The following is a 55974-nucleotide window of genomic DNA, read 5'->3' as shown; positions in this document are numbered from 1 at the left end:
CCCGAGACCGTTCGGCCGGGCTCCGGCTCGGGTGCTCCCGCGTACGGTGGGCAACCCCAGAGCGGCGGCCAGGAGCAGGGTGGTCCGGCTCATGGTGGTCCCCAGGCTTCCGGACAGGCGGGGGCTGCGCAGTCGGGCGGCGGTACGGCGGCGTTGCAGCAGCAGTGGCCCGCGGTGCTGGCGGCGCTCAAGCAGCGCAGCATCGTCGTGTGGGCGAACGTCAGCACCAACGCGCAGGTGGTCGGCGTCGAGGGCAACCTGGTGACGCTCGGGTTCACCCAGATCGGCGCGATGAAGAACTTCACCGGCGGCGGCAAGGACGCCGTCGTGGCCACGGCGCTCGCCGACGTGCTGGGGGGCACGTGGCGGGTCGAGGCCGTGGTCGGCAACGGGCCTCCGCCGTCTCGTGGGGCCCACTCCGGGCCGTCCGGGGGTTCGGGGCCTGCGGGTTCTCCAGGAGGAGCCGCTGGACCGTACGGGGGTTCCCAGGATTCTTGGGGTGACGCCGCCGGTTCCCCCGGCGCGCACGCCTCCGGCGGTACGCGGCCGTCCACCGGCGGCCCCGGGGCGGGAACGCCTGGCACGGATGGCCACGCGGGCTCCGCGACGCACGGTGCTGAGGGTCGCGCCGGTGCCGGGATGCCTGACGCTGGCGGGCACGCGGGCGCTGCGGATGGCCGTGCAGGCTCTGGGATGACTGGTGTGGACGGCCGCGCGGGCTCTGGGGTAACCGGTGTAGATGGCCGCGCGGGCTCTGGGATTACCGGTGTGGATCGCCGCGCGGGCTCGGGGGTGACCGGTGTGGATGGTCACGCCGGCTCTGGGATTACCAGTGCCGGTGGCCAGGCCGGCTCCGGGGCGACCGGTGTGGATGGCCGGGCGGGCTCCGGGGCGACCGGTGCGAATGGTCACGCCGGCTCTGCGGCGCATGGCGCCGGAGCGGGGGCGGACGGTCGCGTCGGCTCCGGGCCGGGCGCTGCCGTGGGTGCCGTGTCGTCTGGACAGTTCGCGGAGGCTGGAGGCGTTCAGGCGGCGGGTGGGTCCCAGCAGCGGCCGACGACGGACGAGTCCTGGCCGTCGGCTCCCGACGAACCCGGCCCCGGGTCCCCGCCTGGGCCGGATCCGTCGCAGGCGGCTCCCGCCGGTGTGATGACCGGGACCGGGCTGGCTGCCGCTCGATCGGCGGCCAGAGCGGCGGCGCAGGCGGGCCCCAGGGTTCCGGCCGCCCGGCAGGGAGGCGGCTCGGGCGGGTGGCCCAGCGCCATCCCCAAGCGAGCCAGCGCTCCCGACACGGATGACGTGGACCCGCTGAACGACGCCGACGCCGACGTGGACGAGCTCTCGGGGATGGCTCTCCTGCAACGTGAACTGGGCGCCCAGGTCATCGGCGAGATCGACCACTCCTGACAGCGAGCCGCCAGCCCTTCCCGAAGGCCGACCTTCTCCGATACCGCACTCCCGGCCGTAAGGGACCGGTTGCCGTACGGGCGGCACGTCGGAGTTGGGACCGCTCGGACTTTCTAAGAGGGCCGCTTCGGGTGCGTCTTCCCGATGCTCGCGTTCGTACGGAAAGGGACCGGTTGCCGTACGGGCGAAGCGTTGGAGCTGGTGGCCGATCTGACCTTCCAGAGGGCCGCCGGTCGAGCTTCGGATGCGTCTTCCCGATACTCGCGTTCACGGTCGTACGGAAGGGTCGGTAGCTGTACGGGCGGCACGTCGGAGTCGGTAACCGGTCCCACCTTTCACATGGCCGCAGGTCGGGCTTCGGGATGCTTGTACTCCCGGTCGTACGGGCGCGGCGTGTTTGTGATTCGGCGCGGGCCTTGCCGTGCGGGCGGAGACGGCAAATGGGGCCGCGCGGGGGTCGTGGGGTGAGTGCCGCGGGGGTTCTCAGGTCTGAGGTGGGTGACGGCCGGGCGGGGGGCGGGCGGCGGGATGTGACTTCAGTGAGCGCCGTAGGGGTTTCGCGGTGTGAGGGGTCAAGGGGCGCGCAGGCGGGCGCGGGCGGCGGCGGCGCGGGGGTCCGCCTGGGGGAGGCTGGAGGTGAGGCGTTCGAGGAGCTGGAAGTCCTCGCGGCCGTTCATCGTCTGGGCGTATGTCCACAGGTCCTCGGGGGCGCCGCGTTGCAGGAGGCAGGTGCGTACCAGGACCTCCAGTTCGTCGCGCTCGCGGCGGATCTCGGGGGACTCGGAGCGGGCCAGCAGGGGGCCGGGGTAGGCGCGGGCCACCAGGGAGGCGGGGTGGTCGGCGGCCAGGAGGCGGCGCAGGTCCAGGAAGTCGGCCTCGACGGGGCAGGCCAGGTGGTAGGGCTTGGCGTCGATGGGGACGTCCAGCTGGGTGCGCAGCCGGTGGATCTCGGCGCGGATGGTGACCGGGTTGCCGAGGTCGCCGTACAGGTGGAAGGAGAGCTGCTCGGCCGTGAGGCCGCGCGGGTGGAGCGCCAGGATGGCGAGGATCTCGGCGTGGCGGAGGGACAGCAGCACCTTGCGGCCGCCGACGATGGCCGTCGGCGGGCCGTCGCCGAGGAAGGTGAGGGCGAGCGCGGCGGGTGTGGAGGCGGTGTTGGAGGTGGCGCGCAGCAGGTAGCCGTCGGAGAACGGCTCCAGGAGCGCGATCCGCCCGTCGCGCAGGATCATGCGCTCGCCGGTGACGGGAAGCTGGAGGCGCGGCCCGAGCTGGCCGCCGGGGTCGCCGGCGATGACCCGGCCGCCGGCGGAGAGCAGCACGGCGGGGCGGGCGCGGAGCGACTCGTAGCGGCGGCGCAGGGAATCGTCGTGGTCGCGCATGCGGAGCGCGAGCTGGGTCTCGGCCAGCTTCGCGGTGGCGGCCACGAGGGCGACGGTGGCGGGGTGGAGGCTGGGCGCGGTGCCGCTGACGTCCACGCAGCCGAGGAGCTGCCCGGTCTCCGGGTCGGTGATGGGGGCGGCGCTGCAGGACCAGACGCGCAGCACGCGCATGAGGTGCTCTTCGGAGTAGACGTGAACAGGCCGCCTGAGCGCGAGCGCGGTGCCGATGCCGTTGGTGCCGGCGGCCTCCTCGGCCCAGCGGTAGCCGCCGGCGAGGCCGACCTCGTCGGCGCGGCGCATGGTGGCGGTGTGGCCGTCGCGCCACAGGACGCGGCCCTCGCGGTCGGTGAGGACCATGATGTGCTCGCCCTCGTCCGCGACCGTGCGCAGGGTCTGCTTGATGAGCGGGAGCAGGGGCCGCAGGGGGTGGGTCTCGAACGCGTTCTTCACCTGCCCGGGGTCGTGGGCGGCGGGCGCGCCGGGGGCGTCGGGGTCGATGCCGGCGGCGAGCGAGCGGCGCCAGGAGTCGCGGATCAGCTTGCGCGGGCCTGCGGGAACCGGGGCGGCAGCGGTCACCACCTCGTGCGCGGCCTGCAGACGGCGGGAGTATGCGTCAAGGTGAGCGTAACTCATCAGCCACTCCAAGTAATCGTCCCCTAGGGGGAGCATCCGCGTTGGGGTGCCGCCCGCGCAAGCAGTTCAGGGGATTGCCGAGGGTGATTGAACGATAGCAACGTGTGTGCAACGTCACTGCCGCTAGCGTTCCGGCGTACCGCGTCGGCGTGGTGCGGCCGCTCCGGTCGACGCGATTGGCCGGGTCCCGGACGCTGGAGGGGGGCCGGGACCCGGCCAAGAAGATGTCCGGATTCACGGCCCGGGAGCGAAACACCTGCAAGCCTCCAGTACATGCCGAGGCCCAAACACCGTAGGCTCGTGGCAGTCAAGAACGCGGAGCCACGAGGAGCGCACGACGGTGAACCCAGGGGATGTCAACCTGCAGCAGCTGCTGGAGCAGGCCCAGCTCATGCAGCAGCAGCTCGTGAGCGCCCAGCAGGAGCTCAACGACGCGCAGATCGAGGGCTCGGCCGGCGGCGGGATGGTCACCGCCGTCGTCAACGGCTCGGGCGAGCTGCTGGAGCTCAAGATCGATCCGAGTGTCATCGACGCCGGAGACGCGCAGGACACTGCCGACACGATCGCCGACCTGGTGATCGCCGCCGTGCGCGACGCCGTCAGGGCGGCCGGCGACCTGCAGCAGGAGAAGCTCGGGCCGCTGGCCCAGGGGCTGGGCGGCGGCGGCCTCGGCCAGCTGCCAGGGTTCTAGCGATGTACGAAGGGGTCGTCCAGAATCTGATCGACGAGCTGGGCCTGCTGCCCGGCGTAGGTCCCAAGAGCGCGCAGCGCATCGCCTTCCATCTGCTGGCGGCCGACCCGGCCGACGTCAAGCGGCTGGCGCACGCGTTGCTGGAGGTCAAGGAGAAGGTCCGGTTCTGCCGGGTGTGCGGCAACGTGGCCTCCGAGGAGGAGTGCCGCATCTGCCGCGACCCGCGCCGCGACACTCACGTGATCTGCGTGGTGGAGGAGTCGAAGGACGTCGTCGCGATCGAGAAGACGCGCGAGTTCCGCGGCACCTACCACGTGCTCGGCGGTGCCATCAGCCCGATCGACGGTGTCGGCCCCGACGACCTGCGGATTCGCGAGCTCATGACCCGGCTGGCCGACGGCCGGGTGACGGAGCTCATCCTCGCCACAGACCCCAATCTCGAGGGTGAGGCGACGGCTACCTACCTTGCCCGTCTGGTCAAGCCGATGGGTGTGAAAGTGACACGACTGGCCAGCGGTCTGCCCGTGGGCGGTGATCTCGAGTACGCCGACGAGGTGACCTTGGGCCGCGCGTTCGAAGGACGGAGGCTGCTGGATGTCTGACGAGTGGGGAGCGCTGGCGGAGGAGATCGCCGGTCACGCGCAGAACTACGTCGACGGCCTGGCGAGGGTCGCGGGCGGCGAGGGGGGCGACGCCATCTGGTCGCTGCTCCTGGTCGAGGTCGCCCAGGTGAGCCTGGCGGGCGCCAAGCTCGGCGCCAACCGCGACGTGATCCTCTCGGGCAACTACGAACCGCCGCTGAGCGAGGATCCCGACATCGACGGGGTGCGCACGGCCCTGGCCGAGCGGCTCGGCCCGGTCGACGACTACGCCGAGGTGTTCGACCCGTACAAGGACACCGGGGTGACTCCCTACCGTCTGTCCGACGACCTGACGGCGGTGGCCGCCGATCTCATCCACGGACTGCGCCACTATCAGGCGGGCCGGCCGCACGAGGCGCTGTGGTGGTGGCAATACTCCTACTTCAACACCTGGGGCAACCACGCGGGCGCGGCCATGCGCGCGCTGCAGGCCCTGGCCGCGCACTCGCGGCTCGACGTGGCGGAAGAGGTCACGACCGGGTAGGTGTCCACATAGTGGTTGGCACATCAGTGGCATGAGACGTCCCAAGTAGACTGGGCTTTCACAGTCCAGATCGGGAGACTCTCGTGGCACTCGTTGTGCAGAAGTACGGTGGTTCGTCCGTTGCCGACGCGTCCTCCATCAAAAGGGTGGCGCAGCGTATCGTCACGACGAAAAAAGCCGGCAACGACGTCGCCGTCATCGTCTCCGCCATGGGTGACACCACCGACGAGCTGCTCGACCTGGCCGAGCAGGTGTCGCCGCTGCCGCAGGGCCGCGAGCTCGACATGCTCCTGACCGCGGGCGAGCGCATCTCGATGGCGCTGCTGGCGATGGCGATCGCCAACCTCGGCCACGAGGCGCGCTCGTTCACCGGCTCGCAGGCGGGTGTGATCACCAATTCCACCCACGGCAAGGCGCGCATCATAGACGTGACGCCGAGCCGCATCCAGGAGGCCATCGACCAGGGCCACATCGCGATCGTGGCCGGCTTCCAGGGCGTCTCGCAGGACACCAAGGACATCACCACGCTCGGCCGCGGCGGCTCCGACACCACCGCGGTCGCGCTGGCGGCGGCGCTCGAGGCCGACGTGTGCGAGATCTACACCGACGTCGACGGCATCTTCACCGCCGACCCGCGCATCGTGCCGGCCGCCCGCCGGATCCCGCGCATCTCCTACGACGAGATGATGGAGATGGCGGCCTGCGGCGCGAAGATCCTCCACCTGCGCTGCGTCGAGTACGCTCGCCGTTTCGACCTGCCGATCCACGTACGCAGCTCGTACAGCAACAAGGAAGGCACGTGGGTCGTCTCCGACCCCTACTCCGAAGGAACCGAGATGGAGCAGCCGATCATCTCCGGCGTGGCACACGACCGGAGCGAGGCCAAGATCACTGTTGTCGGGGTCCCCGACAAGGTCGGTGAGGCTGCCGCGATCTTCAAAACCCTGGCCGACGCCGAGGTCAACATCGACATGATCGTGCAGAACGTCTCGGCCGCTGCGACGGGCCGCACCGACATCTCCTTCACGCTGCCGACGGCCGACAGCCAGACGGCGCTCACGGCGCTGAAGAAGATCCAGGCCCGGATAGGGTTCGAGTCGCTGCTGTTCGACGACCAGATCGGCAAGGTCTCGCTGATCGGCGCGGGCATGCGTTCCCACCCCGGCGTCACGGCCACGTTCTTCGCGGCTCTCGCGGACGCGGGGGTCAACATCGAGATGATCTCCACCTCGGAGATCCGGATTTCCGTGGTCGTCGGGCAGGACGACGTGGACTCGGCGGTCGCCGCCGCCCACCACGCCTTCGACCTCGACGTCGACCAGGTCGAAGCCGTTGTGTATGGAGGTACCGGACGATGAGCAGACCCAATCTGGCCCTGATCGGCGCGACCGGTGCCGTGGGCACCGTCATGCGCGACATCGTCTCGTCGCGTGACGACGTCTGGGGCGAGGTCCGCCTGGTCGCCTCCCCGCGCTCGGCGGGCAAGGTGCTGCGGGTCCGCGGCGAGGACGTCGTCGTGCGGGCGCTCGCGCCCGAGGTGTTCGACGGCATCGACATCGCCATCTTCGACGTGCCCGACGAGGTGTCGGCCGAGTGGGTGCCGATCGCCGCGGAGCGGGGCGCGATCGTGATCGACAAGTCCGGTACGTTCCGGATGGACCCCGACGTCCCGCTGGTGGTGCCGGAGGTCAACCCGCACGACGCGCGCCGGCGCCCGCGCAACATCATCTCGACGCCCAACTGCACCACGCTGTCGATGATGGCGGCCATGGGCGCCCTGCACGCCGAGTACGGCCTCCAGGAGCTCGTGGTGGCCTCCTACCAGGCGGTGTCCGGCGCCGGCGTGGCGGGCTCGGCCAGGCTCTACGACGAGGTCGAGGCGCTGGCCGGCGACCGGTCGATCGGCCAGGCGGCGGGCGACGTGCGCAAGGCGCTGGCCAACAAGCTGCCTGACGACTCGCCGTTCCCCGCGCCCGTCGCGTTCAACGTGGTGCCGTGGGCGGGCTCCTATAAGGACGGTGGCTGGGCCTCGGAGGAGCTCAAGCTCCGCAACGAGTCCCGCAAGATCCTCGGCATCCCCGGCCTGAAGGTCTCCGCGACCTGCGTCCGGGTGCCTGTGATCACCACCCACTCGCTGGCGGTGCACGCGCGCTTCGAGCGCGAGATCACGGTGGCCGACGCGCACCGGGTGCTGGAGGCGGCGCCGACGGTGGTCCTGATGGACGACCCCGCCAACGGCGTCTTCCCCACTCCGGCCGACGTCGTCGGCACCGACCCGACCTATGTCGGCCGGGTCCGCCAGGCGGTCGACTTCCCCAACACGCTCGACCTGTTCGTCTGCGGTGACAACCTCCGCAAGGGCGCCGCGCTGAACGCGGCCGAGATCGCGGAGCTGGTCGCCGCCGAGTTCTGACCGAACGGCCGGGGTACGGGCCCGTCACCTGAAGAGGATGTCCCAGTGGTCGCCCTCGTCGGCGAAGACGGTGCCTGACGGCGAACGGTACAACCGGGCGCCGTCACCCCGCACCCCGGCCGGTTCGGCGGTCTTCTTGATGTAGCGGTCGATGCACTTGTTGTGCCCGATGTCGAGCTTGTGACCGCTGCCGTGGCTGAAGCGGCCGGGCGCGTGCCCGGTCTCGGTGCCACCGGTGACGGTGACGGAGCAGCCGCTGCGCTTCTTGAGCTGGACCATCCGCTGCACGGTCGCGGTGCGTACGGATTCGAGCGAGGTGCAGTGGCGGACGTGCCGATTCGCGCAGCCGCCCGACGAGGTCCAGCGCAGGCCGGCCTGCTTGAGCCAGCGGGTGGCGTGGCTGTGCGACAGGTGCATGGTCGCGTACCTGGGCTTGACCCGGGCCAGCTTCACGCGCCGTTTGCCGCGGCTGTCGGTGCCCTCCAGCGCCTCGTGGGCCCGGGACCGCCAGTCTGCTTCGTAGTCGTGCCACCTGGTCCTGTGGGCCGGTGGGCCCGCGCGGTAGCCGGACCAGCCGATGTCCCGGACGTGCCGTCCGGCTTCGCGGATCCGGTGCGCGGCATGCTCGTGGCGAGGGGCCAGCGAGCGGGCGCCGCCGTACGTCCAGTCCAGGCCGTCGTTTCTGCTCTCGAGTGAGTCGATCCAGCGGGGAGCCTTGAACGCGTCCTCGATGCGAATGATCGGCACCAGCTCCTCTCCCAGGTCCTTACCGGGAGGGATCGGAGTGGCTGAGGCGGCGGTGGCCATGGCGATTATGGAAGTTTCTATAGCAAAGAGCGCGACCACGCAGAGCCGCACTGTCCTACGTATCCACATGTCTGTGCCTTTTCGCGGAATAGCCCTTCCGCTGGAATCATCAATCCCACGCTTCACACGAGATGACCCCTGTCTCAGCGGCATCTTTGCCCTGTGTCTGCGATCACCGTGCGGGTTCATGACCTAACCCGGCATCAAGCCGTAAAGTGACGAACGTGGCCGAAGCCCGAAACCGAGGATCGGAGAGCACCCGGGAGGTCATCGTCGCGACGGCCCTCAGGCTGTTCCGGGAGCGCGGCTTCGAGGCGACGACGATGCGGGCCATCGCCGCCGAGGCCGGGGTGTCGGTGGGCAACGCCTACTACTACTTCGACAGCAAGGAAGCGCTGGTCCAGGCGTACTACGACCGCGCCCAGGCCGAGCACGAGGAGGCCTGCGCGGAGTTGCTGGCCACCGAGCGCGCCTTCGCGGCCCGCCTGAGTGGCGTGCTGCGGGAGTGGGTACGGGTCTCGGAGCCGTACCACGCGTTCGCCGTCAAGTTCTTCAAGCACGCGGCCGAGCCGGCCAACCCGCTCAGCCCGTTCAGCGCCCAGTCCTCCCCGGCCAGGGAGGCGTCGATCGCCATCTACCGTCAGGTGGTCGAGGGCGCGGCCGACCGCATGGACGCCGAGCTGCGCGAGGAGCTGCCCGAGCTGCTCTGGTTGCTGTCGATGGGCATGGTGCTGTTCTGGGTGCACGACACCTCGCCGGGGTGTGCGCGCACGTACCGGCTGATCGAGGTGACCGTGCCGCTGGTCGACCGGCTGGTGGGGATGTCACACCTGCCGGGACTGCGCGGCATCACCAAGGACTTCATCGCGGCGATGCACGAGCTCAGGGCATAGGCGTACCACATACCGATTGGTATGGTGCGGTGCATGACGCAGAACTGGGGCATGACCATTCCCTTCTACGACCGTTCGCTCGCCGCGTCGAAGGAGCTGATCGAGGAGCTGCCGTCGCTCGGTTACACCGATCTGTGGTCCGCGGAGGTGAACGGCGCCGACGGGTTCACGCCCCTGGCCCTGGCCTCGCAGTGGGCCCCGGGAACGCGGCTCGGCAGCGCGATCGTGCCGGTCTCCACGCGCGGCCCCGGCCTGCTGGCGATGTCCGCCGCGACGCTGGCCGACCTGGCGCCGGAGCGGTTCGTGCTGGGCATCGGCTCGTCCTCGCCGGCCATCGTGGAGCGCTGGAACGCGATGGAGTTCACCAAGCCGTACGCGCGCACCCGCGACACGCTGCGCTTCCTGCGGGCCGCCCTGGCCGGCGAGAAGGTGTCGGAGACGTACGAGACGTTCGCGGTCAAGGGGTTCAAGCTGGAGCGGGCGCCGAAGGTCGCGCCGAAGATCGTGCTCGCCGCCCTCCGGCCCCGGATGCTCCGGCTGGCCGCCGAGGAGGCCGACGGCGCGATCACGAACTGGCTCTCGCCCGACGACGTGCGCAAGGTCCGCGCGGAGGTCCGGCCGGAGACCGAGCTGATCGCCCGCCTGTTCGTCTGCGTCAGCGAGGACGCGGACGCGGTACGCGAGCGCGGGCGCTGGATGCTGGCCAGCTACCTCACGGTGCCCGCCTACGCGGCCTTCCACGACTGGCTGGGCCGCGGCGAGCAGCTGCGCCCGCTGCACGAGGCGTGGGCCGCCGGCGACCGCAAGGCCGCGCTCCAGGCCATCCCGGACGAGGTCGTCGACGCGCTCATCGTGCACGGCGACGCGGCCACCTGCCGGGCCAGGATCCAGGAGTACGTGGACAACGGCCTCGACACGCCCGTGCTCGCGCCCATCCCCGGCGAGACCCCGATCGCCCAGGCCGTCCGGGACCTCGCGCCGAAAGCCTGATCGTTAGGAACCAATCCCCGTGGGTAACACGTTATGTCGTGAAACCGGGGTAAGGGGATCACATGAAGCCGAAACCAGCACGCGCCGCCGCGGTCTATCGGACGTACCGCGAAGTGAGCAAGCCGGGCTCCCCGTCCTTCATGACGAGAGTGCGGGCGATCCCGCGCATGATCGGCGACGTGATGCGCGGCCGGTACGACGGGCTCGGCAAGGGCAAGCTGGGGCTCATGGCGATGGGCGTGGTCTACATGATCTCGCCCATCGACCTGGTGCCCGACTTCCTCGTCCTGATCGGGGTCGCCGACGACTTCGGGGTTTTCCTGTGGCTGATGGCGTCGCTGCTCGGGGAGAGCGGCCGCTACGTCGACTGGGAGCGCAAGGTCGTCCCCGGGCACGTGGAGGCCCGGCCGCAGGAAGGCTAGATCTCCTCCATGCGCAGCCAGGCGCGTGACGGGAGCGGGTGGCCGAACAACCGCGCCGCGTTCCCGTACGCGACCCTGGCGATGTCGGCCGGCGGCAGCGGGCCGAGGTTGCGCGCCACGGCCTTCTGCGTGTCGGGCCACGTCGAGTCGGAGTGCGGGTAGCCGCTCTCCTGCAGCACGTGGTCGAGGCCGACCGCGAGCCGCACCCCCGAGAGCGCGTGGTCGTTGAGCGTGCCGAAGAAGAAGTTGCGGCGCAGCACCTCGCTGGGCTTCAGCCCGCCCTCCCACGACGTCTCGCCGCCCGTCACCGGGTGGTCGAGCGCGTAGTCGGCACGATCGGCCAGCATCGGCAGCCAGCCCACCCCGCCCTCCACGATGAGGATCCGCAGGTTGGGGAAGCGCAGCGGCAGCCCGGACCACAGCCAGTCGGCGCACGCGAACATCGCGCCGGTCGGCATCAGCGTGGTGATCGCCTCGATCGGCGTGTCGGGCGACGGCACCGGCGACCAGCTCGACGCGCCGGTGTGGAGGGCGACCACGGTGCCGGTCTCCTCGCAGGCCGCGAAGAACGGATCCCAGTGGCCGCTGTGTATGGACGGCAACCGCAGCCGCGTCGGGAACTCGGGGAACACCACGGCCTTGAAACCGCGCGCCGCGTTGGCCCTGATCTCCTTGGCGGCCACGTCGGGGTCGGGCAGCCAGGGCAGCTGCAGCCCGATGATGCGCTCGGGGAAGGTGCCGGCCCAGACGTCGATGTGCCAGTCGTTGTAGGCCTTGACCAGGGCCAGGCCGAGCTCCTGGTCACGGGTCCTGGCGAAGGCCATGCCGGACTGGCCCGCCACCATGCCGGGGAAGCAGAGCGCGGCCCACACGCCCGCGGTGTCCATGTCCTTGACGCGGGCCTCGATGTCGTAGCAGCCGGGGCGCATGTTCTCGAACCTGACCGGGTCGAGCGTCCACTGCTCGCGCGGCAGGCCGGCGCCGACGTCGAGCCCCGCGCAGGGATAGGTGGCGCCTCCATAGCGCCACACCTGGTGACCGGCCTCGGTCTCCACCACCTTCGGCGCGACGTCGGCGAATTTCTCCGGCACCCGGTCCTCGAAAAGGTCGGGGGGCTCGATCAGATGATCGTCGGCGGAAATGATCACGTAGTCGCGCCGCCTCGGCTCTGGGTCGGGAAGCAGCGGCGTAGTCACGCAGGTAACCGTACGACGGCTGGATAACGTGGAACAAGCTGCGAGGTCTCTAATTGCGATCTGCTGTGCTCATGGCGATCCTGCGGATCGCGGCTCGTCGCTCAGATCCGGTGCCTTCCCTCGTCGCTCAGTCGCTGTGCTTATGGCGATCCTGCGGATCGCCGGCTCGTCGCTCAGACCCGGTGTCTTCCCTCGTCGCTCGGTCGCTGCGCTCCCTCCCTCCTCAGTCCAGACACCGGCGCTCCTCGCGGGCTCCCTCCCTCCTCAGTCCAGGCACCGGCGCTCCTCGCAAGGACTTCCCCAGGGGAAGGTCGGGCACCGGGGCTATCCGTCAGTTGGTGAGGAGGTGTTGGCGGAGTTCGGTGAGGGCGTCGGGGGTGAGGTGGAGGGTTTTCGTCGCGTATGACTCTATGGAGTTGTGGCGGGCGCGTAAGTCGGTGAGGAACAGGCGCATGGCTTCCGCCGGGGCCAGGCCGAAGCCGGGCCAGAGTGTTCCGTCCGGGTGGCGGGCCGTCCAGTCGGCGATGAAGCGGTCGGTGGCCAGGCCGGTCAGGGCGTAGTCGGTGACGATGTCGTCCTCGGCGACGCCCAGGAGGGACAGCACGATCGCCAGGAGGAGGCCGGTGCGGTCCTTGCCCGCGGCGCAGTGGACGACGACGGGCGCGCTGTCGGCGCGGCAGATCGTCTCCATGGCGGTGCGCAGGTTGGCGACCCCGTCCTCGGTCACCTCCAGGTAGCGGTCCGCCAGGTAGCGGGCGACGCCCCGGTCCTCTTCGTAGAGGGCGAAGTCCCAGCGGCGGCCCTCGATGGGCAGGTTGTGGTAGGCCAGCCCGTGCTCCTCGGGGACCCGGCCGTACTTCTCCGCCTCGAAGGGGTTGCGCAGGTCGATGACGGTGCGCACGCGCAGCGCCCGGAACGTGTCGAGGTCCTCGCCGGCCAGCCAGCCGAGGGAGTCGGCGCGGTAGAGGCGCTGCCAGCGGACGGACCGGCCGTCGGCGGTGGCATATCCGCCAACGTCACGAAAATTGTGGATGTTGGCGAATTTGATGTGCCGGATCACGTCCAACACCTTAATCGGCGCGGACTTCCTCCGGCTCGGGTACGGACTCCTGCGCCTTCCTGTCGGCCACCTCGCGCCTGATGAGCAGCACCCAGCCGCCGATCGCGATGCCGATGAAGAGCCACCACTGCACGCCGTAGGCGAGGTTGAGCCCGCCGCCCGCGCCCACGTCGGGCTCGGTCACCGGCTCGGGGGCGGCGGCGCCCGCAGGCTCCTGCCCGGTCAGCTCGACGTACCCGTCGAGCAGGGGATACGGCAGGGACCGGCCGATCGAGGCCGGGTTGATGAGCAGCACCTGCCGGGGCGGCAGCCCGGACCGCTCCCTGATGCCGCTGCCGGCCTCGGTCTCGCTCGGGCGTAGCCTCCCGGTGACAGTTACCTCACCCGTGGGCGGCGGCGGCACCGCGGGATACTCGTCGGCGGTGGCGCCCGCCTTGACCCAGCCCCGGTTGACCAGAACGGCGTGGCCGCCGCCGATGGACAGGGGAGTGAGCACGTAGTAGCCCGGCCGCCCGCCCTGCGGCCTCCTGCGTACGACGAGCTCCTGCTGGGGGTCGTACGTGCCGGTGACCGTGACGTTCTTGAACCGGTCGGACTCCTTGGCCGGCCGGCCCGGCTGGACGAGGGTCTCCAGGGGCACCGGGGCGCTCTCGATGTTGCGGGTGACCAGGTCGCTGTTGGCCGAGCGTTCCTCGAAGCGCCCGAACTGCCACTGCCCCAGCAGCACGAAGGCGGGGATCACGAGCAGCACGACGACGTGGAGCGCGATCCACCGGGGTGTGAGCAGGAACCGGTACACGCTTCAAGGGTAGGCACCGGGGCGGGTGGTCCCGCACGCGGCTCAGGCGGTCTTCCGCGCAGCTCCCGGCAGCGGGGTGACCTCGCTCGGGCCGGCCACCTCGTGGCCTTCGGCGCACCGGAAGTGCTGCTCGACGAGGGCGCCGCAGTCGCGGTGGGAGAGCAGCACGGGCGGCCCCTCCTCGCCCGTGAGGTACTTGTCGCCCCAGTGCATGAGCGCGACCAGCAGCGGATAGAGGTCGCGCCCCTTCTCGGTCAGCCGGTACTCGTCGCGTTGCCGCTGGCCCGGCTCGCGGTAGGGGACCTTGCGCAGCAGCCCTTCGTCGACCAGGCGCGTCAGCCGGGCGCTGAGCACCTGGCGCGGCGCGCCGGTGTTGGACTGCATGTCGGCGAACCGTCTCACGCCGCTGAACGCCTCACGCAGCACGAGGAAGGTCCATTTCTCCCCGACGACGTCCAGGGTGCTCTCGATCGAGCAGTTGTTCACCCGGAAAGGCACGTTCATGCCGCACATTCTACCTGAGTTCAATTGACAGACTCAGGTGTGCTGAAGCAAGCTGAGTTCATGTCTGGAACTCAGGGGGAACCTCCGTGCGGCGTGCTGATCCGTCCGGCCGTGAGCGACGACGCCGAGCGCGTCCGGCGCTTCCTGACGGGCCTTTCCCTGCACACGCAGACCCTGCGCTTCTTCGCCGGCGTCAGCCGTCCGGCGGCGAGTCTGGTGCGCGCGCTCATCGAGGTGAACGAGACCAGGGACGCGCTCGTCGCCGTGCTGGAGGGAGAGGTCGTCGGCCACGCCATGAGCTACCGGGGCGGCCAGACCGACGTGGAGATCGCGGTGGTGGTGGCCGACCAGTGGCAGGGGTTCGGGCTCGGCCCCGCCCTGATCGACACGCTGCTGGCCAGGGCGACCGTGCGCGGGGCCAGCACCGTCGGCATGGACGTGCTCGGTGACAACCGCAAGGTGCTGGGCATGATCCGCAGGATCTGGCCGGGCGCGCAGATGAAAGTATCCGCCGGATCGGTGGAGGTGACCGCTATGATCCGAGAGGCCCAGATATTTGCGGAACAAGGTTCTGGTGGCTCACCATTGACAGTGTGAAGAGTGCCAAGAACGGACGCGACGGCCGGACCCGGATCATCGAGGGGGCCCTCCGCCGATTCAGCCAGGATGGGGTGTCGGCCACCACCCTGGCCAGCCTCCGTGACGAGAGTGGTGTGAGCGTAGGCAGCTTCTACCACCACTTCGCGAGCAAGGAGCACGTCTTCGGCGTGCTCTACGCCGAGACGCTCCGGGCCTACCAGCAGGAGTTCGTCGCCGAGCTGAGGCGCCACGACGACGCCCGCGACGGTGTGGAGGCCGTGGTCGCCTTCCACATGCGCTGGTCGGGCGAGCACCCCGAGCGGGCGAGGCTGCTCGTCAGCGAGCGCCCGCCGCGCAAGCAGGAGCCGGGCGGCGCCGAGGTGGCCGAGGCCCGGCGCGAGTTCTTCCGCCAGGTGTCCGACTGGTGGCGGCCGCACATGAGGAACGGCATGCTCCAGCCCGTCTCCCCGACCATGTGCTACGTGCTGTGGCTCGGGCCGGCGCAGGAGATCTGCCGGCTGTGGTTCGCCGGCGCGCACACCCCGACCGACGAAGAGGTCAAGGGCCTGGCCGAGGCCGCCTGGCACAGCCTGCGCCAGCGCGACGAGGACTAGCGGTCAGGCGGGCTGCCGCACCCGCGTCCGCACCCTCCAGCTCGCCGCGTCGAGCGAGATGTCCAACCGCAGCTCTCCCCGCTGCCGGCGCAGCCCCGGCACGCGCACGCGGTCCTGGACGTCGAAGCGCCCGCCGCGCGAGTAGCCGAACCCGAGCTCGCCGGGCAGCACCCGGAGGTCGTCGCGGTTGCCGCAGTGCGGGCACGTCCACGACACCAGGTCCAGGCCGCGGTTGTAGTCGGAGCAGGCGGCGAAGTAGTCGTCGGGCACGAAACGCGCCTCGCAGGCCAGACAGGGGATGAGCACGGGATCCGCTCCTCTTCGAACGGCGGGGGAGAGCATCCAAGAGATACCCCGCCACACTTGTGCCTCGCTTGGAGAATGCTGCGGTATCTCGTAACAGTATGATCACTGACAGTATCGGATCATGCGTGTTGGTTCACGGTGAAAGGATGGTGTCGTGGAACGACTGCGCGATCATCTCCTGGAGACCGGTTACACAGTGGACGGCGTGCGCGACCGGCTGGGCGACGTCGCGGCCTCCGCGCTCGCCCGCGAAGAGCTGGTCCCGGCCCTGCGCGCCACCGCCGACGGCGACCCGCTCGGCGCGCTGATCCGGCTCTGGTGGCTCGGCGTTCCCGTCGAGGCCGCGAGCCTGCCGGCGGTGGTCCTGGAGTCCGGGCTGGTCAGCGCCGACGGCGACACGGTCCGCGCCGACGTGCACCTGCAGCCCTGGGAGAGCGACGGCTACGTGGTCTCCGACCGCAAGGTGCGCCCCGGCGACCCGGCGCTCCGCCCCGACCATGTGGTCGGCGCGGGCGGCGCGTCCGCCAACCTCGCCCAGCTCGTCACCCGCCGCCCCGCCGACCGGGCGCTCGACCTCGGCACCGGCTGCGGCGTGCAGGTGGTGTCGCTCGACGGCCGGGCCTCTCACGTGACGGCGACCGACGTCAACCCGCGGGCGATCGAGCTGGCCCGGCTGAGCTGGCGGCTCTCGGGCGTGTCCGGCGTGGACGCCCGCGTCGGCTCGCTGTTCGAGCCGGTCGCGGACGAGCACTACGACCTGATCGTGGCCAACCCGCCGTTCGTGATCTCTCCGGGCGGCACGCTGACCTACCGCGAGACCGGCGCCGGCGGCGACGCGTTCTGCCGCGATCTCGTACGGGAGACGCCGCGCCATCTCAGCCCCGGCGGCCAGGCCCACTTCCTGGCCAGCTGGCTGCACGTGGAGGGGGAAGACTGGCGCGAGCGGGTGGGCGGCTGGCTGCGCGAGGGCGGCTGCGACGCCTGGGTGGTGCAGCGCGACGTGCAGGACCCGGCCGAGTACGTCGAGCTGTGGCTGCGCGACGCCGCCGAGCAGGGCACCCCCGGTTACACCGAGCGCTACGACCGGTGGCTGGCCTGGTTCGAGGAGCACAAGGTCGAGGCGGTCGGCTTCGGCTGGATCAGCATGCGCAACTCCGGCACCCTCGACCCGGTGGTCCGCGTCGAGCAGCTCACCCACCAGGTGGCGCTGCCGGTCGGCGACTACGTGGACGGCGTGCTCGACGCGATCGCGGCCGCCCACCGCGTGCGCGACCTGCCGTCGGTCCGGCTGCGCACCGCCGACGGCCTGCTGGACGAGCGCGTCGGGCTGCCCGGCGCGGAGGACCCGATGCGCATCGTGCTGCGCCAGACCACCGGGCTGCGCCGCACCCGCGAGGTCGGCACGGTCGAGGCGGCGCTGGCCGGCGTGTGCGACGGCGAGCTGGCGCTCGGGCCCCTGCTCAACGTCATCGCCGAACTGGTCGGCGACGGCGGCGCCCCGCAGACCGAGGCCATCCGCCCCCTCATCGCCGAGGGCTACTTCCTCCTCTGACCGCTTCGCCGGAGGGCTGCGATCCGGCGTTGATCGGCTGTTGACCGGCGCCGTGGAAACTTCTGACCACGACGCGGCCCTGGGGGGTTCGAGGACCGTGTCGGGTCCGGCCGGTCGCCGTTGTGAGGCGGCTAGCCGCCGCGCGGAGCATCCGGATGACCGGGCCCCCTAGCGACGCGCGGTGGTCAGGCGGCCGGCCGGGCCGCCGATCCACCTGTACGGACCACGGGGGTTCGTGACTCCCAAAGGACAGCCTTGTTTAACCATGTGTGGATGACACGTCTGGACGACGAGCTGTACTCAGGACTCGACGACCTTCCCGCCGGCCTTCCCGGCGACGGGGACGCTGTCGAGCAGGCTCCTGACGTCGCCGGCCTCGGGAGCGCCGAGCCGGGTGAAGATGGCGAGGGCCCCACGTAGGCACTCGGCGCTCCTGGCCGCGCTGCCCAGCCCTTTGAGCGCGCGGCCCAGCACCGTGAGCGACAGCGCTTCCCCGTACGGATGACCGATCTCGCGGGAGACGACCAGCGCCTGCTCGGCGTGGCGCACCGCGTCCTCGTAGCGTTCGGCGGCGATGAACGTCTCGGCCAGCCGCGAGCACACCCGCTGCTCCCACACCCGCTGCTTGCCGGCCCGGAAGAAGGCCAGGCATTCGGCGTGGTGGTGGACGGCCTCGGTCAGCCGGCCGACCCGCGACAGCACGATGCCGAGGTGGTAGCGGGCCCTGGCGGTGCCGGCGCCGCTGCCGATCTCGGTGAAGATGGCCAGGCCCTTCTCCGCCGCCGCGATGGCGTCCTCGGGCCGGCCCAGGCCGAGATGGTCGCGGGCCGAGTAGCTGAGCACCAGCGCCTCGCCCGCAGGCACGCCGTTCTCCCGGTACCAGCGCATCGCCGCCTCGAACCAGGCCAGCGCCTCGGTGTGGCGGCGCTGCCGGCCCACCACGACGGCCAGCGCGTTGAGCACCTCGCCGGTGACGATCTTCTCCCCGCGGGTCGCCGACAGCTCGTGGACCCGGGTGAACTGTTCCTCGGCCTCCGGCAGCCGGTTGCCGGCGAACAGCACCCGGCCGAGCACGTACCGGGCACGCAGCTCGCTGCCCCGGTCGCCGAGCCGGAGCGCGGTGGCCAGCACGGCGCGGGTGCCGTGGTCGAACTCGCGGGTGTGGGTGCCGGACTCCAGCAGGGGCTCCATGGCCACCAGCAGGTCGCCGGCGGGCAGCAGCTGCTCGCCCGCGCGGGCGGAGGCGGCGGCCTGGTTGATGGTGGCGAACAGCGCGTCGCCCTCGACGATCAGCCAGGCGACGGCCTCGTCGGCGGTGCCGAACGTGCGCCCGCTGCCGACCACCACCAGGTTGTCGGAGATCATGCTGCCCTCGTAGGCCAGCCGGTGCGCCGACTGGGTCGAGGCCAGGTAGAAGCCGAGCAGGCGGCGCAGCGCGAGCGTGCGCGCCTGCTGCCGCTCGGCCCTGTCCAGCTCCCGCCGGGCGAACAGCTTGAGCAGGTCGTGGAACCGGTAGCGGCCGGGCGCGGGAGCCTCCACCAGGCTCGCGTCGACCAGCGACTCCAGCACGTCCTCCGCCTCGATCGCGGTCATCGACAGCAGCGCGGCCGCCGCCCCGATCGAGATGTCCGGCCCGTTGGGCAGCGACAGCAGCCGGAAGGCGCGCTGCTGCGTCTGGTCGAGCTGGCCGTACCCGAGCGCGAACGTGGCCTCCACGGCCAGGTTGCCGACCCGCATCTCGTCCAGCCGGCGCTGCTCGTCGGCCAGCCGGGGCACCAGCGAGGCGACCGTCCACGACGGGCGGGCGGCCAGCCTGGCCGCGACGATCCGCACCGCCAGCGGCAGGAACCCGCAGGCGGCGACCACGTCCATGGCGGCGCCGTGCTCGGCCGCCACCCGCTCGGGCCCGGCCACCGCGGCGAACAGCGACAGCGCCTCGTCGGGCTCCATCACGTCCAGGTCGACGAGCCTGGCCGAGGGCAGGTCGGCGAGCTTGGACCGGCTGGTCACGATCGCCGCGCAGCCCGGTGAACCCGGCAGCAGCGGGCTGACCTGGGAGGCGTCGCGGGCGTTGTCGAGCAGCACGAGGATGCGCCGGTCGGCCAGGATCGACCGGTAGAGCGCCGACCGGTCGGCCGGGCTCTCGGGGATCACGTCGGCCGGGATGCCCAGCGCGCGCAGGAACGAGCCCAGAACCGACGTGGGGTCGGCCGCCTCGTCGGTGTAGCCGCGCAGGTCGGCGTAGAGCTGGCCGCCGGGGAACAGATCGCCGGTGGCGTGCGCCACGTGCACCGCCAGCGTGGTCTTGCCCACCCCGCCTATCCCGCAGATCGCCACGACCGGCACGCCCTCGGCCGACGACTGGGCCGACAGCAGCGAGCGCAGCCGCCCGGCGATCTCCTTGCGCCCGGTGAAGTCGTTGACGGCGGCCGGGAGCTGGGCGGGCCTGGGAAGTTCGGGCGCCGGCTCCTCGCCGGGCTCGGGCGCGTCCTGCCCGGCCTCGGCGGCGGCCCCGTGGGCGGGCGCGTGGGCGGGCGCGGCCGGGGCGGCCAGGGTCGGGTCGGCGGCCAGGATGCGCTGGTGCAGGGCGGTCAGCTCCGGCCCCGGCTCGACGCCCAGCTCGTCGATCAGCGCCTCGCGCGTCTCGGTGAACACGTTGAGCGCGTCGCCCTGCCGTCCGCACCGGTAGTAGGCCAGCATCAGCTGGGCGCGCAGCCGCTCGCGCAGCGGGTGGTCGGCGGTGAGCGCGATCAGCTCGGCCACCACCGCCGCGTGGTCGCCCAGCTCCAGGTCCACGTCCATGAGCGCCTCGACCACGCCGAGCCGCCGCTCGACGAGGCGGTCGCGCTGGTGCTCGGCGTACGGGCCGACGGCTCCGGCCAGCGGCTCGCCCTCGAACAGCGCGAGCGCGGCCCGCATCTTCTCGGCGGCCTCGCGCGGGCGGCCGCTCTTGCGGGCGGACTCGGCCGCCGCGATGCCGCGCTCGAACCTGGTCAGGTCCAGGGCGTCGGCCGCCAGCCGCAGCGCGTAGCCCTTGCCGACGGAGGTCAGCAGCTCCGGGCGCGAGCGGGCGGGCCGGTCGGGTTCCAGCACCGTACGCAGCCGGGAGACGTAGGTGCGCAGCGCGCCCAGCGCGCGCGGCGGTGATTCCTCGCCCCAGATGGCGTCGATCATCTCGGTGGGGGTGACCGCCCGCCCTTCCTTGAGCAGCAGCATGCCGAGGATGGAGCGCTGCAGCGGGGTGCCGAGGTCGAGCTCCTGCCCGTGGCGCCAGGCACGGACGGGACCCAGCACGGCGAACCGCAGCCCGCCCTCGACTCCCTGACCAGCCATGCCGCCTGTCCCCACAGCAATGGAACGAATTGGTACCAAATGATAGATCCAACCTCAGCCGGCACCTAGAAAGGAACCCATTCCTTCATTCTCGTGTTGATCCGGCTTTGATTCCCCGTTGAGCCTCACGGGCGACCCTTCAGACAAGGACGGTGTGGCCCGCGGGGGCGGCCGCATCGGGAGCGCATATCTGCCGAGACGTCGGAGGCCCCGCCCTGGGGGGACAGGGCGGGGCCTCCGCATGTCTGAAGGGGGTCAGGAGACCAGGGCGGGGCGCGTCAGCGACAGCTCCGCCAGGCCCAGGGCCAGATGGTCCAGGCTGGCCTTGATCCACGGCAGCCGGAGCGGGTCGGAGCTCTCCAGCGCGGCCATGCGCTCCTCGTGCGTCTCCCCGTACATGAGGCTGACCGCGACGCGGACCCGCGCGGCGGCCGGGTCGTCGCCGAACGCGTGGCCGGGCAGCACGCCGATGCCGTGCGTGTCGAGCAGGAGCCGGGTGATCTCCGCCGAGCCGCCGAGGCCCAGGTGGCCCAGGTCGGGGTAGAGGTAGAAACCGCCCTGCGGGGCCGGCACGGACGCGCCGATCGCCAGGAACCGGTCGCGGACGGCGTGCGCCACGGTGCCGTGCAGGCGCCCGCTGCGCGTGATGCGCTCGGTCAGCTCGGGCGGATCGGTGAAGGCGTAGACGGCCGCCTCCTGCACCGGCGCGGCCGGCGCGGACCAGATCTCGCTGGCCACGGCGAGCAACCGTCCGCGCAGGTCGTCGGCGCCGTCGGGGAGCCTGGCCACGCCGATCCGCCAGCCGCCCAGCGCCAGGCTCTTGCTGAGCCCGGTGGTGATCAGGGTGCGCTCGGGCGCGAGGTCGGCGGGCGAGGTGTACTCCTGGCCGGGATCGTGCAGCAGGTCGCGGTAGATCTCGTCGGAGATGACGTAGAGGTCCAGCTCGCGGGCGACCTCCACCAGCCGGCTGATGGTCCGCCTCGGCGCGAGCATCCCCGTCGGGTTGTCCGGCAGCGTCACCAGCACGGAGCGTACGGTCCTGCCCCGCGCGCGGGCGCCGCGCACGGCCTCGGCCACCAGGTCGGGATCCGGCACGCCCCCCTCGCCCGGCGGCGGGGGCAGCAGGATCGGGCTGGAGCCGACCAGATCGGCCTGCGCCGCGTAGCTGACCCAGCTGGGCATGGTCAGGACGACGTCACCGCCGATCGCCAGCAGCAGCCCGTACAGCAGCGACTTGCTGCCGGGCCCGCAGACGACCTGCTCGGGGTCGGTGATGAGCCCCCGTCGAGTCCAGTAGCCCGCTGCCGCGCCGCGGAGTCCGGCCGCCCCCGCGACCGGCCCGTAGCCGTTGCGATGGGATGCGGCGGCCAGCTGCTCGCGCAGCGCCGGGTGGACGGGCAGACCGGCCTCGCCGAAGGCCAGGTTCAGCACGCGTTCCCCGGCGCGTCGTCTTCGCTCGATGTCCTCGTTCGCCGCCAGGGTGGCAGACAGAGTCACAGCCATGTTTGTCACGTTCCCAGGGTGGTTGGATGAAGGCATCAGTACAAGCGAGGCTTGTTGTGGGTAGGCATAAGGAAGTCTGATGCTTGATCTGCGGCGTTTGATGTTGATCTGCGAGTTCGCCCGCCGGGGCAGCATCGCCGGGACCGCCGAATCCCTCGGCTACAGTCCCTCCGCGGTCTCCCAGCAGCTGGCGGCGCTGGAACGCGAGGCGGGCACCGCCCTCATCGACCGGACGGCCAGAAGCGCTGAACTCACCGACGCCGGACGGCGGCTCGTGGCCCACGCGGAACGCATCCTTTCCATGGTCGAAGAGGCGGAATCAGACCTGTCGGCCCACGCGGGGAGTCCCGCCGGGCGCGTCGTGGTCACTGCCTTCCCCACAGCGGCGGTGGCATTCGCCCCGGCGCTCGCCCGCTCCCTCCGCCGCCACACCGAACTCACGCTCCGCCTGCGGCAGAGCCGGTCCGGAAGGGGAATGCGCGAGGTGCAATCGGGTGAGGTGGACATCGCCCTGGTCGACGACTGGTACGGGCGAGCCGCCGACAGCGACAACCTGCGCGTCTTCCCGCTGCTGTCCGACCCGCTCGTGCTCGTGGTGCCGCGCAAGCACCGGCTCGCCGACCCGGAAGTGCCGCTCGACCTGCGCGAACTGCGCGACGAGCCGTGGATGGCCACCCCCGACGGCGAGCCGTCCAGGCTGGCGATGGACCGGCTGCTGATGGACGTGGGCGGCACCAAGCCGGTCCCGTGGGAGTTCGAGGGCCTCGGCACGATCCTGTCGCTGGTGGCCAAGGGCATCGGCATCGCCGCCGTGCCCGCGCTGGCGCTGGCCGCCGGGGTGCGCGGGCTGTCGGTGCGCGACTTCCCCGGCAACCCGGTGGCCCGCGAGGTGCTCGCCGTCGCCCGCGCCTCCAGCGTGAACCGGCCCTCGGTCTCGGTCACGCTGCGCGCGATCCACGTCGCGGCCCGGCTCATCGCCGCCGACCTCGCCGCCGTACGGCTCGCGGCCCGGTAGCCTCTGGGGCCATGCCGCCCTCGTACGACATCGAGCACCTGCTGCTGTCCCAGCCGAGCATCCGCACGGTCGCGGGCGTGGACGAGGTGGGCCGGGGCGCCTGGGCGGGCCCGGTCACCGTCTGCGCCGTGGTCGCGGGCGACGGGGAGCCGCCGGCCGCGCTGACCGACTCCAAGCGGCTCACCGCGGCCAGGCGCGAGGCGGTGGCGGCCGAGCTGGAGCCGTGGGCCGCGGGCGTCGGCTTCGGCGAGGCGTCCCACCTGGAGATCGACGAGCTGGGCATGACCGAGGCGCTGCGCAGGGCGGCCAGGCGGGCGCTGGAGGCGCTGCCGGTCAGGCCCGACGCGGTGATCCTCGACGGCAAGCACGACTACATCGGTCCGCCCTGGCGGGTGCGGCTGGAGGTCCGGGGCGACGCGGCCAGCGTGTCGGTGGCCGCCGCGTCGGTGCTGGCCAAGGTCCGCAGGGACGCTCACATGGCGGCGATCGGGTTCGCGGAGTACGGGTTCACGGAGAGCGCCGGCTACCCGTCGCCGCTCCACCAGGAGGCGCTGGCCCGGCTCGGGCCGACACCGCATCACCGGCTTTCCTGGTCGTACCTCGACGACCTGCCCGCGTGGCGGCACCTGAAGCGACACCGGGATCCAGCCGTGGGGGAGGGGCAGGTCAGCCTCTTCGGCTGACATCATCGGAGAGGTGCGCATCGGCATCTTCCTCATCGCGGCCGGCTTCCCCGGTCGCGAGCCAGGGCAGGTCCTGGCCGACACCGTCGATCTGATCGTGGCCGCGGAGCGGGCCGGGTTCGACGAGGCGTGGATCGCCGAACACCACTTCATGTCCTACGGCGTCTGCCCGTCGCCCACCACGCTGGCGGCGGTGGCGACCGGCAGGACCTCGCGCATCGGCCTCGGCACCGCGGTGAGCGTGCTGTCCACGCAGCACCCGATCGCGCTGGCCGAGCAGGCGGCGATGCTCCACCACCTGTCGGGCGGCCGGTTCACGCTGGGCGTCGGCAGGGGCGGGCCGTGGGTGGACCTGGAGGTGTTCGGCACCGGGCCGGCGCGGTTCGAGCGCGGCTTCCCCGAGGCGCTGGACCTGCTCACCGCCGCGCTGTCGGGCGGGCCGGTCAAGGCCGGCGGCGAGTTCTTCGCCTTCCGCGAGGTGAACCTGGTGCCCGCGGCCCGGATGCGGCCTGTCGTGGCCTGCACGTCCGGGGCGACGGCCGCGCTGGCGGCCGACCGGGGCCTGCCGATGCTGCTCGGCATGCACGTCGGGGACGCGGAGAAGGCCGCCATGGTCAGCGGCTACGCCCGGCGAGCCGAGGGGACGGGCCACGCCGGGGCGGGTCCGGGGCACGTGGCGGCGGCGGTGGCGCACGTCGCCGACAGCACGCCGGAGGCGGTCGGGGAGCTGAAGCGGGCGATGCCCGCCTGGCTGGAGCCGGGGCTCGCCGGTTACGTGCCGGTGGACGGCCGGCCGCGCCCGCCCAGGGACGTCGGCGCGTACGTGGACCTCCTCACCCGCATCCACCCGGTCGGTTCACCGGAGCTCTGCGTGGAACGGCTGACCCGCACGGCCGAGGCGACCGGCGTCGAGAGGTTCCTGCTCATGGTGGAGGGCGCGGGAGACAAGGATCGGGTGGTGGAGAACGTCCGGCGGCTGGGCGCGGAGGTGCTGCCGCGCCTCCGGTAGGCGGGTCGCCCACCGGAGGCGCGCGGAGCTAGCAGTCGACGAGCTCCGGCTTCTGGTTGAGGATCTGCGCGCGGGGCGTGACGAACTCGCGCAGCGCCTCGCCGGCGGACGGCGCGAACACGGCCACCCGGTGGCAGTTCTGGAAGGCGAGGCGAACGCCGAAGTGACGCTCCAGGGCACCGCGCATGGCATCGCTGGCCAGGCAGCGCAGGAGCTCCCCGCGCGCCTGCTCGTCCGGTGGCGGCACCTGGTTGTCGGCGAACTCGGCTCCGGTCTTGTCTCGCTGCTCGACCAGCTCGCTGATCACCGACCAGGCGTAGGGCAGGGAGTCGCGCACGCAGGCCACGAAGGCCGCGTCGTCGACGTCGCCCGCACGGGCCCGGTCGAGCAGATCGTTCGGAACGGTCAGCGACATGCTGTCTCCTTTCAGAAGAACATCGCCTTTTGACGCTAGGTGAGCATCTGGAAACGCTCCAGATGGCTGGAGGGGGACAGTCGTGTGGTCAGGGCCCGTAGACGAAGCCGGGGTCGATCTGACCGGTGAGGTCGACGCCGGTCTTGGCGTTGGCCCACGCTCTGGCGTTGCGCAGGTGGAACTCGGCCGCCTGCCTGCCGAACCGCGCCCAGTCCTTCTCCTGCTCGTCGAGGTGCTTGAGCAGCACGGCGAGCGCGTCGGAGTTGGCCGGCTCCAGGTCGTCGAGGGCGAACGGGCGGCCCTGCTCCATCGCGCGCACGGCCCCGGAGTGTTCCATCCAGGTGAGCAGGCCGGAGCCGACGTGCTCGCGCAGGAAGTCGACGTCGGACGGGCCGTGCACCTTGTTGCCGACGACGGCCAGCGCCACGCCGTAGTCGGCGGCGTAGTCGCGGTACTGCCGGTAGACGCCCACGCCCTGGCGGGTCGGCTCGGCGACCAGGAAGGTCAGGTCGAAGCGGGTGAACAGGCCGGAGGCGAACGAGTCGGAACCGGCCGTCATGTCGACCACCACGTACTCGCCCGGACCGTCGACCAGGTGGTTGAGCAGCAGCTCCACCGCGCCGACCTTGGAGTGGTAGCAGGCGACGCCCAGGTCGTCCTCCTCGAACGGGCCGGTGGCCATGAGCCTGATGCCCTCGGAGGTGGTGACCGCGTGCTCGTAGGCGGCGAGCTCGTGGAAGCGCAGGAGCCGGGAGCCGTGGCCGGGCGGGGTGGTCTTGACCATGGCGTCGGCCGACGGGATGCGCGGGTTGTCGCCGCGCAGCAGATCCTTGATCTCGCCGAGGTGGGCGCCCAGCGGCTCGGGCGGCCGGTCGAGGCCCAGCACCAGCGCCAGGTGCTGGTTGATGTCGGCGTCGACGGCGACCACCGGGGCTCCCCGGCTCGCCACGTGTCTCGCGAACAGCGCCGACAGCGTGGTCTTGCCACTGCCGCCCTTGCCGACGAAGGCCACTCTCACGGTTTGTCCCTCCTGATCACGATTATGAAAACCGTTTCCACTGTCGCGTCATCATCATGCCACAGGAGCCGGTGCCGGGAGTGGCGATCGAGCGTCATGTCGGGCCGGTGACATGCGGAAAGAGTGTCGATATGACCGCGATATGGCGTAATGCTCGGAAAAGCCGGTGTAGACGGTGTAACTTCCGCTGTGGTCCGGATGCCGGGGGGATCCCGGTGTGAGCGCGCCCGCACGCGCAAGAGGCCAGGTCAGGATCGCTCGATGTATGCGTCCACGAGGAGCGGGCAGCAAGCAGCCGGGCCGAATCATGCCGGGAGTTGAGCATGGGCGAGGAGACAGCGCTGAGCTGCCCCATCACCGCTGACCTTGGCCTGCTTCGTGAGCACGTGCGCGCCTTCGCCAGCGCGGAAGGGCTGTCCGGCTCGCGGCTGGACGACCTGGTGATCGCCGTCAACGAGGCGGCCGACAACGTGCTCGAACACGGCGGCGGGTCCGGCAGGCTGGACGCCTGGGCCGACGACCGGGGCATCTGGATCGACGTGGCCGACTCGGCGGGCACGCTGACGGCCGGCGACCTCTACCGGCAGGGCGCCGACCCGCCTCCGGCGGCGTCGCGCGGCTACGGTCTCTGGATCATCCGCAGGCTCTGCGACGAGGTCGTCGTCGAACGGTCCGGCGACCGCTCCCTGCTGCGCATGCACGTCGCCTACCCCGTGCCGCGCGCGGCCGCGGGCGAGACGAAGACGGCCGGCGCGGGCGCGCCGCCGGGAGCGCCCCTGGCCTGACCGTCAGCCGCAGGTCTTGTCGAGGGTCACCGGGCCCTCGGGGGACGCGGTCGGGCGGGCCGCCTGGGCGGCGGGCGCGGGCGTGCGCGCCACCGGGGAGAGCGCCTCGTTGACCTTGTGCCTGATGAACCGCCAGTCCGGGTAGGCGGTGTTGATCAGCGGGGGGACGAAGTTGAGACTCTTGATCGGGTTGTCGCGGACCTTCTGCGCCAGCTCGACCAGGGCGGGGAGCAGGTCCTGCGGGACGTCCGTGGAGATCGCCCGCTTGGTGGCCGTGGCCAGGCCGTCGAAGCTGTTGAGCAGCGTGACCGGGTCGGCCTGCCTGGCCACCGCGTTGATCAGGCACTTCTGGCGGCCCATGCGCACGTAGTCGTCGCTGTCGGTGCGGGAGCGGCCGTACCAGAGCGCCTCCTCGCCGCTCAGCCGGCGGGTGCCCGCCGGTAGCAGGCCCTCGCGGTACTTGCCGTACACGATCGGCTCCTCGACGGTGATCCGCACACCGCCCACGGCGTCGATCATCTCGGCGAAGCCCTTCATGTCGACCATGGCGTAGTAGCGGACCGGGATGCCGAGCACGCCGCCGACCGTCTCCTTCAGCAGGGCCGGGCCGCGCTGCCCGTCGGGCACGCCCGGCACGACCTCCGGATGGTTCTCGGCGTACTGGAAGACCTCGTTGAGCAGGCCGGGGGAGTCCAGGCCGTCGCCGGTGAAGCCGTAGGGGAACCTGGCGCGGGCGGGGCCCGCGGGCATCGGCACCTCCTCCAGGTTGCGCGGCAGGCCGAGCAGCGTGGTCGCGCCGGTCGCGGTGTCCACGCTGGCCACGGTCATGCTGTCGGTGCGCACCCCGGGCCGGTTCGGCGCCGAGTCGGCACCGATGAGCAGGAAGTTCACCCGCTGCGTGCCACTCCACGGGTCGTCGGCCACGACCGGGCCCATGTTGCCGGCGAACAGGTGGTGCACCAGGTCGCGCGACACGTACGCCATCCGCGCCGCGTACGCGGTCGGGGCCAGCACCAGCGCGCACAGGGAGACGGCCAGGCCGGCGGCCAGGGCGCGGCCCGGCATGCCTGACGCGGCGGGCCGTACCAGCATGTACGACCAGATGATCACGGCCGTCCAGGCGATCGCGACGGCGGCCAGGATGAGCGCCAGCCCGGTCATCCACCCCGGCTGGACGGCCAGCGACAGCAACTGGGTGCTGAACGCGGTGAGCACCGTAAGGATCGCGGCGATCAGTACGATCTGCACCGACATGAGCACGAATGCGGTGCGATGCCGCTGCGTCGCCAAATGAGCGACGCCCCACAACAGAGCGGACCCCAGGGTCAGCCCGAGGCTGGAACCGAGTCCGAAGCCGCGCTTCCTACCTCTCATGCCTGGTCAAACCCCCTGGTGTCCGCAGATCTCTCCAACGCTAATGAGCTTTGCGGCCGATTGACCTCACCTGATGACGCGAAACACCAAACATGGGGTCAAGAGATTCTTTGCGTTATAACGTCCATGTGGGTGATGGACGCGGAAAGTACGGTTTGGACGCACCCTGGGCGTTGACCGGCCTCATACTCGGGACGGTCCTGCTGGTCGCGCTGGCCGCCTTCTCGTTCGTCACCGGGATCCTCGTCACCGGTGTGGTCTTCACCAGCGGTGCCGTCTACACGCTCGCCAGCGCCGCCAGCCACCTCTACACCACCCGGCGCGGCAGGTTCGCCGTGTGGGGCGAGGAGCTGGACCGGCTCGAAGGCGGCGAGGACGTGCTGGACCTCGGCTGCGGGCGCGGCGCCGTGCTCCTGCTCGCCGCCCGGCGGCTGTCGTCAGGCCGGGCCACCGGCGTGGACCCGTGGCGCTCCACCGGCGAGCCGCTCACCAGGGCCAACGCCGAGGCCGAAGGCGTCTCGGAACGCGTCGACCTGGTCACCGCCGATTTGCACGAGTTGCCGTTCGGCGACGAGCGGTTCGACGTCGTCGTGTCCGCGCTCGCCCTGCACCGCGTCCCCGGCGCCGCCGGGCGCGAGCAGGCCCTGCGCGAGGCGTACCGGGTGCTGCGCCCCGGCGGGCTGCTGCTCGTCGCGGACGTCAGGCACGTGCCCGCGTACGAGGCCGTCCTGCGCGGGCTCGGCGCGCGCGACGTGCACAGCCGCGACCTGGGCCGGCGGTACTGGTACGGCGGGTCGTGGGCGAGGACCCGCATGGTGGAGGCGCTGAAGGTTTGAGCGCCGGTCGCCGGGTAACCCGAGGTGCTCATGAGCGATGTCGAGACCGGCACGATCACCACCAAGGTTCCGGCGCGCCTGGACCGGCTGCCCTGGTCCCGCTGGCACTGGATGATCGTCATCGGCCTCGGCACCGTCTGGATCCTCGACGGGCTCGAAGTCACCATCGTCGGCAACCTGTCCGCCCAGCTCGCCAAGCCCGGCAGCGGCCTGGACATCTCCCAGGAACAGGTCGCCGGCCTCGCCGCCGCGCTCTACGTCGCCGGAGCCTGCTCGGGTGCGCTGTTCTTCGGATGGCTGACCGACAGGTTCGGCAGGAAGAAACTGTTCATCATCACGCTGCTCGTCTACCTGGCGGCCACGCTGGCCACCGCGTTCTCGTTCAGCGTGTGGTGGTTCTTCCTGTTCCGCTTCCTGACCGGATTCGGGATCGGGGGCGAGTACGCGGCCATCAACTCCGCGATCGACGAGCTCATCCCCAGCAGGCACCGCGGCCGGATCGACATCCTCATCAACGGCAGCTACTGGCTCGGCGCCGCCGGAGGCGCGCTGCTGACCGTGCCGCTGCTGAACAACCTGCCCGTCAACATCGGCTGGCGGGTCGCCTTCGGGCTGGGCGTGGTGCTCGGGCTGGCCATCCTGCTCGTGCGCAGGCACGTACCGGAGAGCCCGCGCTGGCTCTTCATCCACGGGCGCGGCGACGAAGCGGAGAAGATCGTCCAGGGGGTTGAGCGCGAGGTCGAGAAGGAGGTCGGCGCCGCCCTGCCCGAACCCCGGCAGGCCATCACCATCCACACGCGCAAGTCGATCGGGTTCATCCGGATCGCGCACACCATGGTCGCCCTCTACCCCACGCGGACCGTCCTGGGGCTGTCGCTCTTCATCGGGCAGGCGTTCCTCTACAACGCGATCACCTTCGGGTACGCGCAGATCCTGTCGACGTTCTACGAGATCGACACGCACACCGGCTACTACTTCGCCGTCATCGCGGTCGGCAACTTCCTCGGGCCGCTGCTGCTGGGCAGGCTCTTCGACACCGTCGGCCGGGTTCCGATGATCTCGGCGACCTATGTGGGGTCGGGGGTGCTGCTGCTGGGGACCGCGTGGCTGTTCAACGAGGGGATGCTGACCGCTGTGACGCTCACGGCCTGCTGGTCGGCGGTGCTCTTCGTGGCCTCGGCGGGGGCCAGCTCGGCCTATCTGACGGTGAGCGAGATCTTCCCGATGGAGACCAGGGCGATGGCCATCGCGTTCTTCTTCGCCATCGGCACGGCGGCGGGCGGCATCGCCGGGCCGCTCATCTTCGCCAAGCTGGTGTCGAGCGGGGTGCCGGGGGACACGGCGCTGGCCTTCGCCATCGGGGCCATCCTCATGATCCTGGCGGGGATCGTGGAGATGATCTTCGGGGTGAAGGCGGAACGGCGCGGCCTCGAAGACATCGCCGCCCCGCTCTCCACCGCCTCCCCGTCTTGATCAGTTGGGCAGTGCCGCCGTGAGGTCCACCTCGACGAGCTGCCCTGAGAAGCCGAGCTGGGCGACGCCGAGGAGGGTGCTGGCGGTGGTGAAGGCCGGTGCGATCACCGAGTCGTTGAGACGCCGCCAGGCGGAGCCGAGCACGGAGCTGTCACCGCTGACCACGTAGATCACGGATCGTACGACGTGCTCAGGCCGGGCGCCGGCCGCGGCGAGGGCGGCGAGGGCGTTGGCCGCGACCTGGTCGATCTGGGCGTCCAGGTCTCCGGGGCCGACGATGGCGCCGGTCTGGTCGAGCGGGCACTGGCCCGCGAGGAACGCCGTTCGGCCGGCTTCCACGATGGTGACATGGTGGTAGCCGGGGGTCTTATGTAGTTCGTCGGGATTGATGCGCTTCATCATGATGCTTGAGTCTGGCCGGATCCCGGCTCGTCCGCACCGCAATATCGCGCCGCGGCCCCCGCCCGCGTGGCGCGGGTGCGGGCGGGGGCTCGGCGCGTCAGCAGAGACGGTTCCAGTCGATCGCCTTGCCGGCGGCGGCCTTGATCAAGCGGCACGCGATGGCGGCCAGCCCGCCCGTGTAGCCGCCGACGATGGTGCAGACCGCCATGCCGAACAGCTGGTAGACCGCGTACACGGCCCGGGCCTTCCAGCAGTTCAGCGCCGCGATGGCCACGTCGTCCCGTGGTACGGCGGGTGACGGGGGTATCGCCTCGATCTGCTCGGGGCTGAGCCCGGCCGCCAGCTCGTCCAGCAGGGCTTCGGCGCCGTCGCCGAACTGCGCCAGGACCTCGGTCACGGCCGGGTTCTCCCGCAGCGCCGCCTTCTTGTCTTCCTCGGTGTGGAGTGTCACGTCGTTCTCCCCGGTGTGGTGGTGTCAGGCGCCGGTCGGCGCCTCGGCACTCAGGTAAGCCGGGCGGCGGGGGTGTCCAACAGCGCGTCGGACGGACTCGGCCGGACTCGATCGCGCCGGGACGTCCGGCGGTCGGCATCGGACGCTCTCGGTAATTGCTCTTACACTTGGAGTCACTTGGTGGACATCCCTTGGTCGGGAGAGGGCAAGGTTCTGCGCGACGATGAACGAGAACCCCAAAGAGGGCCCAGATCTTCGGTCTGTCGATCAGGCGCTGGAACGGGTGGGCTCTCACGCGGAGCTGGTGAGGGTGCTGGCCGAGCAGTTCGCCAGGGCCGACGTGTCGCTGCGCGAGCTGGAGTCGCGGGCCGACCGGGCGGGCGGGGCCCGGCTTCCCCGGGCGACGTGCGCCGACATGCTGGCCGGGCGGCGTTTCCCCAAGAAGGCGGTGATGCTGGCGTTCCTGCGGGCCTGCCGGGTGCCCGAGCAGCAGATCCCGGCGTGGGAACGGGCGTGGGAGCGGGTGCGGATCACCCGGATGGCCATCGGGGAGGACCGCGAACCTCCCGCCGGCGCGCCGCTCGCGGATCAGGGGACCGCCGAGGCGGTGACGGTTCGCGGGTCCGGAGGAAGCCGGCAGCGGGCCGTCCTGCTCGCCGCGCTCGTGGCGGTCGTGGTCTCGGGCGCCGTCATCGCCCTGTCGGTCAGGTTCCGCCACGGCGTGCCCGAAGACCTGCCCGTCCGCACCATGGACCCCGGCCACCTCGTCACCGACGACGGCCGCGCGTTCCCCCGCGGCGGGTGGAGCCGGTTCACCGTGACCGTCGACCCCGCCCACACCGCCGTACGGCTGATCCGCCGCCTGGACGTGGGCGTCGCCCTGCAGCACGCCACCATCACGGTGAACGGCCGGCCGGCGGCGGAATGGCGGCCGCTGCTCGGCGAGAGCACCTACAAGTGGCGGGACCAGGTCGTCGAGCTGCCACCGGAGCTGACCACCGGGAGGAGCTCGCTCACCATCGTCAACACCTCGGTGTCCTCATCGGGCTTCAACGAGTTCTACTACACCGTTGAGCAGCAGGTGGACGGTGTCTGGTCGATCAGTGACGAGGTCGACATCGGCCGCGAGCACACGGCCGGCGAGGCTGATCACGACTACCGCAACGTCGGCGAGGACTGGGCCGACACCCAGACCTTCGCCTACCCGCCCCGCAAGGAGGACTGGCGCGTTCGGTGAGCCCGACAGCCCGAACGTGCATATAGGACAACATCTTTTTACTGTGAGTAGCTATATCTTTACTTAATGCTTATGGCCTATGTTGATGAGAGCCTCCGTCGGCGCCCTGGCGACGACAGCGTCTACGCGATGGCCGCGGTCGTCATCGACTCCGTCGACCAAGACGACATCCGTGTCGCACTTGAATCGCTCCGGGTCGGCAAGAGCCCTCGCCTGCATTGGCGTGACGAGCCCGTCAAGCGGCAGTTCGCCATAGCCCAGCGGCTCACAGAGATGCCCATCCACGGAATCGTCACGATCTACATCCACGATCGCGCAGTTCGCACCGAACGCGCGCGCCGCCGATGTCTCGAACGGCTTCTCGGCGAAGTCAGCCTGGCGGGGTGCTCCGAGGTTGTCATCGAAGCTCGTTCCGCCGAACAGGATCACCTCGATCGGGGCCTCCTGACGGGTATGCGTCGCGCGCGAACCCTTCCCCACGATTTGGTGGTCAGATGGCAGCCATCCGTCAGCGAGCCGCTTCTGTGGGCGGCAGACGCCGTAGTGGGCGCTACGACGTGGTGGCTGGACGACCGAACAGGCTGCTATGAGATGCTCGCGCCGAAGACACGCCTGGTATGCGTCGGATGAAGCGGGAAACGCAAAGGCCGGACGCCCGATTCCATCGGGAGGCCCGGCCTCACTTCCGCACCCCAGGGGGTGCGGCAGCCCCCATCATGCCTTACGGAGGGTGATTGGGCAAGACGCGCGAGTCACGTGAGCCGTTCGGGGTACGCGTCCCATCCAACTGGACCATCGTGACCAACTCCGACGCGTGAGCGTTCTGCCGGAGGTCACGTGGTCGGTCTGCCGATGGGCTGGTGAGCGTTCTGCCGGTGACTGTGAAAGCGCTCTGCCGCCGTCTTCCCCGGACGACAGCGCGAGGGCTTGCCCTCGCGCGAAGAGGGCCGAAGGCCCGGGAAGCACGCCGAGCTTGCGAGGGGCGCGGAGCGCCTGGTTGGGCGAGCCCTTTGGTACGGGCGGCGTCAGGCGTTCATGTGGTTGAAGACCTCGGTGGTCGTGCAGGTCATCAGCAGTGCGTGGTCGTTCTGCCGGTACTCCTGTGGGCGTTCTGCCGAACAGTACGTGAGCGTTCTGCCGCACCGCGGCCCAGGGCGTGCGGGACGCCGCTAGGTGATGGTTCGGCGGAAGACGACGGTGGCTGTGAAACGGTCGTGGTGGTCCGGGTCCGGTTGGACCTTGGCGCTGACGACGTGGACCTCCGCGTCGCTGCCGAAGAACCGTTCCGCCAGGGGATAGGCGGCCGCTTCGATGGCCGCCGGGGTCCGTTCGCTGACCGTCACCGAAAGTTCGAAGGGAAAGGGGTCTGTCTTGTGCATGTCACCTGCCCTGGGTGCTGGCGCCCGCGCGCGTTCTCCAGCTACCCACGCGATCGAGCCTGACACGGTGTCAGGAATTAGACCAGGATGGAGGCCATGACGGGCATGGTGGATCGGCTGGACGCCGTACTGAACGCCGGTGAGGCGCCCGGGCTGCACGGGATCGTGGTGGTCCAGCGCGGCGAGCGGGTGCTGGAGCGGTACGGCGCGGGGCAGGACTTCCGTTTGGGCGACCCGCTGGGGCATGTCACGTTCGACGCCGGCACGCCGCACGACGTGCGGTCCATCACCAAGAGCGTGGTGGCGCTGCTGTACGGGATCGCGCTGGAGAGCGGCCTGGTGCCGGATCCGGGCGAGCGGCTCCTCGACCAGTTCCCCGCGCATCGGGACCTGGCGGACGCGGCTCTCACCGTCGAGCACGCGCTCACCATGACCCTCGGCCTCGAATGGGACGAGAGCGTGCCGTACACGAGCGCCGCCAACAGCGAGATCGCGATGGAGGAGGCCCCCGACCGCTACCGCTACGTCCTGGAGCGCCCGATCGTCGAGGAGCCGGGCACGCGGTGGTCCTACTGCGGCGGGGCGACGGCGCTGCTGGGCGGGATCATCGCCCGGGGCGCGGGCAGGCCGCTGGACGAGTACGCGAGGCAGGTGTTGTTCGAGCCGCTGGGCATCGGCGCGTTCGAGTGGACGAAGGGGGCGGACGGGGTGCCGCTGGCGGCGGCGGGGCTGCGCCTGACGCCCCGTGACCTGGCGGCGATCGGCGTGATGGTGCTGCGCGGGGGCGACGGTGTGGTGCCGGAGAGCTGGCTCCGGGAGGCGCTCCGGCCGCGGGTGCCGATCGACGGGGACCGCCACTACGGCTATCACTGGTACGTGGAGACGGGCGCGACGCCGGCCGTGAGCGCCTCAGGAAACGGGGGCCAGCGGCTGCTCGTGATCCCGTCGCGGGACCTGGTGGTGGCGGTCACGGCCGGCGACTACGACGTCTTCGACCGGCCCGGCACCGCGGCCGTGCTGGACGCCGTACTCAGAGACTGAGGCCGGCGAGGGCCTCGTGGAAGGCGGCGATGGCCGCCTGGATCGCCGGATGCTCTCCGTACCCCCGCCTGAAGGCCGCGAGCGTGCGGCGGTGCAGGGGGAGCGGGGTGAGCCGCACCCCGGACGGCGGGGAGAGGGCCGCGAGGCGGGGCACCAGCGCCACGCCCTGCCCGGCCGCCGCGAACGACAGCACGGTGTCGAAGTCGTCGATGTGGTGGCGCACGTCCGGCTCGAACCCGGCCGCCTGGCAGGCCCTGATCGTCATCGTGTGGCACAGGGTGCCGGGCGTGCCGGCGATCCACGGGTCGCCGGCGGCCGCGGCGATGGCGGGCCGGTCGGTGAGGTACATGGGCTCGGCGAAGAGCGGCTCGGTCTCCAGGGCGTCGTCGGTGACCGGCGGCACGAAGTCGTACTCGTGCACGAGCGCGACGTCGAGCTCCCCGGCGCGCAGGGCGGCGGAGACGTCGGCGGGGTCGATCTCGGAGATCATCGGCACCAGCCCTGGGTGGGCGGCGGCGAGCGTGGCGAGCGCGGGCGGCAGCAGGACGCGGGCCGCGGTGGGGAAGGCGCCGACGCGCAGCGGGCCGGACGGTCCGCCCCGGACGGCGGCCAGGGCGGCGGAGGCGCGTTCGAGCTGTTCGAGCACGGCCTGGGCGTGCTCGACGAGCAGGCGGCCCGCCGGGGTGAGCGTCACGGTGCGGCCGGTGCGTTGGAGCAGCGGCACGCCCGCCTCCCGCTCCAGCGCGCTGAGTTGCTGGGAGACCGCCGACGGGGTGAACGCGGCGGCCTCGGCGACGGCCGCGATGGTGCCGCGCCGGGACAGTTCGCGCAGGAGGTGGAGCTTGCGAGGGTCCAGCATCAGCTCATCTTACGATGCAGCTTAGAAAACGTCGCTGGACCTTACGTGTCCTTCCGGGCCAGGCTGGAGACATGTTCACAGGCATCCATGTACCGCTGATCACTCCGTACGGACCGGACGGCGAGGTGGCGTTCGACGCGCTCGGCAAGCTGGCCGACCACGTGCTCGGCCAGGGCGCCTCGGGGCTGGTCGCGCTGGGCACGACGGGAGAGGTCGCGGCCCTGACGCCGGACGAGCGGAGCCGGGTGATCGAGACCTGCGCGGCCGCCTGCCGGGAGCGCGGCGTGCCGCTGACCGTCGGGGTCGCCGGCAACGACACCCGCTCGGTCGGACAGGCGCTGAAGGAGCTGCCCGGCGGGGTGGACGCGGCGCTCGTCACCGTGCCGTACTTCCTGCGGCCGTCGGAGCGCGGGGTGATCGCGCACTTCGAGGCGCTGGCCGAGGAGACGCCGGTGCCGCTGGTCATCTACCACATCCCCTACCGGACCGGGCAGGCCGTAAGCGCGGCGACCCTGCGGCGGCTCGGCGCCCATCCGCGCGTGGCCGCCGTCAAGTACGCGGCGGGGGGCGTCGACCAGGACGCGGTGGACCTGCTCGGGGACCTGCCGGACGGGTTCGACGTGCTGGGCGGGGACGACGCGTTCATCTCGCCGCTGCTCGCCCTCGGCGCGTCCGGCGGCATCATGGCCTCCGCGCACCTGGCCACGGACGCGTTCGCGGAGCTGGTCACGGCCTGGCGCGCGGGCGACGTGACCAGGGCCAGGACGCTGGGGCACCGGCTGGCCCGGCTGTCGGCCGCGCTGTTCGCCGAGCCGAACCCGACGGTGATCAAGGGCGTGCTGCACGCCCGCGGTCTCATCCCCACCCCCGACGTGCGGCTGCCGCTGCTTCCCGCGAGCGCGGAGTCGGTGTCACAGGCTGACCTGGTGACGGTACATCCAGGCGAGTGACTCCTGGTTCGCCTGACGCCTCAGGATGATCGGCAGCAGCGCGTCCCTGAAGATGCGGCCGACCGGCCCGGCGGCCTTGCTGCTGCTGATCCTCCTGGCGTAGGCGACCACCCGCTCGGCCCGCTCGCGCCGCTCGCTCTCGTACCGGCCGAACGCCTCCCGGTGGCCGGCGGCGTCGCGCAGGCAGCGGGCGAGCACCACGGCGTCCTCGACGGCCTGCGACGCGCCCTGCCCCGAACTGGGCGAGGTGGCGTGCGCGGCGTCGCCGGTGAGCACCACCCTGCCGCGGTGCCACACGGGCACCGGCGGCAGGTCGTGGATGGGGAGCACCTGGCCCAGGTCGGCGCGCCGGACCAGACCGGCGGCGATGCCGGCGTCGTCCGCGAACGCCTCCTCCAGCACCGCCCGCCAGTCCGCGGGCTCGTCGCCGAGGGCGCGAGGCAGGTTCGCGAACCACCACGTCTCGCCGTCGCCGGTCACCGTGTAGCCGAAGAACGCGCGCCTGCCGAACATCATGTGGTAGACGCCGGGTTCGCCGGTGATGTTCGGGTCCTTGATGATGCCGCCGCAGTTGTACAGGCCGGTGTAGCGCGGTTCGGGCGCCTCGGGGTCGAGCAGCCGCCGGGTGCGCGAGTGCACGCCGTCGGCCGCGATCAGCAGGTCGCCGGTCGCGCTCGTGCCGTCCTCGTACCGGGCCACCACCTGGGAGCCGGTGTCGTCGAAGGAGACCATGCGCTTGCCGTAGGCGATCGGGACGCCCCGTGCGGCGGCGGCGTCCCGCAGGATCCGGTACAGGTCCGAGCGCAGGATCGTGTGGCTCACCGTGCCGTCGTCCAGCGCCATCCCGTTGGGCACCCGGCCCAGGCGCTTGCCCGTGCCGCTCCACATGACCATGTCGGGGGTGGGGATGCCGGCGCGCGCCACCTCGTGGTGCAGCCTGAGCACGCGCAGCGCGGCCATCCCGTTGGAGGCGACGTTGAGGAACGCGCCCACGCCCTCGGCCCCGGCGTCGTACGCCTCGTGGATCTCGGCGTCGATGCCCACTTCGCGCAGCGCCATGGCGATGGCGGGGCCGCCGATCTCGCACCCTGTGATGAGAGCCTTCATCGTGATAACCTTTCGTTCGTCCGAACGAAATATATGCCGAGGCGAGGTCGTATGGCCAGAGATGTTTCGGATCGCCGAAAGAAATTGCTCGACGCCCTGACCACGGCCGGGCGGGAGAACAGCAACGCCGCCGTCATGTACCACACGGCCATGGGCGAGCGGCTGGGCCTCGGCATGAGCGAAGAGAAGACCATCGACCTGCTGCAACGCCTCGGTCCGCTGACGGCGGGGGAGATCTGCCGGCACACCGGCCTGGCCCCCGCCACCGTCAGCAACCTGATCGACCGGCTGGAGGCCAAAGGGCTGGCGCGGCGGGCCCGCCACCCCAAGGACCGGCGCCGCGTCATCGTGGAGGTCGACTGGGAGCGGCTGGCCGGTTTCGACGAGCTGTTCGTGCCGCTGGTGACCGGCCTGGCCGGCCTGTACGAGCGCTACACCGACGAGCAGCTGGAGCTCATCCTCGACTTCCTCGGCCGGGCCACGGCGATCCAGCGCGACGCCACCGCCGCCCTGACCCGGCAGGAAACCTGACCCGTCAGCGGTTCCTGATCGCCGAGCCCACGTCACGGACCTGGTCCGCCAGCAGGCCCAGCGCGCCGACCGCCCGGCCCATCGGGTCGTCGGCGTCGCCGCCCAGCGCCTTGTCCCGCAGGTAGGCGGCCTTGATCTCGGCCCAGCGGGCCGCCTGCTCCGGGCTGAGGCGGCCGCGCAGCTCCGCCAGCTTGAGCAGGTTCGCCTCCGCGTCCGCGGTGAGCGTCTGCGCCTCGCCGAGGTAGTGGTCGTCGACGAGCGCCTCCAGCTCGTCGTCGTTCATCGCCGGGACGATCCGCTCGGCCAGCTTGTTCATGTTCCGGTACGAGCCCTGCAGCCGGTACGGCGGCTCGGTGCGCGAGGAGTCGGCCTGGGCGGCGGAGGCGATGTAGGCCCGGTTGTTGGCCAGCACCACCTCCTGCACCCGCACCAGCTTGCGCAGCACGCTGAGCAGCTGGTCCAGCTCGGGCTTGGTGTACGGGTGCTTCAGCTGGTCGGGCCGTACCGAGGCGTCGCCCCTGGCCAGTCGCACCAGCAGCTCCACGTCCGACCGGTCGCGGGCCGACAGCGGCGCGAGCACCGGGTTGGACGTGAGCGCGTTGTCGACGTAGCTGAGCGCGAACAGGTCGTCCCGGCCCGACAGCACGTCGCCCAGGTTCCACACGTCGGCCCGGTTGGCGAGCATGTCCGGGATCCGGAAACGCTGCCCCGACTCGGTGTACGGGTTGCCGGCCATGCACACGGCGAACCGCTTGCCGCGCAGGTCGTAGGTGCGGGTGCGGCCGTTCCAGACGCCCTCGATGCGCCGCTGCGCGTCACAGAGCGAGATGAACTTCTGCAGCAGCTCGGGCGAGGTGTGCTGGATGTCGTCCAGGTACAGCAGCGTGTTGTTGCCCGCCTCCAGCGCGAACGAGATCTTCTCCACCTCCTGCCTGGCGGTCGCGTTGGGCGCCTCGGCCGGGTCCAGCGAGGTCACGTCGTGCCCCAGCGCGGGCCCGTTCACCTTGACGAACAGCAGCCCGAGCCGGCTGGCCACGTACTCCATCAGCGTCGTCTTGCCGTAGCCGGGCGGCGAGATGAGCAGCAGCAGGCCCATCTGGTCGGTGCGCTTGCCCTCGCCCGTCGAGCCGAGCTGCTTGGCCAGGTTGTCGCCGATCAGCGGCAGGTACACCTCGTCGAGCAGCCGGTTGCGCACGAACGCGCTCATCACCTTGGGCTTGTACTCCTCCAGCCGCAGCCGCTCCCGCTCGGCGGCGACCAGCTCGGTGCGCCGCTTCTGGTACGCGCGAAAGCCCGGCACCCGCTCGGCCGCGAACCGCCGGGTCCTGGCCAGCAGCTCGTCCAGCCGGATCTCCAGCTTCCTGCCGGCGATCCGCGGGTGCGAGCCGAGCAGGTTCTCCACGGTGGCGGTGACGGTGGCGCCGGAGTCGTGCCTGGGCAGGTCGCACAGCTGCACGGCGACGGCTTCGGCCAGCTCGGGCCCCTGCGCGTAAGCGCCGAGCCAGGCACGGGCGAGCTGCACCTGCTCCGGCAGGGCGACGGCCTTGAGGTCGGACTCGAACTCGCGTGTCCTGACCGGCCCGAGCGTGTGGTGGAACCCCTCCAGCAGGTCGCGGGCCGTCTTGCCGGTGACGAACCCGGCGGGCTTGCCGGCCAGCTCCTCCACCAGATACTCACCGGCGAGCGCGGCGTCGGTGTCGGGCAGGCCGGCCGTCGCCAGGAAGGCGGCGATCAGCGCGCCCAGCTCGGCGGAGAGCGTGGCGAGCGCGGGCCCGGGGCCGAACACCTCGCGGGCCCGCACCAGCGACACGGCCCTGGTGGCCAATGTTTTACGTGAAACCTCGTCCACGCCGTGCGCCCAGAAGAGCTGGGCCGCGGCCCGCGCCTCGGGCGGGTAGCGCAGCAGGCCCGCGCCGTCGCGCAGCCGGATCAGCGCGCCGAGGATCGCGGCGGCGTCGTGGTCGTGCACGCCCCGCTCGTAGCCCTCGTCGTAGCGGGCCGCGGCGGCCTCCCGGACCAGGCGGTCCAGGTCGTCGCCCGGCGTGACCCGGTCGAGCAGCGAGGCCGCCAGGTACTCGGCCCGGTAGACCTCGGGCGTCTCCGACACCAGCAGCTGCTCCCAGAAGGGCCGGGTGTCGGCGAACGAGGCCGGCGCCGGCGACCGGAAGTCGGTGCCGGTGATGGCCAGCTGCATCTCCTGGTCGTGAGGCACCAGCGTGAGGTCGATGGGCTGGGTGTTCACCGCGAACCGGTGACGGCCCAGCCTGATCGTCTCGCCGCCGTCCGCGAACAGGTCGAGCCGGTCGCGCAGCGCCCGCCCGGCCTCCTGCTGCGCCGCCTTGACCCGCCCGTCCAGCTCCTCGGCCCGTACGGAGTCGCCGAGCTCGCGCAGCTCGGCCGCCACCGAGCGGAGCTTGGTCACCATCTGGTCGGTGGCGAAGTACGTGTTGATCTCGTCGGGCGAGCCGAGCGTGGCGATCCTGCGGGTGACGCTGGCCAGGATGCGGTCGGCGGAGGCGAACAGCCGGTCCGCGCGCCGGGCGAGGGCGTCGAGCTGGGCCTGCTTGCGCGACGAGAACGCCTCGTACACGTCGTCGCGCTTGCCGCCGAGCTGTTCGGCGAAGTCGTCGATCTCGCCGAAGCGCGACTCCAGGTTCTCGATCTGCAGCATGAGCCGGCCGAGCTGCTCGTCGCACCTGTCGGGGGTGTCGGCCATCGCCAGCGCACCGGTGATGGCCTGGCCGAGCAGCGCGAACTCGGCGGCGAACGCGGCCCTGCCCTCACTGCTCAGCAGCTCGCGGCGGCGGCCGTCGAGCACCGCCCGCGCCCGGTTGACCCCGCCGAGCACCTCGGCGATGCGGCCCAGGATGGCGGTGCGCACGGTGGCGTCGGCGATGTCGAGGGAGCCGACCACCTCGGTCACCACTTCCAGGCCCTCGGACTGCTCGGCGAGCCGTCCGGCGACGGGCTCGGCCTCGGCGGCGGTCGCGATCGCCGCCGCGTCGGCGGCCAGCGCCTCGACGGCCGCGTGGTAGCCGGTGAACGCGTCCTCCCCTTCCAGGAAGGCCACGGCCCGCCTGCCCGCCTCGTCCAGCTCGCCGGCCAGGGTCGCGGCCAGCTCGTCCAGCCGGCCGGTGTCGATGTAGCGCACCTCGCGGAGCGTCACCAGGTGGCCCTGGGCCCGGCGGAGCGTGGCCAGCAGGCTCACCCACCCGTCGGCGGTGCCGGGCGCGTCCGCCCCGGCCCGCCTGACCAGCTGGGTGACCTCCTCGTCGGCCTCGGCGAGCGTGGCGGCGGCCTGGGCGGTGAGCTGCTCGACGTGCTCGTACTCGTCGAGCACCTGCTCGGCGGTGGCGCGCACGTCGGCGAGCGGCTCGCTCAGGCCGTGCTCGGCCAGCCAGTGGTAGCTGTCGAAGGAGCGCGTGCAGGCGGCGATCAGCGCCTCGAACGTGGCGGCCGACGGCGCCATCTCCTCCACCATGCGGGTGACCGACAGGCAGTCGGAGATGCCCCGGACCAGCTCGGCGTTGCCGATCCGCTCCAGCGGGCCGGTGCCGGCGGGCTGCGCGGCCGCGAAGGTGTCGGAGACGTACGGCGTCTGCCACACCTGCATCGGGTGCACCCGCGTCGGCTCCTCGGAAGTGGCGCGGAAGACCACCATCGTGCCGTCGTCGAACAGCGAGTACCCGTGGCAGACGATGGGGTTGGCCACCTCCTTCCTGATCACGTTGTACGGCAGCAGCAGCGAGCGGCCGTCGTCCCTGGCGTGGAAGACGTAGAGCGCGTCCTCGCCGTTGGGCGCGCGCACGACCCGCTCGAACTCCAGGTCCGCCACGTCGGTGTCGAACGTCTTGCTGGCGCCGGTGGTCAGGTAGTAGCCGCCGGGGAAGATCAGGCCCTGGTCCTCGGGCAGCCGCTGGCATGCCTGGCCGATGCCGTCGAGCCTGGTCACGGCCTTGGTGCGGGTGTTGAAGACCAGGTGCCGCCAGGCGTCCTCCTTGTACGGCCTGATCCGCATGAGGATGAGCGGGCCGACGCGGGCGTGCTCGACGTCGGCGTCCGCCAGGCTCTGCAGCGGCTCGGCGACCGGCTCGGCGTAGATGCCCTCGCCGGTCTCCGTGTTGTTCTCGATCTTGATGGTGAGGTCGCCGCCGAGCGTCTCGACGAACACCTCGCCCTGGATGTCGATGTGCGGGTGCCGGCCGAGCACGTGGTCGTCGCGGGTGGCCGGGGTCCACTCGAAGTCGTGGGACGGGGGGAAGACGTGGTCACGCTCCCCCCTGTTGTCCAGATATTTCGTGACTCCGGTGGGGCTGACTGCCCAGCGCAGCACCCGGATGTCGGCCGGCCCTGTCCTGAACACCGCCAGCAGCTTGCCCTCGACCCGCCGGAGCTGCTTCAGCCGGGTCTCCTTGTAGTAGCGGTAGAGCTCGGCGAAGTCCTTCTTGAACGCCGGGTCGTCCAGCGCCTCCAGCTTGCCCTGCTCGAACCGGAACCCGTCGCCCTCCCGGGCGAAGCGGTGCACCGCGAACACGTCCGACACCGACGTCTCCGGCTTGAGCCCGATGAAGACGTTGTAGCCGAACAACATCACCTCACCCAGGGACACGATGTCCCTGGGGACGCAGTTGTTCTCGGTGCGGATCCGCTCGGTGCCCAGCAGCCGCAGCTCCGCCCCGCCGAACACCTCCAGCCGCGCCGCGTTGACCGCCTCGGCGGCCGCGGCCAGCGCCCTGGCCTGGGCGCCGAGCCGGTTCCGCAGCACCTCGTAGGTGCCCGCCTCCAGGTCGACCTGCTCCGTCACGCGTCAGACCTTCGCCGCTGCCAGCGCGGCCACCGGCTGGTCGGCCACGCCCAGCCGCCGGGCCGTGTCCAGCAGCTCGCCGAGCGGCCCCGACTCCGGCCCGCCCTGCTGGATGAGCCGCAGGAGCAGCGCAGAGACGGTCAGGTTCTTCAGGTCCTCGGTGCTCACCCCGCCGACGACGCCCCTGAGGTCCTCGATCAGGCTGGCGCTCCCGTTCAGGTACGGAGCCGCGAGCGAACCCGCCACCTCGGAGTGCTCCATGAAGCCGTCGACCGTCTTGGCGGCGGTGATCGAACCCACCACCTTGTCGAAGAACATCGTCTCGCCGCCGACGATGTCGATGTTGGCCTTGGCCAGGCCCGCGGCCAGCACGCTCGCCTGCGACTCGGCCACCTGGCGGGTGACGTCGATCTGCTTGAGCCGCACTTCCGTGTCGGCCTCCAGGCGCAGGCGGTACTCCTCGTGCGCCCGGCTGGCCTCGTCCAGCGCGGCCATCGCGGCGGCCTTCTCGGTGAGGCCCTCCGCCTCGGCCTTGAGCTTCTCGCCCACGGCCGCGGCGTTGGCCAGCGCCATCGCCTGCTCGCCCGCAGCCTGCGCCTTGAGCCGCTCGCCCTCGACCAGCGCCATCGCCCTGGCGCCCTCGGCCTCGGCCTGCAGCCGCTCGTTCAGCACCAGCGCCTCGGCCCTGCCGACCTTCTCGATCGCCTCGGCGTCGCGCTCCTTGACCTGGACCTCGGCCAGGCCGGACGCGGCCGCCTCGGCCTGCAGACCCTCGGCGAGCCGCATCTTGGCCCGGGCGTCCAGCTCGGCCGCCTGCTGCCTGGCCTCGGCCAGCACCAGCTCCTCGCGGGCCCTGAACTTCGACGCGGCCTCGGCGGCCTCGGCCGCCTTGATGTCCTTGACCAGGTTCTCCTGCGCCTCGGCCTCGGCGGCGATGATGACGGACTGGCGGGTCCGCTCGGCCTCCTCGACCACGCGCAGCCGCTTGATCGACTCCTCCTGCTCGGCCACCGTCTTGTCGACGGCGATGCGCTCGCGGATGACCTCGGCGATCGACCGCTTCTCGGTCTCGACCTCCTTGTCCTTCGCGATGCGCGACAGCTCGGTCTCCCGCTCGCGGGCGATGACCTCCAGCAGGCGGTCCTTCTCGATGCGCTCGGACTCGATGGCGATCACGCGCTCGCGGTTCTTCTCCGCGACGGCCACCTCGCGGTTGCGGTTCTCCTGCTGCACGCCGAGCTGCTCGTCGGTCTTGATAGCGGCGCTCTGGGCGCGCAGCCGCTCCTCCGCCTGCACCCGGTAGGTCTCCGCCTCCTCGCGGGCCTTCATCGTCTCGATCTCGCGCTTCTGCTTGATCTCGGCGTCGGCCTGGCGGCGCTCCAGTTCGAGGATGGCCTCGCGGGCCTCCACGTTCTGGCGGGTGATCTCCTTCTCCTCGGTGCGCTGGAACTCGTTGGTGCGCACGTGCTCGATCGCCGTCAGCTCGGTGATCTTGCGGATGCCCTGCGCGTCGAGGATGTTGCTCTTGTCGAGCTGGTGCAGCGCGGTCTGCTCCAGGTAGTCGATGGCCGCGTCCTCAAGGCTGTAACCGTTGAGGTCGGTGCCGATGAGCCGGACGATCTCGTCACGGAACTCGTCGCGCTTGGTGTAGAGGTCCACGAAGTCCAGGTGCTTGCCGGCGGTCTTGAGCGCCTCGGAGAACTTCGCGTTGAACAGCTCCTGCAGCGTCTTCTCGTCGCTGGCCCGCTCGGTGCCGATGGCCTGGGCGACCTTGATGACGTCCTCGGCGGTCTTGTTCACCCGTACGAAGAATGTGATCTTGATGTCGGCCCGGATGTTGTCGCGGCAGATCAGCCCTTCGCGGCCGGTGCGTTCGATCTCGATGGTCTTCACCGAGATGTCCATCGTCTCCGCCCGGTGCACGACAGGGAGCACCACCGCGCCGGTGAAGGTCACGTCGACTTTGTTGACCTTCGAGATGATCAGCGCCTTGCCCTGCTCGACCTTGCGGAAAAGGCGGCTGATGAGAATCAGCAGGCCGATGAGGATCACAAGGACGACGGCGATGAACACGCCGACGCCGGTGGAGATCACATCCATTCACTGCTCACTTTCGTAAGGCATGACCCAGAAGAACTCGCCGTCTGCGTCGTACTCGAAGATCAGGGCTGTCTGGCCGCGGGTGAGCCGGTCCTGGCCGGTCGTCCTGACCTGGACGACGGCGGAGGACCCGTCCGCGGCGGTGACCTCGGCCTGGCCGAAGTCGGGGGTCGCCCGCCCGGTGCGGATCACGCACCGCTGGCCGACGAAATCCCCACGTGAGGGCTGTGGTCCGTCCGGCACCAGCCTCCGCAGGGGGGCGATCAGCACGCGGGTGGCGAGCCAGGCTCCGCCGAGGGCGAGCACCGGCACGGCCCACAGCAGCGGGCCCGCGGCGAACTGGCTGCCGATCAGCGTGAGCAGCCACGCCAGGGCGACGAGCAGGGAGATCGTGATGCCGGCCGGCACCCCGCCGAACCCGAGCCAGGGGGCGTCGCCCTCAAGGTCGGAAATCCCGGTGATCACGACGATCCAGTACCCGACGACCACGATCAGAAGGAAGCTGAAAACGGCCGTCGGGAAGCTCAGCGCAACCCGCAAGAAGTCAGTCAATACCCGATGCCCCGTCCCCCGGTGCTCGTCATGTCGGACTATATACAGATAAAGAACGAGTAAAGCGAAAAGTTCCCGAATGGTTAGGCATATGTTGCGCGCGGTTAGCCCGCTTGACCTCAACCTCGGTTGAGGAAGCAGGCTGGCCGCATGAACGACGAGATCATGCGGGCCGCGGCCTTCGCCGAGTTCGGCGGCCCCGAGGTGCTGCGGGTGATGGAGCTGCCGGCTCCGCAGGCCGGCCCCGGCCAGGTGCGCGTACGGGTGAGGACCGCCGGGGTGCAGCCGTTCGACGCGGCCGTCCGGGCCGGCTGGACCCCGCCGGGGGTGACGGGCGGGCTGCCGCGGATCCCGGGCAACGAGTTCGCCGGCGTGGTGGACCAGGTGGGGGAGGGGGTGACCGGGGTGACGGCGGGCGCCGAGGTGCTGGGGTTCTCGCTGCTGCGCTGCTACGCCGAGTACGTGGTGGTCGACGCGGGCGACGTGACCCCCAAGCCGGCCTCGATGCCGTGGGAGGTGGCCGGCTCGCTGACCGCCGGAGCGCAGACGGCCGAGCTGGCCCTCGACGGGCTCGCCGTGACCGAGGGCGACACGCTGCTCGTGCACGCCGCCGCGGGCGCGGTCGGCACGGTGGCCGTCCAGGTCGCCGGGATGCGCGGCGCCACCGTGATCGGCACCGCCCGCGAGGAGAACCACGCCTACCTGCGCGACCTCGGCGCCATCCCGGTCGCCTACGGCGCGGGCCTGGCCGACCGGGTGCGCGCCCTCGCCCCCGGCGGGGTGGACGCCGCGCTCGACGGCGCGGGCGGCGACGCGCTGGAGGTGTCGCTGGAGCTGGTCAAGGACCGCGACCGCATCCTCACGCTGGTCGAGCACGACAAGGCCGCCGAGCTGGGCATCAAGGTCACCCGGGGCACGCGCAGCGCCGAGCGCCTGGCCCGCTACGCCGCCTTGTACGCCGAGGGCCGGCTCAAGTTCCCGGTACGCAGGACGTACCCGCTGGAGCGTGCGGCGGACGCGCACCGCGAGATCGAGACCCGCCACGGCGCCGGCAAGATCGTCATCACGGTCTCCTAGGAACGGACGCGCTGCCGCTGGTTGAACCGGCCCACCTTGGCCCGGTTGCCGCACACGTCCATCGAGCACCAGCGGCGGCCGCCGTTCTTGCTCACGTCGTAGAACCAGAGCACGCAGCGCGGGTTGGCGCACTTGCGCACCCGCTCCGGGCGCTCGCCGAGCACCCGGGCCAGGTCGGCGGCCGCCACCCAGGCCGCGTGCCAGGCCGGATCGTCCAGGACGACGACCTCGTACGGCTCGGCGCCGCTCAGCTGGGGGCGGCGGGCGCCGTGGGCCAGCACCGCGTTGAGCGGGGCCGCCTCGCCCCGCTCAAGCAGCGCGCGCATCGCGTCGCGGGCCTGGACCAGCGGGTCGCGGGCGCGCTCCGGGTCGTCGCCGCCTGGCAGATCGTGATCCGCCAGCCAGGCCCGCACGCCGTCGAGATCGTCGAACTGGTCGACCAGTGTGGCGTTGTCGATCCACACGGTGTCGACCAGGTCCAGCCCCACGGGTTCGGTCCTGAGCGGACGCAGTCTCACAGTGATTAACCCCTGAAGTCAGTTTGACCGGTTGCAGATCATCATGCTACCACTTAACCATCGAAAAGACTTTCAACGGTTAAGAGGTTCGCCGTGACCATCCGCTACCGCACCGTCCGGATCGACGGGCTCGACGTCTTCTACCGGGAGGCGGGCGACCCGTCCGCGCCCACGCTCGTCCTGCTGCACGGGTTCCCGACCTCGTCCATCGCCTACCAGGAGCTGATGGGCGAGCTGCGGGACGAGTTCCACCTGATCGCGCCCGACTACCCCGGCTTCGGGCACAGCTCGGCGCCCGCCGCCGGAGAGTTCGGCTACACCTTCGACCGCTTCGCCGACGTGGTGGACCGGCTGCTGGACACGCTCGGCGTGCGGCGTTACGCGCTCTACGTGCACGACTACGGCGCACCCGTCGGCTTCCGGCTCGCCGTCCGGCATCCCGAGCGGATCACCGGCATCGTCACCCAGAACGGCAACGCGTACGAGGAAGGGCTGACCCCGTTCTGGGACCCGTTCAAGAAGGCCTGGGCAGACCCGCAGGCCGGCACGGCGGCGCTGCGGGCGTACTTCACCTGGGAGGCAACCCAGTGGCAGTACACGCACGGCGTGCCGGACACCACGCTGGTCAACCCGGACAAGGCGCTGTTCGACCAGGCGCTGCTGGACCGGCCGGGCAGCGCCGACATCCAGCTCGCGCTCTTCCTCGACTACGGGGGCAACGTCGCCCTCTACCCGCAGTGGCAGGAGTATCTGCGCACGCACCGCCCGCCCGTGCTGGCCGTGTGGGGCCGCAACGACGAGATCTTCGGCCCGGACGGCGCGCGCACCTTCGCCGGGGACGTGCCGGACGCGCGCATCCACCTGCTGGACGCCGGCCACTTCCCCCTGGAGACCAGGCTCGCCCAGATCGCGGCCCTCACCCGCGACTTCCTGCGCGGCCTCTCGGACTGACCCCCGGCCGCCGGGCCTACTGGCGGTGAACCATCGCCTCGGCGATGGCCAGCTGGACATCGTCGAGGCGGTCCTCGCCGTCCTCGACGCTCCACAGCGAGTTCTGCAGCACCCGTCCCAGCGTCCAGCCGGCCGCCCGCGCGGGGTCCAGCCCCAGCGCCTCCACCAGCAGGTCGAAGCGCCGCAGCACGCTCCCGCGCACGTCACCGGAGGCCACCACCTCACCCCACCGGTTGTCCAGCGCGGGCAGCAGGTCGAACCCGGGGTCGCCGGCCAGCGGCTTCGGGTCGATCGCCAGCCACGGCTCCCGCTCGGCGGCCAGCACGTTGTCGTAGTGCAGATCCCAGTGGAGCAGCCGGTCGCCGGGCTCGGGGACGAGATCGGCGACCGCCGCGGCGCACCGGCGCAGCCAGGCCCGGTCCTCCTCCCGGGGCAGCTTCGCCAGTGCCGCGGGCACGTCCTCCACCATCTGCCCGGCGATGTCGCCGAGCCGCCGCAGCCCTTCGGGAGCGGGCCGCGCCACCAGCCGGGCCAGCAGCTCGGCGAGGATCTCCATCGCCTTCATGTCGTCCGGCACCGCCGACAGCGACCGGCTCTCGTCCAGCCGCTCCAGCAGCATCGTCCCGGTGGCCGGGTCGTGCTCCAGCAGCAGCACCGACCCGTCGCCGGCCCAGGCGCGCAGCCCCACGGGCTCGGTCGCGTTCTCGTCGGTGACGGGCTGCAGCTTCAGCGCGGCGGGCGTGCCGTCGGCCCGCACCACGGGCAGCACCAGGGAGACCACGCCGTGCATGGACGCGCCGTCGAGGCGCAGCCCCCACTCCTCCAGATAACGCCTGGCCAGCGCGGGCAGCCCGGCCGACCAGGCCCGTCCCGCCTCGCCCTCCCACTTGACATGCGACTCGGTCAACGCCGGCGGCACCACGATCTCCATGCCACCAGTCTGGCCGCCCGGGCAACCGGTTTTCGGGAGGTCAGGGCCTCGCGCGGGGAGCGGGCGTCAGTAGTGATAGGGGTACGGCGACCAGTCGGGTTCGCGCTTCTCCAGGAACGAGTCGCGCCCTTCGGCGGCCTCGTCGGTCATGTAGGCCAGCCTGGTCGCCTCACCGGCGAACACCTGCTGGCCCACCAGCCCGTCGTCGATCAGGTTGAAGGAGAACTTGAGCATCCGCTGCGCCGTCGGCGACTTGGCGTTGATCTTGCGGGCCCAGTCGAGCGCCGTGGCCTCCAGCTCCTCGTGCGGCACGACCGCGTTGACCATGCCCATCCGGTGGGCGTCGGCCGCGCTGTAGGTGTCGCCGAGGAAGAAGATCTCGCGGGCGAACTTCTGGCCCACCTGGCGCGCGAGATAGGCGGAGCCGAAGCCGCCGTCGAAGCTCGCCACGTCGGCGTCGGTCTGCTTGAACCGGGCGTGCTCGGCGCTGGCGAGTGTGAGATCGGCCACCACGTGCAGGCTGTGGCCGCCGCCCGCCGCCCAGCCGGGCACCACGCAGATGACCACCTTGGGCATGAACCGGATCAGCCGCTGCACCTCGAGGATGTGCAGCCGCCCGGTCGCGGCCGAGCCGTCGGCGTACTGGTAGCCGTCCTTGCCGCGGATGCGCTGGTCGCCGCCGGAGCAGAAGGCCCAGCCGCCGTCCTTGGGCGAGGGGCCGTTGCCGGTCAGCAGCACGCACCCGACGTCGGTGGTCTGCCGGGCATGGTCGAACGCGCGGTAGAGCTCGTCGACGGTCTGCGGGCGGAAGGCGTTGCGCACCTCCGGGCGGTTGAACGCGATGCGCACCGTGCCCTGGTCGACAGCCCTGTGGTAGGTGATGTCGGTGAAGTCGAACCCCTCGACTTCCTGCCACGCCTTGGGATCGAACAGCTCGGAGACCATGGGCCGAAGCCTACCGGGTGGCGGCTCCGGCCCACGGGCCGGTCAGGGGACCTCCGCCCGGAGCTCGGCGAGCAGCTGGCCCTGGTCGGCGAGCATGTCGGTCAGGATGCGGCGGGCGATCCGCAGCAGGTCGGCGAGCTCGGGTGTGGCCAGTGTGTAGACCACGGTGCTGCCTTCACGGATGGCGGTCACGATGCCCGCTCTGCGCAGGACCGCCAGCTGCTGTGAGAGGCTCGACGCCTCGATGTCGATCTGGGCCAGGAGATCCCTGACGGGAAGTGGCCCTTCCTGGAGTAGCTCCAACACTCTGATGCGAGCGGGGTGGCCGAGAGTCCGGAACAAATCCGCCTTGGCCTGGTTGACCTCCACGTGCATAGTGACAGACTAATCCAGCGCAGTTGCATAATTCTTCAAGTCGTAACGTTGTCGGATAGCATGGGCAGCGGGGACTAGGGAGTTGAGCCATGGGCCGAGGAAGAGCCAAGGCGAAGCAGACGAAGGTCGCTCGCCAGCTGAAGTACACCAGCCATCACATCGACTACGACCGCCTCCGCGAGGAGTTGGGCGCCGACGAACGACGTGACGACATGCACCCCGCTACGTCGTCCGATCAAGAGACCGGGCGCGCGCAATAACGCGGGTGAGTCGTGCGGGACTCAGGGTGACGTTGGTGAGCCGCCTGGTCTCGGGCGCCGGATCCGGCGCCGTGAGATCCAGGCGGTGCAACACCTCCCTGATGATCACCCGCATCTCCAGCAGGGCCAGCTGAGCGCCGACGCAGAAGCGCCGGCCGCCGCCGAACGGCATCCAGGCCCTGCTCTGCTGACCATCGAGGAAGCGTTCCGGCCTGAACTCCTCCGGTGACGGGAAAGCCGCCGGGTCCCGGTGCACGAGCGGGATGAACGGTCCCGCGTACGATCCGGCCGGTATCTCGTACTCACCCAGCCGGAGCGGGGCGTCGAGCAGCCGGGGAGCCTCGTAGACCGCGGGCCTGACCCGCATCACCTCCTTCACCACCGCGTCGAGGTACGGCTCGTCGTCGGGCAGCCGCTCCAGGACGTGCGGCAGCCGGAGCAGCCGCTCGAACGCCCAGGCCAGACTGGTCGCCGTGGTCTCGTGACCGGCGATCAGCAGGGTGATCAGCTCGTCGCGGATCTCCTGGTCGTCGAAGCCCGACTCCAGCAGCCTGCTCAGCACGTCCGTGCCGTCCGCCCCGGCGCTCCGCCTGCGGGCGATCTCCTCGTACAGGATCGCGTCGACGCCCGCGCGTGCCTTCAGGAAGCGCGCGTACGGCAGGAACGGCACTCCCTTGGCGCGCTCGCGCAGGCGGGCCGGGAGCATGACGACCGACGTCGCGCCGCCGAGCCGGATCAGGCGGGGGAGCAGCGCGTGCAGCCGGCCGAGGCGCTCCGCGTCGCGGATGCCGAAGACCAGCCTGATGATCACTTCCAGGGTGATCTCCTGCATGCGGTCGCGCAGCGCGATCGGCACGCCGAGCGGCCAGGTCGCGATCTTCTCCGCGGCGATGGCCGCGATCTCGTCGTGGTAGCCGGCCACCTGCCTGGCTCTTAACGGCGGGGTGAGCGCCTTCCGGTGGCGTGACCAGCCGTCGCCGTCCAGCGTCAGCACCGAGTGGGCGCCGACCATCGGCTCCAGGAAGTCGCGCCGCGCGGCGCCGGCCAGGCCGCCGCCCTGGTCGGTGCGGTAGACCTGTTCGGCCAGCTCGGCGGTGGTGACGTACACCTCGGGCGGGAAGCCGAAGTAGCGCACCGTGAAGATCGGGCCGTACTCGCGGTGCAGCCTGTCGAACGCGCCCGCGGGGTCGAGCATGATCCAGGCGGTCTGGGCGGCTGCGGGCAGTCGCGGTCCGGGTGGGAGCATCACAGGTCCTCCGATACGTACGTATGTCATAGACGCTTGTATATATCGATAGCATGGATGCCGTGTCACGGAAAGAGGTTCGCGAGCGGTTGCTCGCCGGTGCGGTGAGCTGCCTGCAGGAGAAGGGCTACGCCCGCACGACCGCGCGCGACCTGGTCGCGGCGTCGGGCACCAACCTCGCCTCCATCGGTTATCACTTCGGAGGCAAGGACGCCCTGCTCAACGAGGCCATCATCGCCTGCTTCGAGGGGTGGACCGAGCGGGTCGAGAAGGCCATCTTCAGCAGCGGCCTCGGCACGCCCCGCGAGCTGCTCGAACGCGCCATGGCCGCGCTGGTCGACGTGTTCGGCGAGATGCGGCCGACGCTGATGGGCTGCGTCGAGGGCTACCCCGCGGCGCTGCGCGAGCAGGCGCTGCGCGAGCGCCTCGCGGCCGCGTACGGCGACGCCCGCGAGGCGGGGGTCGGCATGCTGCGGCGGGCCTCCGCCGAGATGGGCGTCGAGCTGCCGGTCGCGCCCGAGGTCCTGGTCTCGGTGCTGATCGCCATCTCCGACGGGCTGATGATCCAATGGCTGCTCGACCCGGACAGCACCCCCGACTCCCGCCAGATCGTCGACGCCCTCGCCGCGATCTCCGCACTCACCTGACCCCGCCCGTCCCGCGCTTGGGGATCACCTGACTCCGCCCCCGTCCGTGGAGGGTCGTCCGGGATCTTGGTGGTCTCATGCGGTGGGCTCGGCCGTGTGACGCAGGATCGCGTCCGCCACCTCGTCGCGGACCTGAGCCGGCAGCATGTGCCCCATGTCCCGCACCATGAGCAGCTCCGCGCCGGGGATGGCCGCGGCGATGAGCGCGCCGTGGCCGGGCTTGGCGGGCTCGTGCGTGCCCTCGATGACCAGCGTCGGCGCCTCGACCCGGCCGAGCACGCCCTCGGGCTCGAAGCCGGGGTTCGCGGCGGCCGCCCGCCGGTGGTTGACCACCGCCGCCAGGTCCCTGGCCCGCTCGAAGACCCGCTCGGCCAGCCGCCGCTCGGCGTCCTCGTCGAACGGCAGCGCCGTCCCGTTCAGCACCCGCGCCTCGGCGATCATCCGGTCGATCTGCTCGCCCCGGCTGGCCGGCGGCGGGCTCTGGATCGCCTCGGTGTAGAACGCCGTGAACTCCGGCGTGGGCGGCGGCAGGCTGCCCTCCGGCTGCGGCTGCCCGGTGAGCGCCCGCATGAGCACCTCGCCCTCGTGCCCGCCCAGCGGCGACGAGCCGATCACGGTGAGCGTGCGTACCCGCTCCGGCCGCTCCACCGCCACCAGCTGCCCGAGCAGCCCGCCCGCCGAGTGGCCCACCAGGTGCGCGCTCTCCAGCCCGTACGCGTCGAGCACGCGCAGCACGTCGTCCTTGATGTCGAGCCAGGTGTACGGGTTCGCGTCGAAGTCGACGGTGCCCGATCTGCCGGTGTCGCGATGGTCGTAGCGGATGACCCTGCGCCCGCCAGCCACCAGCCTGCCGACGAACTCCTCCGGCCACAGCACGCCCTGCGACATCGACCCCATCACCAGGAGAACGGGCGGGTGATCAGGGTCGCCGAACTCCTCCGTCCAGAGCTCGACGCCGTCCACGTTGATCAGGTTCTCTGTCATGCCTCCAAGCTTGGCCCCGACCGGCGCCGGTGCCTTCCGTAGGACTACTGGGCACTACAGAAGGCGGGCGAGTTCAGTACGACTGGTGATGCCGAGCTTGGGATAGATCTTGTACAGGTGATACTCGACCGTGCGCGGGCTGAGGAACAACCGCGCCGCCACGTCCTTGCTCGACGCCCCCTCGGCCACCAGGCGCGCGATGCGCAGCTCCTGCGGCGTCAGGGCCGCCGCAGGGTCGGCCTCCGGCACGTCGCCCGCCGCCTCCCCGGCCGCGCGCAGCTCCCCGCTCGCGCGCCGGGCCCACGGCTCCGCGCGCAACCGGGTGAACGTCTCCAGCGCCGAACGCAGCCGCCCCCGCGCCTGCCCTGGCCGGTGCGTACGGCGCAGCCGCTCGCCGTGGAGCAGAGCTGTGCGCGCCGCCTCGAACGGCTCCCCGTGCAGCCGCGCCGCCTCCTCGAACAGCGCCGCGTCCCCGTCCACCAGCGCCCGGCAGCGCAGCAGCGACGCCCGCGACTCGGGCGTGCCGGCGTTCGCCGCCCACCGTTCCAGCCCGTCCAGGGCCTCGCGGGCCGCCTCCGGCTCACCCGCGGCCACGGCCGCCTCCACCCGGTCCGGCGCTGTCCGCCACACCACCGTCGGATGCCCCGCCGCCGCCAGGGCGGTGAACCGGGCATGCGCCGCGTCGTACCTGCCCAGCCCCAGATCGAGCATCGCCAGCGCGTACGAGGCCACACCCGCGCGCAGCCCCACCCGGTGCGGCACCGCGATCGCCAGGGCCCGGCGCGCGTGCTCCCGGCAGGACTCCTCCTGGCCGCGCAGCGCCGCCACCACGGCCAGGTTCGCCAGATGGGCGGCCTCGCTGTTGGTGTATCCGGCCTCCCTGGCCAGCGCCAGCCCTTCCTCGGCTACGGCCTCGCTCTCGGCCAGCCTGCCCCTGAGCCGCTCGCCCGTGGACACGAACTCCAGCACCACCGGTAGCTGCCCGACCATGCCGGACACGCGCGCCACCCGGCCCGCCCGCCCGACCAGCTCGGCCGACACGTCCGCCTCGCCCAGATAGCTCGCCGCCGCCGACGCCCACAGGAACTCGGCCGCCTCCCGCAGCTCCCCGGTCCTCGCCAGCGCACCCCGCAGCAGCTCCGCCCCGCCGCCGTCGTCGAGCCGCGCCCCGATCCCGGCCACCACGTCCCGCAGGAACCCCGGCGGATGCGCCAGCGCCCTGCGCCCGATCTCCACGAGAGCCGGGATGTCGCCCACGTAGTTCGCCGCCTCGGCGGCGTCGGCCAGCATCTCCATGCTGTCGCCCCCGGCGAGGATCCGCACGGCCTCCGCGGCGTCCCCGGAGTTCAACTCGAACCGCCCCCGCAACTGCCTGATCTCCCGCCGCAACCCATCGAACCCCTTGGGACCGCTCCTCCCTCCAGCCGTCTCGTCCCGGGCGTCTGCTGGGGGACGGTTCGCTCTGTGAGGGGATGTGGCTTCCGCCTTCGCAGACCCTTCCCCCTCCTGGACGGGCGCCCTCCCACGGGCGGTCTCAGCGCGGGTCTCCTCCGGGGTACGGGTCAAGGGCGCGGCTTCGGACGGCCCTTCTCCCCGAGCGGGTGTTCTCCCGCCGGTCGGGAACCGGGTCAAGGGGGTGGCTGCCGGCGGCCCTTCTTGTTCCCGGGTGGGCGTTCTGCCAGCGGTCGTCTCGTCCCGGGCGTCCGCTGAGGGACGGTGCACTGTGTAAGGGGATGTGGCTTCCGTCTCCGGCGCCCTTTCCCGCTCGTGAGCGAGTGGTCTCTCGTCGCCGGTCTCTGGTGCGGGACGGGGC

The 55974-nt window shown here is 71.4% G+C and carries 52 protein-coding genes and 2 pseudogenes (2 of these 54 only partly in view); 26 read left to right on the top strand and 28 right to left on the bottom strand.

Annotated elements, in window-relative coordinates; translation table 11 throughout:
- Positions 1 to 393, top strand: a pseudogene (locus AB0K05_RS31145) (DNA polymerase III subunit gamma and tau) (its annotated part extends 1581 nt beyond the left edge of the window); the annotation flags it as partial.
- Between the two features lie 1586 nt (positions 394 to 1979).
- Here the strand turns inward: AB0K05_RS31145 and AB0K05_RS31140 are convergent.
- Positions 1980 to 3419, bottom strand: coding sequence for a helix-turn-helix domain-containing protein (locus AB0K05_RS31140; RefSeq protein WP_187281560.1), 1440 nt, complete (start codon positions 3417 to 3419; stop codon positions 1980 to 1982).
- Positions 3420 to 3759: 340 nt separating this feature from the next.
- On the opposite strand from AB0K05_RS31140, the gene AB0K05_RS31135 reads away from it, so the two are divergent.
- From AB0K05_RS31135 to AB0K05_RS31115, 5 genes are all read left to right on the top strand, one after another.
- Positions 3760 to 4110, top strand: a complete 351-nt coding sequence (locus AB0K05_RS31135; RefSeq protein ID WP_187281561.1) for a YbaB/EbfC family nucleoid-associated protein — start codon at positions 3760 to 3762, stop codon at positions 4108 to 4110.
- A 2-nt stretch (positions 4111 to 4112) separates the two neighbouring features.
- Complete coding sequence (recR, locus tag AB0K05_RS31130) at positions 4113 to 4712, top strand: recombination mediator RecR (RefSeq protein ID WP_148035997.1); 600 nt, start codon at positions 4113 to 4115, stop codon at positions 4710 to 4712.
- Complete coding sequence (locus tag AB0K05_RS31125) at positions 4705 to 5235, top strand: DUF5063 domain-containing protein (RefSeq protein WP_148035998.1); 531 nt, start codon at positions 4705 to 4707, stop codon at positions 5233 to 5235. The genes recR and AB0K05_RS31125 overlap by 8 nt, the downstream gene beginning before the upstream one ends.
- Positions 5236 to 5318: 83 nt before the next feature.
- Complete coding sequence (locus tag AB0K05_RS31120; protein WP_148035999.1) at positions 5319 to 6593, top strand: aspartate kinase; 1275 nt, start codon at positions 5319 to 5321, stop codon at positions 6591 to 6593.
- A complete protein-coding gene (locus tag AB0K05_RS31115) occupies positions 6590 to 7648 on the top strand; it encodes an aspartate-semialdehyde dehydrogenase (RefSeq protein ID WP_364233852.1) in 1059 nt (352 codons plus the stop codon). The genes AB0K05_RS31120 and AB0K05_RS31115 overlap by 4 nt, the downstream gene beginning before the upstream one ends.
- Positions 7649 to 7672: 24 nt before the next feature.
- Here AB0K05_RS31115 and AB0K05_RS31110 read toward each other — a convergent pair whose 3' ends face one another.
- Positions 7673 to 8455, bottom strand: coding sequence for a hypothetical protein (locus AB0K05_RS31110; protein ID WP_364233850.1), 783 nt, complete (start codon positions 8453 to 8455; stop codon positions 7673 to 7675).
- Positions 8456 to 8679: 224 nt separating this feature from the next.
- On the opposite strand from AB0K05_RS31110, the gene AB0K05_RS31105 reads away from it, so the two are divergent.
- From AB0K05_RS31105 to AB0K05_RS31095, 3 genes are all read left to right on the top strand, one after another.
- Positions 8680 to 9348, top strand: a complete 669-nt coding sequence (locus AB0K05_RS31105; RefSeq protein ID WP_219549848.1) for a TetR family transcriptional regulator — start codon at positions 8680 to 8682, stop codon at positions 9346 to 9348.
- Between the two features lie 33 nt (positions 9349 to 9381).
- Positions 9382 to 10338, top strand: coding sequence for an LLM class F420-dependent oxidoreductase (locus AB0K05_RS31100; protein WP_148036003.1), 957 nt, complete (start codon positions 9382 to 9384; stop codon positions 10336 to 10338).
- Between the two features lie 62 nt (positions 10339 to 10400).
- A complete protein-coding gene (locus AB0K05_RS31095; protein ID WP_364233846.1) occupies positions 10401 to 10760 on the top strand; it encodes a YkvA family protein in 360 nt (119 codons plus the stop codon).
- Here the strand turns inward: AB0K05_RS31095 and AB0K05_RS31090 are convergent.
- The 4 genes from AB0K05_RS31090 to AB0K05_RS31075 form a co-directional block, all read right to left on the bottom strand.
- A complete protein-coding gene (locus AB0K05_RS31090) occupies positions 10757 to 11956 on the bottom strand; it encodes an amidohydrolase family protein (RefSeq protein WP_148036005.1) in 1200 nt (399 codons plus the stop codon). The two genes, AB0K05_RS31095 and AB0K05_RS31090, sit on opposite strands and share 4 nt — an antisense overlap.
- A gap of 331 nt (positions 11957 to 12287) precedes the next feature.
- On the bottom strand, positions 12288 to 13016 hold the full coding sequence (locus AB0K05_RS31085; RefSeq protein ID WP_364233842.1) for a tyrosine-protein phosphatase: 729 nt from the start codon (positions 13014 to 13016) through the stop codon (positions 12288 to 12290).
- A gap of 10 nt (positions 13017 to 13026) precedes the next feature.
- Positions 13027 to 13815 (bottom strand): SURF1 family protein, encoded by a 789-nt coding sequence (locus AB0K05_RS31080; RefSeq protein ID WP_148036007.1) that lies wholly within the window; start codon positions 13813 to 13815, stop codon positions 13027 to 13029.
- 42 nt (positions 13816 to 13857) lie between these two features.
- Positions 13858 to 14319 carry a helix-turn-helix domain-containing protein gene (locus AB0K05_RS31075; protein ID WP_364233838.1) on the bottom strand — a complete coding sequence of 154 codons (462 nt, stop codon included), beginning with the start codon at positions 14317 to 14319 and terminating at the stop codon, positions 13858 to 13860.
- Positions 14320 to 14379: 60 nt separating this feature from the next.
- On the opposite strand from AB0K05_RS31075, the gene AB0K05_RS31070 reads away from it, so the two are divergent.
- Together AB0K05_RS31070 and AB0K05_RS31065 are read left to right on the top strand one after the other, a co-directional pair.
- The gene (locus AB0K05_RS31070) at positions 14380 to 14916 is read left to right on the top strand and encodes a GNAT family N-acetyltransferase (RefSeq protein WP_148036009.1); all 537 of its coding nucleotides are present in this window, start codon (positions 14380 to 14382) and stop codon (positions 14914 to 14916) included.
- Positions 14913 to 15512, top strand: a complete 600-nt coding sequence (locus AB0K05_RS31065) for a TetR/AcrR family transcriptional regulator (protein ID WP_271277308.1) — start codon at positions 14913 to 14915, stop codon at positions 15510 to 15512. Before AB0K05_RS31070 ends, AB0K05_RS31065 begins: the two co-directional genes overlap by 4 nt.
- Before the next feature lie 3 nt (positions 15513 to 15515).
- Here the strand turns inward: AB0K05_RS31065 and AB0K05_RS31060 are convergent, their stop codons facing one another.
- Positions 15516 to 15818 (bottom strand): hypothetical protein, encoded by a 303-nt coding sequence (locus tag AB0K05_RS31060; protein WP_261808992.1) that lies wholly within the window; start codon positions 15816 to 15818, stop codon positions 15516 to 15518.
- 154 nt (positions 15819 to 15972) lie between these two features.
- On the opposite strand from AB0K05_RS31060, the gene AB0K05_RS31055 reads away from it, so the two are divergent.
- The gene (locus tag AB0K05_RS31055) at positions 15973 to 17370 is read left to right on the top strand and encodes a class I SAM-dependent methyltransferase (RefSeq protein WP_219549862.1); all 1398 of its coding nucleotides are present in this window, start codon (positions 15973 to 15975) and stop codon (positions 17368 to 17370) included.
- Positions 17371 to 17670: 300 nt separating this feature from the next.
- Here AB0K05_RS31055 and AB0K05_RS31050 read toward each other — a convergent pair whose 3' ends face one another.
- Positions 17671 to 20703, bottom strand: coding sequence for a BTAD domain-containing putative transcriptional regulator (locus AB0K05_RS31050; RefSeq protein ID WP_364233834.1), 3033 nt, complete (start codon positions 20701 to 20703; stop codon positions 17671 to 17673).
- Positions 20704 to 20958: 255 nt separating this feature from the next.
- The gene (locus tag AB0K05_RS31045) at positions 20959 to 22206 is read right to left on the bottom strand and encodes a pyridoxal phosphate-dependent aminotransferase (protein WP_364233831.1); all 1248 of its coding nucleotides are present in this window, start codon (positions 22204 to 22206) and stop codon (positions 20959 to 20961) included.
- A 79-nt stretch (positions 22207 to 22285) separates the two neighbouring features.
- Here AB0K05_RS31045 and AB0K05_RS31040 point away from each other — a divergent pair, with 79 nt between their 5' ends.
- From AB0K05_RS31040 to AB0K05_RS31030, 3 genes are read left to right on the top strand one after another with little or no spacing between them, the layout of a single operon-like run.
- A complete protein-coding gene (locus AB0K05_RS31040; protein ID WP_364233828.1) occupies positions 22286 to 23221 on the top strand; it encodes a LysR family transcriptional regulator in 936 nt (311 codons plus the stop codon).
- Between the two features lie 11 nt (positions 23222 to 23232).
- Positions 23233 to 23904, top strand: a complete 672-nt coding sequence (locus AB0K05_RS31035) for a ribonuclease HII (RefSeq protein ID WP_364233825.1) — start codon at positions 23233 to 23235, stop codon at positions 23902 to 23904.
- Between the two features lie 13 nt (positions 23905 to 23917).
- Entirely contained in the window at positions 23918 to 24913 is a 996-nt protein-coding gene (locus AB0K05_RS31030) for an LLM class flavin-dependent oxidoreductase (RefSeq protein ID WP_364233823.1), read from the top strand.
- Positions 24914 to 24941: 28 nt separating this feature from the next.
- Here the strand turns inward: AB0K05_RS31030 and AB0K05_RS31025 are convergent, their stop codons facing one another.
- A complete protein-coding gene (locus AB0K05_RS31025) occupies positions 24942 to 25328 on the bottom strand; it encodes an SCO5389 family protein (protein ID WP_148036017.1) in 387 nt (128 codons plus the stop codon).
- An 88-nt stretch (positions 25329 to 25416) separates the two neighbouring features.
- Positions 25417 to 26346 (bottom strand): ATP-binding protein, encoded by a 930-nt coding sequence (locus AB0K05_RS31020; protein ID WP_364233820.1) that lies wholly within the window; start codon positions 26344 to 26346, stop codon positions 25417 to 25419.
- A 323-nt stretch (positions 26347 to 26669) separates the two neighbouring features.
- On the opposite strand from AB0K05_RS31020, the gene AB0K05_RS31015 reads away from it, so the two are divergent.
- Positions 26670 to 27131, top strand: coding sequence for an ATP-binding protein (locus tag AB0K05_RS31015; protein WP_364233817.1), 462 nt, complete (start codon positions 26670 to 26672; stop codon positions 27129 to 27131).
- Positions 27132 to 27134: 3 nt separating this feature from the next.
- Here AB0K05_RS31015 and AB0K05_RS31010 read toward each other — a convergent pair whose 3' ends face one another.
- Positions 27135 to 28385 (bottom strand): LCP family protein, encoded by a 1251-nt coding sequence (locus AB0K05_RS31010; RefSeq protein ID WP_271277301.1) that lies wholly within the window; start codon positions 28383 to 28385, stop codon positions 27135 to 27137.
- A 275-nt stretch (positions 28386 to 28660) separates the two neighbouring features.
- On the opposite strand from AB0K05_RS31010, the gene AB0K05_RS31005 reads away from it, so the two are divergent.
- A complete protein-coding gene (locus tag AB0K05_RS31005; RefSeq protein ID WP_364233814.1) occupies positions 28661 to 29341 on the top strand; it encodes a class I SAM-dependent methyltransferase in 681 nt (226 codons plus the stop codon).
- Between the two features lie 30 nt (positions 29342 to 29371).
- Positions 29372 to 30814: an MFS transporter gene (locus AB0K05_RS31000; RefSeq protein WP_219549880.1), complete on the top strand. Its 1443-nt coding sequence runs from the start codon at positions 29372 to 29374 to the stop codon at positions 30812 to 30814.
- Here the strand turns inward: AB0K05_RS31000 and AB0K05_RS30995 are convergent, their stop codons facing one another.
- Both AB0K05_RS30995 and AB0K05_RS30990 read right to left on the bottom strand, forming a co-directional pair.
- The gene (locus tag AB0K05_RS30995) at positions 30815 to 31216 is read right to left on the bottom strand and encodes a RidA family protein (RefSeq protein ID WP_219549882.1); all 402 of its coding nucleotides are present in this window, start codon (positions 31214 to 31216) and stop codon (positions 30815 to 30817) included.
- 97 nt (positions 31217 to 31313) lie between these two features.
- Positions 31314 to 31667, bottom strand: a complete 354-nt coding sequence (locus AB0K05_RS30990; RefSeq protein ID WP_364233811.1) for a hypothetical protein — start codon at positions 31665 to 31667, stop codon at positions 31314 to 31316.
- Positions 31668 to 31950: 283 nt separating this feature from the next.
- On the opposite strand from AB0K05_RS30990, the gene AB0K05_RS30985 reads away from it, so the two are divergent.
- Positions 31951 to 32904, top strand: coding sequence for a hypothetical protein (locus AB0K05_RS30985; RefSeq protein WP_364233809.1), 954 nt, complete (start codon positions 31951 to 31953; stop codon positions 32902 to 32904).
- A 63-nt stretch (positions 32905 to 32967) separates the two neighbouring features.
- Here AB0K05_RS30985 and AB0K05_RS30980 read toward each other — a convergent pair whose 3' ends face one another.
- Positions 32968 to 33333 (bottom strand): hypothetical protein, encoded by a 366-nt coding sequence (locus tag AB0K05_RS30980; protein ID WP_271277297.1) that lies wholly within the window; start codon positions 33331 to 33333, stop codon positions 32968 to 32970.
- Positions 33334 to 34073: 740 nt separating this feature from the next.
- Positions 34074 to 34283 (bottom strand): hypothetical protein, encoded by a 210-nt coding sequence (locus tag AB0K05_RS30975; RefSeq protein ID WP_148036027.1) that lies wholly within the window; start codon positions 34281 to 34283, stop codon positions 34074 to 34076.
- A gap of 96 nt (positions 34284 to 34379) precedes the next feature.
- Here AB0K05_RS30975 and AB0K05_RS30970 point away from each other — a divergent pair, with 96 nt between their 5' ends.
- A complete protein-coding gene (locus AB0K05_RS30970; RefSeq protein WP_271277296.1) occupies positions 34380 to 35324 on the top strand; it encodes a serine hydrolase domain-containing protein in 945 nt (314 codons plus the stop codon).
- Here the strand turns inward: AB0K05_RS30970 and AB0K05_RS30965 are convergent.
- Positions 35314 to 36183 (bottom strand): LysR family transcriptional regulator, encoded by an 870-nt coding sequence (locus AB0K05_RS30965; protein ID WP_148036029.1) that lies wholly within the window; start codon positions 36181 to 36183, stop codon positions 35314 to 35316. The genes AB0K05_RS30970 and AB0K05_RS30965 overlap by 11 nt on opposite strands.
- A 71-nt stretch (positions 36184 to 36254) precedes the next feature.
- Here AB0K05_RS30965 and dapA point away from each other — a divergent pair, with 71 nt between their 5' ends.
- Positions 36255 to 37133 (top strand): 4-hydroxy-tetrahydrodipicolinate synthase, encoded by an 879-nt coding sequence (gene dapA / locus AB0K05_RS30960; RefSeq protein WP_271277295.1) that lies wholly within the window; start codon positions 36255 to 36257, stop codon positions 37131 to 37133.
- Here dapA and AB0K05_RS30955 read toward each other — a convergent pair.
- Positions 37095 to 38240, bottom strand: coding sequence for an FAD-dependent monooxygenase (locus tag AB0K05_RS30955; RefSeq protein ID WP_364233805.1), 1146 nt, complete (start codon positions 38238 to 38240; stop codon positions 37095 to 37097). The two genes, dapA and AB0K05_RS30955, sit on opposite strands and share 39 nt — an antisense overlap.
- A gap of 84 nt (positions 38241 to 38324) precedes the next feature.
- Here AB0K05_RS30955 and AB0K05_RS30950 point away from each other — a divergent pair, with 84 nt between their 5' ends.
- A complete protein-coding gene (locus AB0K05_RS30950) occupies positions 38325 to 38771 on the top strand; it encodes a MarR family transcriptional regulator (RefSeq protein ID WP_271277293.1) in 447 nt (148 codons plus the stop codon).
- A gap of 4 nt (positions 38772 to 38775) precedes the next feature.
- Here AB0K05_RS30950 and AB0K05_RS30945 read toward each other — a convergent pair whose 3' ends face one another.
- The 3 genes from AB0K05_RS30945 to AB0K05_RS30935 are packed head-to-tail and all read right to left on the bottom strand — an operon-like array spanning position 38776 to position 46215.
- The gene (locus AB0K05_RS30945) at positions 38776 to 43575 is read right to left on the bottom strand and encodes a DNA repair ATPase (protein ID WP_364233803.1); all 4800 of its coding nucleotides are present in this window, start codon (positions 43573 to 43575) and stop codon (positions 38776 to 38778) included.
- A gap of 3 nt (positions 43576 to 43578) precedes the next feature.
- Positions 43579 to 45675, bottom strand: a complete 2097-nt coding sequence (locus AB0K05_RS30940; RefSeq protein WP_219549896.1) for a flotillin family protein — start codon at positions 45673 to 45675, stop codon at positions 43579 to 43581.
- Positions 45676 to 46215 (bottom strand): hypothetical protein, encoded by a 540-nt coding sequence (locus AB0K05_RS30935; protein WP_271277291.1) that lies wholly within the window; start codon positions 46213 to 46215, stop codon positions 45676 to 45678.
- A 177-nt stretch (positions 46216 to 46392) separates the two neighbouring features.
- Here AB0K05_RS30935 and AB0K05_RS30930 point away from each other — a divergent pair, with 177 nt between their 5' ends.
- A complete protein-coding gene (locus tag AB0K05_RS30930) occupies positions 46393 to 47304 on the top strand; it encodes an NADP-dependent oxidoreductase (RefSeq protein WP_271277313.1) in 912 nt (303 codons plus the stop codon).
- On the opposite strand, the gene AB0K05_RS30925 is transcribed toward AB0K05_RS30930, so the two are convergent.
- Positions 47301 to 47822 (bottom strand): CGNR zinc finger domain-containing protein, encoded by a 522-nt coding sequence (locus tag AB0K05_RS30925; protein WP_271277290.1) that lies wholly within the window; start codon positions 47820 to 47822, stop codon positions 47301 to 47303. The two genes, AB0K05_RS30930 and AB0K05_RS30925, sit on opposite strands and share 4 nt — an antisense overlap.
- 93 nt (positions 47823 to 47915) lie before the next feature.
- Here AB0K05_RS30925 and AB0K05_RS30920 point away from each other — a divergent pair, with 93 nt between their 5' ends.
- On the top strand, positions 47916 to 48773 hold the full coding sequence (locus tag AB0K05_RS30920; RefSeq protein ID WP_271277289.1) for an alpha/beta hydrolase: 858 nt from the start codon (positions 47916 to 47918) through the stop codon (positions 48771 to 48773).
- Between the two features lie 16 nt (positions 48774 to 48789).
- Here the strand turns inward: AB0K05_RS30920 and AB0K05_RS30915 are convergent, their stop codons facing one another.
- From AB0K05_RS30915 to AB0K05_RS30905, 3 genes are all read right to left on the bottom strand, one after another.
- A complete protein-coding gene (locus tag AB0K05_RS30915) occupies positions 48790 to 49704 on the bottom strand; it encodes an aminoglycoside phosphotransferase family protein (protein WP_364233799.1) in 915 nt (304 codons plus the stop codon).
- A 66-nt stretch (positions 49705 to 49770) separates the two neighbouring features.
- A complete protein-coding gene (locus AB0K05_RS30910; RefSeq protein WP_148036038.1) occupies positions 49771 to 50649 on the bottom strand; it encodes a 1,4-dihydroxy-2-naphthoyl-CoA synthase in 879 nt (292 codons plus the stop codon).
- 42 nt (positions 50650 to 50691) lie between these two features.
- On the bottom strand, positions 50692 to 51024 hold the full coding sequence (locus tag AB0K05_RS30905; protein ID WP_148036039.1) for a metalloregulator ArsR/SmtB family transcription factor: 333 nt from the start codon (positions 51022 to 51024) through the stop codon (positions 50692 to 50694).
- A gap of 89 nt (positions 51025 to 51113) precedes the next feature.
- On the opposite strand from AB0K05_RS30905, the pseudogene AB0K05_RS30900 reads away from it, so the two are divergent.
- Positions 51114 to 51215: pseudogene (locus AB0K05_RS30900) on the top strand (DUF3073 domain-containing protein); the annotation flags it as partial.
- 31 nt (positions 51216 to 51246) lie between these two features.
- Here the strand turns inward: AB0K05_RS30900 and AB0K05_RS30895 are convergent.
- Positions 51247 to 52530 (bottom strand): cytochrome P450, encoded by a 1284-nt coding sequence (locus tag AB0K05_RS30895; protein WP_219549912.1) that lies wholly within the window; start codon positions 52528 to 52530, stop codon positions 51247 to 51249.
- A gap of 62 nt (positions 52531 to 52592) precedes the next feature.
- Here AB0K05_RS30895 and AB0K05_RS30890 point away from each other — a divergent pair, with 62 nt between their 5' ends.
- On the top strand, positions 52593 to 53177 hold the full coding sequence (locus tag AB0K05_RS30890; RefSeq protein WP_271277287.1) for a TetR/AcrR family transcriptional regulator: 585 nt from the start codon (positions 52593 to 52595) through the stop codon (positions 53175 to 53177).
- Positions 53178 to 53252: 75 nt separating this feature from the next.
- On the opposite strand, the gene AB0K05_RS30885 is transcribed toward AB0K05_RS30890, so the two are convergent.
- A complete protein-coding gene (locus AB0K05_RS30885; RefSeq protein WP_364233793.1) occupies positions 53253 to 54161 on the bottom strand; it encodes an alpha/beta hydrolase in 909 nt (302 codons plus the stop codon).
- A gap of 54 nt (positions 54162 to 54215) precedes the next feature.
- A protein-coding gene (locus AB0K05_RS30880; RefSeq protein WP_364233790.1) for an AAA family ATPase crosses the window boundary here: on the bottom strand, positions 54216 to 55974 show its 3' portion. The gene runs 1622 nt beyond the window's last position; 1759 of the gene's 3381 nt are visible here — the last part of the coding sequence; the start codon falls outside the window, past its right edge; its stop codon occupies positions 54216 to 54218.

The organism is Nonomuraea sp. NPDC049486 (assembly GCF_040676925.1).
Classification (GTDB): domain Bacteria; phylum Actinomycetota; class Actinomycetes; order Streptosporangiales; family Streptosporangiaceae; genus Nonomuraea; species Nonomuraea ferruginea.
This window is presented reverse-complemented; position numbering and strand designations above follow the sequence as displayed.

Bases quoted from the DNA above. Each gene is read 5' to 3' on its own strand.
- AB0K05_RS31010 (WP_271277301.1), bottom strand. From the start codon at position 28,385: ATGTCGGTGCAGATCGTACTGATCGCCGCGATCCTTACGGTGCTCACC.
- AB0K05_RS30940 (WP_219549896.1), bottom strand. From the start codon at position 45,675: ATGGATGTGATCTCCACCGGCGTCGGCGTGTTCATCGCCGTCGTCCTT.
- AB0K05_RS30965 (WP_148036029.1), bottom strand. From the start codon at position 36,183: ATGCTGGACCCTCGCAAGCTCCACCTCCTGCGCGAACTGTCCCGGCGC.
- AB0K05_RS31000 (WP_219549880.1), top strand. From the start codon at position 29,372: ATGAGCGATGTCGAGACCGGCACGATCACCACCAAGGTTCCGGCGCGC.
- AB0K05_RS31025 (WP_148036017.1), bottom strand. From the start codon at position 25,328: ATGTCGCTGACCGTTCCGAACGATCTGCTCGACCGGGCCCGTGCGGGC.
- AB0K05_RS31070 (WP_148036009.1), top strand. From the start codon at position 14,380: ATGTCTGGAACTCAGGGGGAACCTCCGTGCGGCGTGCTGATCCGTCCG.
- AB0K05_RS30930 (WP_271277313.1), top strand. From the start codon at position 46,393: ATGCGGGCCGCGGCCTTCGCCGAGTTCGGCGGCCCCGAGGTGCTGCGG.
- AB0K05_RS31015 (WP_364233817.1), top strand. From the start codon at position 26,670: ATGGGCGAGGAGACAGCGCTGAGCTGCCCCATCACCGCTGACCTTGGC.
- AB0K05_RS31115 (WP_364233852.1), top strand. From the start codon at position 6,590: ATGAGCAGACCCAATCTGGCCCTGATCGGCGCGACCGGTGCCGTGGGC.
- recR (WP_148035997.1), top strand. From the start codon at position 4,113: ATGTACGAAGGGGTCGTCCAGAATCTGATCGACGAGCTGGGCCTGCTG.
- AB0K05_RS31095 (WP_364233846.1), top strand. From the start codon at position 10,401: ATGAAGCCGAAACCAGCACGCGCCGCCGCGGTCTATCGGACGTACCGC.
- AB0K05_RS31040 (WP_364233828.1), top strand. From the start codon at position 22,286: ATGCTTGATCTGCGGCGTTTGATGTTGATCTGCGAGTTCGCCCGCCGG.
- AB0K05_RS30910 (WP_148036038.1), bottom strand. From the start codon at position 50,649: ATGGTCTCCGAGCTGTTCGATCCCAAGGCGTGGCAGGAAGTCGAGGGG.
- AB0K05_RS30895 (WP_219549912.1), bottom strand. From the start codon at position 52,530: ATGCTCCCACCCGGACCGCGACTGCCCGCAGCCGCCCAGACCGCCTGG.
- AB0K05_RS31050 (WP_364233834.1), bottom strand. From the start codon at position 20,703: ATGGCTGGTCAGGGAGTCGAGGGCGGGCTGCGGTTCGCCGTGCTGGGT.
- AB0K05_RS30970 (WP_271277296.1), top strand. From the start codon at position 34,380: ATGACGGGCATGGTGGATCGGCTGGACGCCGTACTGAACGCCGGTGAG.
- AB0K05_RS30885 (WP_364233793.1), bottom strand. From the start codon at position 54,161: ATGACAGAGAACCTGATCAACGTGGACGGCGTCGAGCTCTGGACGGAG.
- AB0K05_RS30905 (WP_148036039.1), bottom strand. From the start codon at position 51,024: ATGCACGTGGAGGTCAACCAGGCCAAGGCGGATTTGTTCCGGACTCTC.
- AB0K05_RS31125 (WP_148035998.1), top strand. From the start codon at position 4,705: ATGTCTGACGAGTGGGGAGCGCTGGCGGAGGAGATCGCCGGTCACGCG.
- dapA (WP_271277295.1), top strand. From the start codon at position 36,255: ATGTTCACAGGCATCCATGTACCGCTGATCACTCCGTACGGACCGGAC.
- AB0K05_RS31140 (WP_187281560.1), bottom strand. From the start codon at position 3,419: ATGAGTTACGCTCACCTTGACGCATACTCCCGCCGTCTGCAGGCCGCG.
- AB0K05_RS30955 (WP_364233805.1), bottom strand. From the start codon at position 38,240: ATGAAGGCTCTCATCACAGGGTGCGAGATCGGCGGCCCCGCCATCGCC.
- AB0K05_RS31075 (WP_364233838.1), bottom strand. From the start codon at position 14,319: ATGAACGTGCCTTTCCGGGTGAACAACTGCTCGATCGAGAGCACCCTG.
- AB0K05_RS30995 (WP_219549882.1), bottom strand. From the start codon at position 31,216: ATGATGAAGCGCATCAATCCCGACGAACTACATAAGACCCCCGGCTAC.
- AB0K05_RS30915 (WP_364233799.1), bottom strand. From the start codon at position 49,704: ATGGAGATCGTGGTGCCGCCGGCGTTGACCGAGTCGCATGTCAAGTGG.
- AB0K05_RS30975 (WP_148036027.1), bottom strand. From the start codon at position 34,283: ATGCACAAGACAGACCCCTTTCCCTTCGAACTTTCGGTGACGGTCAGC.
- AB0K05_RS31100 (WP_148036003.1), top strand. From the start codon at position 9,382: ATGACGCAGAACTGGGGCATGACCATTCCCTTCTACGACCGTTCGCTC.
- AB0K05_RS31045 (WP_364233831.1), bottom strand. From the start codon at position 22,206: ATGGCTGTGACTCTGTCTGCCACCCTGGCGGCGAACGAGGACATCGAG.
- AB0K05_RS31110 (WP_364233850.1), bottom strand. From the start codon at position 8,455: ATGGCCACCGCCGCCTCAGCCACTCCGATCCCTCCCGGTAAGGACCTG.
- AB0K05_RS31035 (WP_364233825.1), top strand. From the start codon at position 23,233: ATGCCGCCCTCGTACGACATCGAGCACCTGCTGCTGTCCCAGCCGAGC.